At 59.3% G+C, this 54,585-nt stretch carries 57 protein-coding genes, 1 other RNA gene and 1 riboswitch (1 of these 59 only partly in view); of the genes, 27 read left to right on the top strand and 31 right to left on the bottom strand.

Annotated features, from left to right (window positions below; translation table 11 throughout):
- Nucleotides 1-512 carry the 5' end (the start) of a 4-hydroxybenzoate 3-monooxygenase gene (gene pobA / locus AN476_RS04485; RefSeq protein ID WP_054459788.1) on the bottom strand. It extends 670 nt beyond the left edge of the window, so the window shows 512 of its 1,182 coding nt (coding positions 1-512); it begins with the start codon at nt 510-512; its stop codon lies off the left edge, out of view.
- Between the two features lie 117 nt (nt 513-629).
- Between pobA and AN476_RS04480 the strand changes: the two genes are divergently transcribed.
- Nucleotides 630-1,490, top strand: a complete 861-nt coding sequence (locus AN476_RS04480; RefSeq protein ID WP_054459787.1) for a helix-turn-helix domain-containing protein — start codon at nt 630-632, stop codon at nt 1,488-1,490.
- A 144-nt stretch (nt 1,491-1,634) separates the two neighbouring features.
- Here the strand turns inward: AN476_RS04480 and AN476_RS04475 are convergent, their stop codons facing one another.
- Nucleotides 1,635-2,255 carry a TetR/AcrR family transcriptional regulator gene (locus AN476_RS04475; RefSeq protein ID WP_054459786.1) on the bottom strand — a complete coding sequence of 207 codons (621 nt, stop codon included), beginning with the start codon at nt 2,253-2,255 and terminating at the stop codon, nt 1,635-1,637.
- Between the two features lie 196 nt (nt 2,256-2,451).
- Between AN476_RS04475 and AN476_RS04470 the strand changes: the two genes are divergently transcribed.
- The 6 genes from AN476_RS04470 (at nt 2,452) to AN476_RS04445 (ending at nt 7,811) form a co-directional block, all read left to right on the top strand.
- Entirely contained in the window at nt 2,452-3,636 is a 1,185-nt protein-coding gene (locus tag AN476_RS04470; RefSeq protein ID WP_054459785.1) for a lipid-transfer protein, read from the top strand.
- A gap of 11 nt (nt 3,637-3,647) precedes the next feature.
- A complete protein-coding gene (locus tag AN476_RS04465) occupies nt 3,648-4,094 on the top strand; it encodes a MaoC family dehydratase N-terminal domain-containing protein (protein ID WP_054459784.1) in 447 nt (148 codons plus the stop codon).
- Complete coding sequence (locus tag AN476_RS04460) at nt 4,091-4,513, top strand: MaoC family dehydratase (RefSeq protein WP_054459783.1); 423 nt, start codon at nt 4,091-4,093, stop codon at nt 4,511-4,513. The genes AN476_RS04465 and AN476_RS04460 overlap by 4 nt, the downstream gene beginning before the upstream one ends.
- A 90-nt stretch (nt 4,514-4,603) precedes the next feature.
- Complete coding sequence (locus AN476_RS04455; protein WP_054459971.1) at nt 4,604-5,428, top strand: SDR family NAD(P)-dependent oxidoreductase; 825 nt, start codon at nt 4,604-4,606, stop codon at nt 5,426-5,428.
- 128 nt (nt 5,429-5,556) lie between these two features.
- On the top strand, nt 5,557-6,648 hold the full coding sequence (locus tag AN476_RS04450; protein ID WP_054459782.1) for a CaiB/BaiF CoA-transferase family protein: 1,092 nt from the start codon (nt 5,557-5,559) through the stop codon (nt 6,646-6,648).
- Nucleotides 6,649-6,653: 5 nt separating this feature from the next.
- The gene (locus tag AN476_RS04445; protein ID WP_054459781.1) at nt 6,654-7,811 is read left to right on the top strand and encodes an acyl-CoA dehydrogenase family protein; all 1,158 of its coding nucleotides are present in this window, start codon (nt 6,654-6,656) and stop codon (nt 7,809-7,811) included.
- 34 nt (nt 7,812-7,845) lie between these two features.
- On the opposite strand, the gene AN476_RS23040 is transcribed toward AN476_RS04445, so the two are convergent.
- The 3 genes from AN476_RS23040 to hemE all read right to left on the bottom strand — a co-directional run bounded on the left by AN476_RS23040 (nt 7,846) and on the right by hemE (nt 9,708).
- Nucleotides 7,846-8,007, bottom strand: coding sequence for a hypothetical protein (locus AN476_RS23040; RefSeq protein ID WP_054459780.1), 162 nt, complete (start codon nt 8,005-8,007; stop codon nt 7,846-7,848).
- Nucleotides 8,008-8,150: 143 nt separating this feature from the next.
- The gene (locus tag AN476_RS04435; RefSeq protein WP_054459779.1) at nt 8,151-8,681 is read right to left on the bottom strand and encodes a GNAT family N-acetyltransferase; all 531 of its coding nucleotides are present in this window, start codon (nt 8,679-8,681) and stop codon (nt 8,151-8,153) included.
- Entirely contained in the window at nt 8,674-9,708 is a 1,035-nt protein-coding gene (hemE, locus tag AN476_RS04430; RefSeq protein ID WP_054459778.1) for a uroporphyrinogen decarboxylase, read from the bottom strand. The genes AN476_RS04435 and hemE overlap by 8 nt, the downstream gene beginning before the upstream one ends.
- 121 nt (nt 9,709-9,829) lie before the next feature.
- Here hemE and hemC point away from each other — a divergent pair, with 121 nt between their 5' ends.
- Nucleotides 9,830-10,789 carry a hydroxymethylbilane synthase gene (gene hemC, locus AN476_RS04425; protein ID WP_054459777.1) on the top strand — a complete coding sequence of 320 codons (960 nt, stop codon included), beginning with the start codon at nt 9,830-9,832 and terminating at the stop codon, nt 10,787-10,789.
- Nucleotides 10,790-10,891: 102 nt separating this feature from the next.
- On the opposite strand, the gene AN476_RS04420 is transcribed toward hemC, so the two are convergent.
- The gene (locus AN476_RS04420; protein ID WP_054459776.1) at nt 10,892-11,704 is read right to left on the bottom strand and encodes a GH25 family lysozyme; all 813 of its coding nucleotides are present in this window, start codon (nt 11,702-11,704) and stop codon (nt 10,892-10,894) included.
- A gap of 152 nt (nt 11,705-11,856) precedes the next feature.
- Here AN476_RS04420 and AN476_RS04415 point away from each other — a divergent pair, with 152 nt between their 5' ends.
- From AN476_RS04415 to AN476_RS22800, 4 genes are read left to right on the top strand one after another with little or no spacing between them, the layout of a single operon-like run.
- Nucleotides 11,857-12,327 carry a hypothetical protein gene (locus AN476_RS04415; RefSeq protein WP_054459775.1) on the top strand — a complete coding sequence of 157 codons (471 nt, stop codon included), beginning with the start codon at nt 11,857-11,859 and terminating at the stop codon, nt 12,325-12,327.
- Between the two features lie 45 nt (nt 12,328-12,372).
- A complete protein-coding gene (locus AN476_RS04410; protein ID WP_054459774.1) occupies nt 12,373-12,789 on the top strand; it encodes a hypothetical protein in 417 nt (138 codons plus the stop codon).
- Entirely contained in the window at nt 12,786-13,445 is a 660-nt protein-coding gene (locus AN476_RS04405; protein ID WP_054459773.1) for a hypothetical protein, read from the top strand. Before AN476_RS04410 ends, AN476_RS04405 begins: the two co-directional genes overlap by 4 nt.
- Before the next feature lie 13 nt (nt 13,446-13,458).
- Nucleotides 13,459-13,623: a hypothetical protein gene (locus tag AN476_RS22800; protein ID WP_157063677.1), complete on the top strand. Its 165-nt coding sequence runs from the start codon at nt 13,459-13,461 to the stop codon at nt 13,621-13,623.
- A gap of 80 nt (nt 13,624-13,703) precedes the next feature.
- Here AN476_RS22800 and hemF read toward each other — a convergent pair whose 3' ends face one another.
- From hemF to clpS, 4 genes are all read right to left on the bottom strand, one after another.
- Complete coding sequence (hemF, locus tag AN476_RS04400; RefSeq protein WP_054459772.1) at nt 13,704-14,597, bottom strand: oxygen-dependent coproporphyrinogen oxidase; 894 nt, start codon at nt 14,595-14,597, stop codon at nt 13,704-13,706.
- A 37-nt stretch (nt 14,598-14,634) separates the two neighbouring features.
- The gene (locus tag AN476_RS04395) at nt 14,635-15,438 is read right to left on the bottom strand and encodes an SDR family NAD(P)-dependent oxidoreductase (protein ID WP_054459771.1); all 804 of its coding nucleotides are present in this window, start codon (nt 15,436-15,438) and stop codon (nt 14,635-14,637) included.
- Between the two features lie 95 nt (nt 15,439-15,533).
- Nucleotides 15,534-16,535: a class I SAM-dependent methyltransferase gene (locus tag AN476_RS04390; protein WP_054459770.1), complete on the bottom strand. Its 1,002-nt coding sequence runs from the start codon at nt 16,533-16,535 to the stop codon at nt 15,534-15,536.
- 24 nt (nt 16,536-16,559) lie between these two features.
- Nucleotides 16,560-16,904, bottom strand: coding sequence for an ATP-dependent Clp protease adapter ClpS (clpS, locus tag AN476_RS04385; RefSeq protein ID WP_054459769.1), 345 nt, complete (start codon nt 16,902-16,904; stop codon nt 16,560-16,562).
- An 87-nt stretch (nt 16,905-16,991) separates the two neighbouring features.
- On the opposite strand from clpS, the gene AN476_RS04380 reads away from it, so the two are divergent.
- The 3 genes from AN476_RS04380 (at nt 16,992) to AN476_RS04370 (ending at nt 20,115) form a co-directional block, all read left to right on the top strand.
- The gene (locus AN476_RS04380) at nt 16,992-17,735 is read left to right on the top strand and encodes an HAD family hydrolase (RefSeq protein ID WP_054459768.1); all 744 of its coding nucleotides are present in this window, start codon (nt 16,992-16,994) and stop codon (nt 17,733-17,735) included.
- Nucleotides 17,736-17,768: 33 nt separating this feature from the next.
- Nucleotides 17,769-18,095 carry a hypothetical protein gene (locus AN476_RS04375; RefSeq protein WP_054459767.1) on the top strand — a complete coding sequence of 109 codons (327 nt, stop codon included), beginning with the start codon at nt 17,769-17,771 and terminating at the stop codon, nt 18,093-18,095.
- A 355-nt stretch (nt 18,096-18,450) separates the two neighbouring features.
- The gene (locus AN476_RS04370; protein WP_054459970.1) at nt 18,451-20,115 is read left to right on the top strand and encodes a D-alanyl-D-alanine carboxypeptidase family protein; all 1,665 of its coding nucleotides are present in this window, start codon (nt 18,451-18,453) and stop codon (nt 20,113-20,115) included.
- Between the two features lie 119 nt (nt 20,116-20,234).
- On the opposite strand, the gene AN476_RS04365 is transcribed toward AN476_RS04370, so the two are convergent.
- From AN476_RS04365 to AN476_RS04340, 6 genes are all read right to left on the bottom strand, one after another.
- Nucleotides 20,235-20,666 carry a VOC family protein gene (locus AN476_RS04365; RefSeq protein WP_054459766.1) on the bottom strand — a complete coding sequence of 144 codons (432 nt, stop codon included), beginning with the start codon at nt 20,664-20,666 and terminating at the stop codon, nt 20,235-20,237.
- Between the two features lie 156 nt (nt 20,667-20,822).
- Nucleotides 20,823-20,981 (bottom strand): cbb3-type cytochrome oxidase assembly protein CcoS, encoded by a 159-nt coding sequence (gene ccoS / locus AN476_RS04360; RefSeq protein WP_054459765.1) that lies wholly within the window; start codon nt 20,979-20,981, stop codon nt 20,823-20,825.
- A 33-nt stretch (nt 20,982-21,014) separates the two neighbouring features.
- Nucleotides 21,015-23,195, bottom strand: coding sequence for a heavy metal translocating P-type ATPase (locus AN476_RS04355; protein ID WP_054459764.1), 2,181 nt, complete (start codon nt 23,193-23,195; stop codon nt 21,015-21,017).
- A 6-nt stretch (nt 23,196-23,201) separates the two neighbouring features.
- Nucleotides 23,202-23,666: a FixH family protein gene (locus AN476_RS04350; protein ID WP_009809752.1), complete on the bottom strand. Its 465-nt coding sequence runs from the start codon at nt 23,664-23,666 to the stop codon at nt 23,202-23,204.
- Between the two features lie 2 nt (nt 23,667-23,668).
- On the bottom strand, nt 23,669-25,114 hold the full coding sequence (gene ccoG / locus AN476_RS04345; RefSeq protein WP_054459763.1) for a cytochrome c oxidase accessory protein CcoG: 1,446 nt from the start codon (nt 25,112-25,114) through the stop codon (nt 23,669-23,671).
- 100 nt (nt 25,115-25,214) lie between these two features.
- Nucleotides 25,215-26,108: a LysR family transcriptional regulator gene (locus tag AN476_RS04340; RefSeq protein ID WP_054459762.1), complete on the bottom strand. Its 894-nt coding sequence runs from the start codon at nt 26,106-26,108 to the stop codon at nt 25,215-25,217.
- A 100-nt stretch (nt 26,109-26,208) separates the two neighbouring features.
- On the opposite strand from AN476_RS04340, the gene AN476_RS04335 reads away from it, so the two are divergent.
- On the top strand, nt 26,209-26,454 hold the full coding sequence (locus AN476_RS04335) for a hypothetical protein (RefSeq protein WP_054459761.1): 246 nt from the start codon (nt 26,209-26,211) through the stop codon (nt 26,452-26,454).
- A 377-nt stretch (nt 26,455-26,831) separates the two neighbouring features.
- Here AN476_RS04335 and ccoP read toward each other — a convergent pair whose 3' ends face one another.
- Genes ccoP through ccoN form a run of 4 tightly spaced genes read right to left on the bottom strand, consistent with a single transcriptional unit; the run spans nt 26,832 to nt 30,276 of the window.
- Nucleotides 26,832-27,701 (bottom strand): cytochrome-c oxidase, cbb3-type subunit III, encoded by an 870-nt coding sequence (gene ccoP, locus AN476_RS04330; RefSeq protein ID WP_054459760.1) that lies wholly within the window; start codon nt 27,699-27,701, stop codon nt 26,832-26,834.
- Nucleotides 27,698-27,910, bottom strand: a complete 213-nt coding sequence (locus tag AN476_RS04325; protein ID WP_054459759.1) for a CcoQ/FixQ family Cbb3-type cytochrome c oxidase assembly chaperone — start codon at nt 27,908-27,910, stop codon at nt 27,698-27,700. The genes ccoP and AN476_RS04325 overlap by 4 nt, the downstream gene beginning before the upstream one ends.
- A gap of 12 nt (nt 27,911-27,922) precedes the next feature.
- Nucleotides 27,923-28,651: a cytochrome-c oxidase, cbb3-type subunit II gene (gene ccoO / locus AN476_RS04320; protein WP_054459758.1), complete on the bottom strand. Its 729-nt coding sequence runs from the start codon at nt 28,649-28,651 to the stop codon at nt 27,923-27,925.
- Between the two features lie 14 nt (nt 28,652-28,665).
- Nucleotides 28,666-30,276, bottom strand: coding sequence for a cytochrome-c oxidase, cbb3-type subunit I (gene ccoN, locus AN476_RS04315; RefSeq protein ID WP_054459757.1), 1,611 nt, complete (start codon nt 30,274-30,276; stop codon nt 28,666-28,668).
- A gap of 205 nt (nt 30,277-30,481) precedes the next feature.
- On the opposite strand from ccoN, the gene AN476_RS04310 reads away from it, so the two are divergent.
- The gene (locus AN476_RS04310) at nt 30,482-31,321 is read left to right on the top strand and encodes a universal stress protein (RefSeq protein WP_054459756.1); all 840 of its coding nucleotides are present in this window, start codon (nt 30,482-30,484) and stop codon (nt 31,319-31,321) included.
- Nucleotides 31,322-31,350: 29 nt separating this feature from the next.
- On the opposite strand, the gene AN476_RS04305 is transcribed toward AN476_RS04310, so the two are convergent.
- Complete coding sequence (locus AN476_RS04305) at nt 31,351-32,235, bottom strand: LysR family transcriptional regulator (RefSeq protein ID WP_054459755.1); 885 nt, start codon at nt 32,233-32,235, stop codon at nt 31,351-31,353.
- 121 nt (nt 32,236-32,356) lie between these two features.
- Between AN476_RS04305 and AN476_RS04300 the strand changes: the two genes are divergently transcribed.
- The gene (locus AN476_RS04300; protein ID WP_054459754.1) at nt 32,357-32,974 is read left to right on the top strand and encodes a cytochrome P460 family protein; all 618 of its coding nucleotides are present in this window, start codon (nt 32,357-32,359) and stop codon (nt 32,972-32,974) included.
- Between the two features lie 233 nt (nt 32,975-33,207).
- Here the strand turns inward: AN476_RS04300 and glyA are convergent, their stop codons facing one another.
- Nucleotides 33,208-34,542 (bottom strand): serine hydroxymethyltransferase, encoded by a 1,335-nt coding sequence (glyA, locus tag AN476_RS04295; RefSeq protein WP_054459753.1) that lies wholly within the window; start codon nt 34,540-34,542, stop codon nt 33,208-33,210.
- Between the two features lie 120 nt (nt 34,543-34,662).
- On the opposite strand from glyA, the gene AN476_RS04290 reads away from it, so the two are divergent.
- Nucleotides 34,663-35,556 carry a LysR family transcriptional regulator gene (locus AN476_RS04290; RefSeq protein ID WP_054459752.1) on the top strand — a complete coding sequence of 298 codons (894 nt, stop codon included), beginning with the start codon at nt 34,663-34,665 and terminating at the stop codon, nt 35,554-35,556.
- A gap of 26 nt (nt 35,557-35,582) precedes the next feature.
- Here AN476_RS04290 and fnrL read toward each other — a convergent pair whose 3' ends face one another.
- Entirely contained in the window at nt 35,583-36,323 is a 741-nt protein-coding gene (gene fnrL / locus AN476_RS04285; RefSeq protein WP_054459751.1) for a transcriptional regulator FnrL, read from the bottom strand.
- A gap of 61 nt (nt 36,324-36,384) precedes the next feature.
- On the opposite strand from fnrL, the gene AN476_RS04280 reads away from it, so the two are divergent.
- Nucleotides 36,385-37,755, top strand: coding sequence for a radical SAM protein (locus AN476_RS04280; RefSeq protein ID WP_054459750.1), 1,371 nt, complete (start codon nt 36,385-36,387; stop codon nt 37,753-37,755).
- A gap of 115 nt (nt 37,756-37,870) precedes the next feature.
- Here the strand turns inward: AN476_RS04280 and AN476_RS04275 are convergent, their stop codons facing one another.
- The 5 genes from AN476_RS04275 to AN476_RS04255 form a co-directional block, all read right to left on the bottom strand.
- Complete coding sequence (locus AN476_RS04275) at nt 37,871-39,457, bottom strand: ABC transporter ATP-binding protein (protein ID WP_054459749.1); 1,587 nt, start codon at nt 39,455-39,457, stop codon at nt 37,871-37,873.
- Between the two features lie 129 nt (nt 39,458-39,586).
- Nucleotides 39,587-40,693, bottom strand: a complete 1,107-nt coding sequence (locus AN476_RS04270) for an ABC transporter permease (protein WP_054459748.1) — start codon at nt 40,691-40,693, stop codon at nt 39,587-39,589.
- A gap of 4 nt (nt 40,694-40,697) precedes the next feature.
- Entirely contained in the window at nt 40,698-41,786 is a 1,089-nt protein-coding gene (locus tag AN476_RS04265) for a microcin C ABC transporter permease YejB (protein WP_054459747.1), read from the bottom strand.
- A 9-nt stretch (nt 41,787-41,795) separates the two neighbouring features.
- The gene (locus AN476_RS04260) at nt 41,796-43,775 is read right to left on the bottom strand and encodes an extracellular solute-binding protein (RefSeq protein WP_083464235.1); all 1,980 of its coding nucleotides are present in this window, start codon (nt 43,773-43,775) and stop codon (nt 41,796-41,798) included.
- A 245-nt stretch (nt 43,776-44,020) separates the two neighbouring features.
- Nucleotides 44,021-44,527 (bottom strand): cytochrome c family protein, encoded by a 507-nt coding sequence (locus AN476_RS04255; protein ID WP_054459746.1) that lies wholly within the window; start codon nt 44,525-44,527, stop codon nt 44,021-44,023.
- A 120-nt stretch (nt 44,528-44,647) separates the two neighbouring features.
- On the opposite strand from AN476_RS04255, the gene AN476_RS04250 reads away from it, so the two are divergent.
- Nucleotides 44,648-45,481, top strand: a complete 834-nt coding sequence (locus tag AN476_RS04250) for a prephenate dehydratase (protein WP_054459745.1) — start codon at nt 44,648-44,650, stop codon at nt 45,479-45,481.
- A gap of 99 nt (nt 45,482-45,580) precedes the next feature.
- Nucleotides 45,581-46,231 (top strand): hemolysin III family protein, encoded by a 651-nt coding sequence (locus tag AN476_RS04245; RefSeq protein WP_054459744.1) that lies wholly within the window; start codon nt 45,581-45,583, stop codon nt 46,229-46,231.
- 118 nt (nt 46,232-46,349) lie between these two features.
- Here the strand turns inward: AN476_RS04245 and ffs are convergent.
- An RNA gene (gene ffs, locus AN476_RS22340) (signal recognition particle sRNA small type) lies at nt 46,350-46,448 on the bottom strand.
- Nucleotides 46,449-46,560: 112 nt separating this feature from the next.
- Nucleotides 46,561-48,402 carry a 5'-nucleotidase C-terminal domain-containing protein gene (locus tag AN476_RS04240; protein ID WP_253279830.1) on the bottom strand — a complete coding sequence of 614 codons (1,842 nt, stop codon included), beginning with the start codon at nt 48,400-48,402 and terminating at the stop codon, nt 46,561-46,563.
- A gap of 364 nt (nt 48,403-48,766) precedes the next feature.
- Here AN476_RS04240 and nudC point away from each other — a divergent pair, with 364 nt between their 5' ends.
- The 3 genes from nudC (at nt 48,767) to AN476_RS04225 (ending at nt 51,214) form a co-directional block, all read left to right on the top strand.
- Complete coding sequence (nudC, locus tag AN476_RS04235; protein WP_054459742.1) at nt 48,767-49,753, top strand: NAD(+) diphosphatase; 987 nt, start codon at nt 48,767-48,769, stop codon at nt 49,751-49,753.
- A 68-nt stretch (nt 49,754-49,821) separates the two neighbouring features.
- Complete coding sequence (locus AN476_RS04230; RefSeq protein WP_054459741.1) at nt 49,822-50,289, top strand: DNA polymerase III subunit gamma/tau; 468 nt, start codon at nt 49,822-49,824, stop codon at nt 50,287-50,289.
- Nucleotides 50,290-50,436: 147 nt separating this feature from the next.
- Nucleotides 50,437-50,668: riboswitch (cobalamin riboswitch) on the top strand.
- A 114-nt stretch (nt 50,669-50,782) separates the two neighbouring features.
- Nucleotides 50,783-51,214, top strand: coding sequence for a hypothetical protein (locus tag AN476_RS04225; RefSeq protein ID WP_157063676.1), 432 nt, complete (start codon nt 50,783-50,785; stop codon nt 51,212-51,214).
- A gap of 82 nt (nt 51,215-51,296) precedes the next feature.
- Here AN476_RS04225 and AN476_RS04220 read toward each other — a convergent pair whose 3' ends face one another.
- Complete coding sequence (locus AN476_RS04220; protein ID WP_054459967.1) at nt 51,297-51,812, bottom strand: protein-tyrosine phosphatase family protein; 516 nt, start codon at nt 51,810-51,812, stop codon at nt 51,297-51,299.
- Nucleotides 51,813-52,103: 291 nt separating this feature from the next.
- On the opposite strand from AN476_RS04220, the gene AN476_RS04215 reads away from it, so the two are divergent.
- Together AN476_RS04215 and AN476_RS04210 are read left to right on the top strand one after the other, a co-directional pair.
- Nucleotides 52,104-53,930: a DNA polymerase III subunit gamma/tau gene (locus AN476_RS04215; protein ID WP_054459740.1), complete on the top strand. Its 1,827-nt coding sequence runs from the start codon at nt 52,104-52,106 to the stop codon at nt 53,928-53,930.
- 158 nt (nt 53,931-54,088) lie between these two features.
- A complete protein-coding gene (locus AN476_RS04210) occupies nt 54,089-54,433 on the top strand; it encodes a YbaB/EbfC family nucleoid-associated protein (protein ID WP_009809886.1) in 345 nt (114 codons plus the stop codon).
- Nucleotides 54,434-54,585: the final 152 nt, after the last annotated feature.

The following is a 54,585-nucleotide window of genomic DNA, read 5'->3' as shown; positions in this document are numbered from 1 at the left end:
GACTTGCGGCTGACGCCGTGAAAACCATCGGCGCCGATGATGAAATCACAGTCAATGCGGTGCTCATGCCCATCTTTTTCATAAGTAACAAAGGGGGTTTGCGATGTCAGGTCATGCGGCTGCACATTGTCGGCCTGATGGATGACGATACCGCCCATCGCCGCACGCGCCGCATATAGATCCCGCGTCACCTCGGTCTGACCGTAGACCATCACCGTGGCCCCATCGGCGGATTTTGCCAGATCAATCCGATCCATCCGCCCCTGATGCGCCAGATAGACCCCATGATGCTCCTCGCCCTCGGCCTCCATACGTTCTGCACAGCCCGCCTCGCGCATCAGCTCCACAAAGCCCCGTTCCAGCACCCCAGCCCGAATGCGCCCCAGAACATAGTCCCGCGTCTGGCGCTCCAACACCACGGTATCGATGCCCTGACGGTGCAAGAGCTGCGACAGCAAAAGCCCCGAAGGGCCACCGCCAATGATGGCAACTTGAGTGGTTGTTTGCGTCATCTGCGCCTCTCCCAAAAACTCACGGGGCTGCTGCAGCCCTGGATCTGACAGCTAATATGCAGTGCAAAGACCGCTTTGCGAATGGACTGACTGCGCAAGTTCTTGTACATATCACACATGTCTCAGGCCTCTCAAATCAGCAGCTACAACCTGTTTGGCGAAACCGCTGAGCTGGCGGATGTGCTGCATGTGGAAACCATCCGCTCGCGCTCAGCCCTGCATGACTGGCAGCTCAAGGCGCATCGTCACGCAAGACTGCACCAGCTATTGTTCCTGACCAAGGGCAAGGGAACGGCAGATATCGACGGCAAAACCCAGCCCGTTCCCACCGGTAGTTTTGTGAACATTCCCCGCGGCGTGGTGCATGGGTATGATTTTGCGCCGGACACCCATGGCTGGGTGGTGACGCTGACCTCGGATCTTCTGGATCACTGCATTCAGGCCAGTGAAGGCGTGCGGGCACCACTGGAACAGCCCGCAGTGCTGCCGCTGCCCGCCGCACTCAGAGCACTGGCGGAACATCTGTTTGATGAATACCACCGGCAGGATTTTGCCCGCGCCCAGGTGCTGCGATCCTTGGCAGGGGCGCTGATCGGCCTGGCGTCCCGCGCCATTTTTGATGCGGACAGCGCCAATCAGCATCGCACCGGAAACCCGTTGTTTACCCGCTTTGAGGCGCTGATCGAGCGGGATTTTCGCAAACGCCGCCCATTGGCAGACTATGCCCGTGATCTGGCGATCTCGCCGACCCATCTCAACCGAATTGCCCATAAATCCGCCGGGCAATCCGCATCTCAGCTGATCAATGAACGCATGCTGCGCGAGGCGCGTCGGATGCTGATCTATACCGATTTGAGTGCCGCCCAGATTGCCTATGATCTGGGGTTTTCCGACCCCGCCCATTTCAGCCGAGTCTTTGCCAAGGGAACCGGCACCCCGCCCAGACTGTTTCGTCAGCAGGTGGGCGGGGAGAGATAGTGTGTCGCAAGGACTGCCCTCCCCTGATGCAGAACCAGACTGAGGGAGGCGCCTGACCTTGGGTAGGTGCAAAGCGCCTTCCCAGGGGGAAGGTCAGGCGCGGCCCGGCCTGACAGCCGGGCCAGTTAGATAAGTACTCGTCCCTCAATCCCTGGCGGGCACCATGCCCTGCATCACCAAGTGCAGATATTGCTCGGCGATCTGTTCCTGCGGCACCGGATCTGCCACCCGGTTCCAATGGGGGATCCAGTTCAAGGCCCCAAAGACCGCAGCTGCCACCAGTTTGGGATCACAGGGCCGCAGGCGGCCCTCGGCCACGCCCTGTTTGATCAGGCTGCGCAGTTGAAAATCAACCTCTGCCTTGCTGGCGCGCAGGGCCTGGCGACGCTCAGGCGAGAGGCTGTGTTCGCGCACCATGGCGATGGTTGCCCCTAGATCCGACGAGACCCAAGCACAATAGCCCCGGATCAGCAGCGCAATCCGCTCGAGAACCGGCAGGTCGGGGTTCTGGCTTTGCGCCATGGTTTCACCCAGGACCCCCAGCCCTTGCTGATGGCAGCCAAAGAGAATGTCCTCTTTGCTCTGCACATAGTAATAAATGGTGCGCTTGGTGATCTTGAGCGCCGCCGCGATGTCTTCCAGCGAGGTCTGCTCGTACCCGTGGTCATTGAACAGCCTCGCCCCAGCCTGCAAAACCGCCTGCCGCTTGGCTTCGCGCCGACCCTCGCGACACACCCCGGATGTGGTCCAGCTCCTGTTGCTCATACTGCCGCTCCACGCTTCACAAACTCTCCGACACCGATCCACCTTCCCGCTTGAGGACCATATGACGCCCGGTAATTACACCCATCAGTTACATCAAACTTGACCTCTTGCCCAGCCCCGGCAAACAGTAACCCAGAAGTGTAAATTCGCCAAAGCGCAGCATCTGCGTCGCAAACTGCAGCAAGGAGAGAGACCAATGTCATCAGAGGTACTGGTTGCCGGAGTGGGCATGACCAAATTTGCCAAGCCGGGTCAAAACGCCCCCTATACCGAAATGGGAGCCGCCGCGCTGCGCGATGCGCTTGCCGATGCGGGCCTGCCCTATGATGCGGTTCAGCAGGCCTATGCAGGCTATGTCTATGGTGACAGCACCTGCGGGCAAGCGGTGCTCTACAAGGTTGGCATGACCGGCATTCCAGTGATGAATGTGAACAACAACTGCTCGACCGGCTCAACCGCGCTGTTCATGGCGCGCCAGGCGGTGCAGTCCGGTGCCGTGGACGTGGCGCTGGCCCTGGGGTTCGAACATATGCAGCCCGGTGCGCTGACGTCGCATTGGACCGACCGCCCCAGTCCCTTTGATGCCTTTGACGCGGAAACCGACGATCTGGTCGGCCATCCTGAAATCCCACTGGCGCTGCGCTATTTTGGCGGGGCAGGCAAATCTCACATGGAGAAACACGGCTCCTCGCTCACCGACCTGGCCCGCATCCGGGCCAAGGCCAGCCGTCATGCGGTGAACAACCCACTGGCCCTGTTCCGCCAGGAGCTCACGCCCGAGGACGTATTGCAAAGCCCGACGATCTGGGAGGGCGTCATGACCCGGCTAATGGCCTGTCCGCCCACCTGTGGTGCCGCAGCAGCCATTATCGTCAGCGAAGATTACGCCAAGAAACACGGGCTCAATCAGGCGGTACGTATCAAAGGTCAGTCAATGACCACCGATTACGCCTCGACGTTTGAGGCCCACGACATGATGCAGCTGGTTGGCTATGACATGACGGCTGCCGCTGCCAAACAGGTGCAGGAACAGACCGGCATTGCGATTGATGATGTTGATGTGGTCGAGCTGCACGACTGTTTTGCCCATAATGAGATGATCACTTATGAGGGTCTGGGGCTTTGCCCCGAGGGAGGTGCCAGCAAGTTTATCGCGGATGGCAACAATACCTATGGCGGCAAATATGTGACCAACCCCTCGGGCGGCCTCTTGTCCAAAGGCCACCCGCTGGGGGCCACCGGACTGGCCCAGTGCTACGAGCTGACACGGCAATTGCGCGGCACCGCAGGCGCTACGCAGGTTGAGGGCGCTCGCACCGCTCTGCAGCACAACCTCGGGCTCGGCGGCGCCTGCGTTGTTACGCTGTACCAAGCCGCCTGAGGGGACAGCGCATGATTGACAGATCCTTCATTGGCCGCAGTTTTCCACCGCTGATAACAGGGGTGGAGGCCGGCCGCCTGCGGGCCTTTGCCCGTGCCACCGGACAGCGCGACCCGATCTATTGGGACAGCGCCGCAGCACAGGCGGCGGGCTATCGCGACATTCCCGCGCCGTTGACCTTTGTCTTCACACTGGATCTGGAGCGGGACGACCCGTTCTATTTCATCAATGAGATGAAGATCGAACTGGCCCATGTCTTGCACGGCGAGCAGGCCTTTACCTATGGGGTTCCAATCTGCGCCGGGGATGAGGTCACCCTGATCAGCAAGGTCGTGGATATCTACGACAAGAAGGGCGGCGCGATGGAGTTTGTCATCCTGGAAACCAACGCGCAGAACCAGTTGGGCGAAGACCTGGGCTCCATGACCCGCACCATTGTTGTGAGGAACCCAAAATGAGCAGCGTTGAAAACACAGTGACCTTTGCCTCGGTTCAGGTTGGGGATGAGCTGCCTGCTGTCAGCCAGCGCGCCATCAGCCGCACCACCCTGGCGCTCTTTGCCGGGGCCTCGGGCGATCACAACCCGATCCATATCGACATTGATTTTTCCAAGGCGGCCGGCATGCCGGATGTTTTTGCCCATGGCATGTTGAACATGGCCTATCTGGGTCACCTGCTGACCGCCTGGGTGCCGCAGACCGCTGTGCGGGAATTCTCGACCCGTTTTGTGGCCATCACCCAGATCCATGCGGTGGTAACCTGCACCGGCCGTGTGGTGGAGAAACGCCATGGCAATCTGGTGGCTCTGGAGGTTGAGGCCACCGATCAGAACGGCGAGGTAAAGCTGGCAGGCAAGGCGCTGGTCGAGCTGCCCTAGCGACATCAAAAGCCCCTCTGCGGGCGTACGGGCGCTACCCGGCCATAGGCCGGGTGGACCCTCAACTGAGAACAAACTGGGATGCAAACCATGACAAAACTCGCAGGCAAGACAGCCTATATCACCGGCGCCGGACGTGGCATTGGCCGCTCCATCGCGCTGAAACTGGCAGGCGACGGCGCCAATGTGGTGCTCAATGATCTTGATGTGGAACCCGCGCAGGCGGTTGTGAGTGAAATCGAAGCCATGGGCGGCAAGGCCCTGGCCATTCCCGGCTCGGTTACTGCGCCCGGCTTTGCCAATGATTTCATCCAGGCAGGGATCGACAGATTTGGCGGCGTGGACATCATCGTCAACAATGCCGGCTACACCTGGGACAGCTTTATCGGCAAAATGACCGACCAGCAGTTCGACGCGATGATCGACGTGCACCTGAAAGCCCCCTTCCAAATCCTGCGCGCTGCAGCCCCCTTTATTGCAGAACAGGCCGCTATTGAAGCCTCCGAGGGGCGCGAGGTCTTTCGCAAGGTGGTGAATATTTCGTCGATTGCCGGCACCGGCGGCAATGCGGGACAGGCCAATTACTCTTCGGCCAAGGCGGGGATTGTTGGCATGACCAAAACCATGGCCAAGGAATGGGGCCGCTACAAGGTCAACGTCAATGCCGTCGCCTTTGGCATGATCTCCACCCGCCTGACCGAGGCCACGGATGAGAAAAAATCCATCGAGGTCGAGGGCAACACCGTGGGTATCGGTATTCCCAAGAAAGTGGTCAAAGGCTTTGAGATGATGATCCCGATTGGCCGCGCGGGCACCCCCGAGGAAGCCGCAGGCGGCGTCTATCTGTTCTGCATCCCAGAAAGCAATTACGTTTCCGGCCAGACCCTCATCGTTGGCGGTGGGCTTACGGCGTAAACCCCAAGGACAGTGCCTGACCGCGGGTGGGGGTGAAGCCCCCGCCCCTTTGCCGGAGGCAAACCTCCGGTTTGACGGGGGCGGTCGGGGGCTGCCCGGCACTCCGCCAGGCCAGACAGGAGAATACTATGCTCAAAGGCATCCGCATTATCGAAGTAGAGGGCCTTGGCCCCGGCCCTTTTGCCGCCATGTGGCTGGCCGACATGGGTGCCGATGTGATCTGCGTCCACCGCAAGGGCGGCGGCGTCACACCGGGCATGCCAGAACGCTCAGTGCTGGATCGCGGCAAGCGCTCGATCGAGCTGGACCTGAAAGATCCCGAAGACATCAAGGTGTTCCTCGCCCTGGTCGCCACCGCCGATGGGCTGATCGAAGGATTTCGCCCCGGGGTGATGGAACGCCTCGGCATCGGTCCCGACGCGTGCCATGCGGTTAACCCGGATCTGGTCTTTGGCCGCATGACCGGCTGGGGTCAGGACAGCGCCCTGTCGGAAACCGCCGGGCATGATCTGAACTATATCTCGCTTTCCGGCGCGCTCTGGTATGCCTCCACCCCCGGCGATACACCACTGACCCCCGCCACGCTGGTCGGCGATATCGGCGGCGGCGCAATGTATCTGGTCGCTGGCATGCTGGCGGGATTGCTGCGCGCCAAAACCAGCGGGATCGGCACAGTGGTGGATGCCGCTATCTATGATGGCTCCGCCCATATGATGAACCTCTTGATGAGCATCCGTCAGGCCGGCGGCTTTGGCGAGACACGCGGTCAGAACTTGCTGGATGGCCCGCACTGGAGCCGCTCCTATGCCTGCGCCGATGGCGGCTATATGACCGTGCAATGCCTGGAGCCGAAGTTCTATGCTCAGTTCCTGCAATTCATCGGGCTGAGCGAGGATGCAGATTTCAAACGCCAGTTCGACAAGAGCCTCTGGCCCACGCTGACCGGGCGTCTGGCCGGGATCTTTGCCAGTGAACCCCGCGCCCATTGGGCGGCGCTGTTTGATGGATCGGACGCCTGCGTTGCCCCAGTGCTGAGCCCGGATGAAGCCCTGACCCATCCGATGAATGCGCGCGGCACCTGGGTTGAGCAGGAGGGTGTGTTGCAGGCCAGCCCTGCCCCCCGCTTTGATCACGCCCCAGCCTGGCACCCCCAGGCCAGCCCGGAACGTGGCCAGCACAGCCGTGAAATTCTGGCCGAACTTGGTCTTTACAAGGAATAACCCCGATGACTTCCCATATCTCCCCCTGGATGGATGACGAGCTGACCATGCTGCAGGACTCCCTGCGCGACTTCTTTGCCAAGGAAATGGTCCCGCATGAGGAACGCTGGCAGAAACAGGGCCATATCGACCGCGACTTCTGGAACCGGGCCGGTGAAATGGGCATTCTCTGCGCCAGCGTTCCGGAAGAATACGGCGGCATGGGTGGGGATTTTCGCCATGAGGCGGTGATTGCCACCGAACAATTCCGCGCCGCCGGGTTCTCCGGTTTTGGCAATTCGGTGCATAGCCAGATCTGTGCCGGATATATCCTTGACTACGGCACCGAGGACCAGAAACAGCGTTGGCTGCCCAAGATGGCCAGCGGAGAGATGGTCTGCGCCATTGCCATGACCGAACCAGGCACCGGATCTGATCTGCAAAACATCAAGACCACGGCGCGGCCAGAGGGCAATGACTATGTGCTGAGTGGCTCCAAGACCTTTATCACCAATGGGCAGCAGGCCGATCTGATCATTGTGGTGGCCAAGACCGACTCCAGCCTGGGCGCCAAGGGCATATCGCTGATGATGGTGGAGACCGCCGAGGCAGAGGGCTTTGCCCGGGGCCGCAATCTGGAGAAACTGGGGCTGAAAAGCCAGGACACCTCCGAGCTGTTTTTTGACAATGTGCGCCTGCCGCCGGAAAACCTGCTGGGCGGGACTGAGGGCCAAGGGTTTTATCAGCTGATGAAATCCCTGCCGCAGGAACGGCTGGTGGTGGCCCTGGGCGGGGCTGCCGCCATGGAAAAGGCGCTGGAGGAAACCGTCGCCTATACCTCCGAGCGCCGCGCCTTTGGCAAGCCGCTTTTGGAGATGCAGAACACCCGGTTCAAACTGGCTGAGGTGAAAACCGTGGCCCATATTGCACGGGTGTTTCTGGATGACTGTGTGGCCAAACATCTGCGCGGTGAGCTGGATGCCACCACGGCTTCAATGGCGAAATGGTGGGTGACGCAGATGCAATGCGACTGCATCGATGAATGCCTGCAGCTTTTTGGTGGCTACGGCTATATGTCGGAATACCCGATCTCGACCATGTATGCTGATGCCCGCGTGCAAAAAATCTACGGTGGCTCTAACGAGATCATGAAAGAACTGATTGCCCGCAGCCTGACGGTGTGAACCGCCCATTGCGCGCGCCGGAAAAGAGGGCTGATCAGCCCTCTTTTTTCTTGGCCGCCGCCTTCATGCGCTCCAAAAGAGCCGCCTTGTCGGCCTTGCGGTCATAGGGGTTCTTGGCGGTTCCCTTGGCGTTGTGCTCGGCGTGGCGAGGGGTGTTGCTGCCCATGCGCGTGCCGCCCATTCTGCTGTAATCCATCTGTCGACCTTTGCTACCGTTTGGCGTAGCGGCGGTGATGCCGCAAATCGTCGGCCACTTCAAGGAAAACAAAAGGGGCGCTGCCCCCGCAGCCCTCCGGGGGCTGCTCCCCCGGGATATTTTTGGCCAAATGAAATGAGGAGTCAGTAGCCCTGAAAGGTGAGAACCTCATTAGGGTAGGCCTGATCGCCAATCTGGAAATGGGTGCGCCCGGTGATGGCAAAGCCCTGGCGCTGATAGAAGGCGATGGCCGGGGTGTTTTCAATATTGGTGGTGAGCCAGGGGTGGCGCGCGCCCAAGGCATTGGCATGGGCGAGTCCTGCCTGCAGCAGCGCCCGGCCCAGGCCGCGCCCGTGGTGACGGGGCTGGACATAGAGCGTGGAGATCTCGAGCGCCGAACCCTTGCCTTTTGGCGGCTTCGGACCCTGGGTCAGACGAATGAAACCATCAATACCCTCGGCATTTTGCGAGACAATGAAACGTTCCGTATCGCGATCCAGTTGTTCTGCCATGCGCTGGGGCGTCAGCTCGGCAAAGACGTAATCGGCAAAAAAGCCATTGATGCCGCGGCGCAGATAGGTGCCCAGCCAGACCTCAATCGACAGGGCCGCCAGGCTCGACGCGTCCTCGGGACGCGCCGGGCGCAGAGTGATTTCAGCGGCCTGTTCAACCACCGCGCACAGTGTCGATCATCAGCTGGACATTGTCGGGGTCGGCGTCGGGCGTGATGCCATGGCCCAGGTTGAAGATATGAGGGCCGTTTTTGAAGGCCTGCACGATGGCCCGGGTTTCCTCCACCAGATCCTGACCACCGGTCACCATGTGGCGCGAGGCCAAATTGCCCTGCACGCAGCCATCTACCTGCAGGTTCTGTGCGGCCCAAAGGGGGTCAACCGAATTGTCCAGCGCCAGGCAGTCAATGCCCGTTTCCTTGGCAAAGCCCAGATATTTTTCGCCCGCTTCCCGCGGGAAGCCGATGACAGGAATGCCGGGGTGGCGCTGTTTCAGCGCTGCGGTGATCTCGCGGCAGGGTTCCAGCGCATATTTGCGGAAATCTTCGCCTTTGAGCGAGCCTGCCCAGCTGTCAAAGATCTTGACCACTTCGGCGCCAGCCTCGATTTGTTTGGACAGGTAGTCGATGGTGGCTTCGGTGATACGGGCCAACAGGGCCTCAAACAGGGCACGGTTTTCGTGTTTCAGCGCATGGGCCGGGCCCTGATCCGGGGTGCCGCGACCTGCAATCATATAGGTTGCGACGGTCCAGGGGGCGCCTGCAAAACCAATCAGCGTGGTCTCGGCAGGCAATTCCCGGGACAGGATTTTGACGGTCTCGTAGATCGGGTTCAGGGTCTCGTGGATGTCAGACACTGGGCCGAGTTTGGCAAAATCAGCTTCGGTGGTGATGGTCGAAAGACGTGGGCCTTCGCCGGTGACAAACCACAGATCCGCGCCCAACGCCTGGGGGATCAACAGAATGTCGGCAAAGAGGATCGCCGCATCAAACCCATAGCGGCGAATGGGCTGGAGCGTGACCTCGGCAGCGAGTTCAGGGTTGTAGCAGAGTTTGAGAAAATCCCCGGCCTGAGCCCGGGTGGCGCGATACTCGGGCAGGTAACGGCCCGCCTGGCGCATCATCCAGATTGGCGGCACATCCTGTGTTTCCCCTGCCAATGCGCGCAGAATTTTCTTTTGTTCAGCCATGTCACCCTCGATTTCGCCTGCTCGTTTATACCGCACATGAGGTCGGCCCAAAGCGGCAAATTGTCAAGGGCAGCCTGAGCAATGCTTGCAACGGCAAATCGCCGCTACTAAAGGTCATACCATGACACAGAACCTGCCCTCCCCCGCTTCTCCGCTGAAAATCGGCACCCGTGGTTCCCCCTTGGCGCTGGCCCAGGCCTATGAGACCCGTCGCCGCCTGGCAGAGGCCTTTGATCTGCCGCATGAGGCCTTTGAGATCGTGGTGATTAAAACAAGTGGCGACAATCAGGCGCTGATTGCGGCGGACAAGCCGCTGAAGGAGCTGGGCGGCAAGGGGCTGTTCACCAAGGAGATCGAAGAGGATCTGCTGTCCGGCGCGATCGACATCGCGGTGCACTCGATGAAGGACATGCCCGTGGCCCAACCCGCAGGGCTGCTACTGGACTGCTATCTGCCGCGCGAAGACGTGCGGGACGCTTTTGTCTCACCAAAATTTTCGCGGCTACAGGATCTGGAGCCCGGCGCCGTGGTCGGCACCTCATCGCTGCGCCGCCGGGCGCAATTGATGAACCGCCGCCCAGATCTGAAGGTGGTGGAGTTCCGTGGCAATGTGCAGACGCGTTTGAAAAAACTGAATGAAGGTGTGGCGGAATGCACCTTCCTGGCCATGGCCGGCCTAAACCGCCTGGCAATGGCAGATGTGCCCGCCACCGCGATTGAGACCACCGATATGCTACCCGCTGTGGCGCAGGGGGCCATTGGGATTGAGCGGCGCGGCAATGACAGTCGTACCGCCGCGATGCTTGAAGCGATCCACGACGTAACCACCGGCAAGCGCTTGGCGGCAGAACGGGCCTTTTTGGCTGCGTTGGATGGCTCTTGTGAGACGCCTATCGCAGGACTGGCCGAACTGGATGGCGGCACACTCCGGCTGCGCGGTGAAGTGCTGCGCCCGGATGGGTCAGAGGCTATTGCAGAGGATCAGAGCTGCGCCATTGAAGACGGGGGCGAGCTGGGCCGCGAGATGGCGACAAAGCTTCTACAGCAAGCGGGCGAAGGTTTTTTTGACTGGCGAAACTGAAGCAAGCTTTGGTCTGCAACGCACCGCTCACCACGCTGTGCTTGGGTCAGAGCCGCTGCTCGGTTTTCGCGGGGCTGAGCGCATACCTATCCAAAACTATTCCTAAAGCTGCCCGGACCAACGCAGCCAGGTTTCAGGGCTGTCGTGGAACACATTCAGATCCACGTTGCCTGCGATCCCCGGCACCACCCCGGTGCCAGTATATTGCCAAAGCCGCCAAAAGGCGCCGGGGTAGACCTGACGGGGATGTCCCGCGACCGAGCGCAGCCAGAACTCAGTCCCGCGCAACCGCCCAATGCCGGTCTCGCGATAAAAATCAACCGTTGTATAAACCACTGGGCGCTGTCCATAGTGAGCCTCTAACAGCGCCAGGAACTTGCGCGCCTCGGCCCGCACCACCCGGCCATCAGGGCGTTTAGTGCAGGTGCGCGAGCGCGGGTTCCATTCCATATCCAGAACTGGCGGCAGCGCGTTTGGATCGCGTGGCACATGTTTGATGAACCAGCGTGCTTGCTCTGCTGCCGGGCGACAGAAATAGAAATAGTGATAGGCGCCCTGCTGTATCTCAGCGCGCTGCGCCCCGCGCCAGTTTGCGGCAAACCGGGGATCCGCCACATCGCCACCCTCGGTCGCCTTGATATAGGCAAAGGACACGCCCGATGCTTTGACCTGTGGCCAGTCAATCTCCCCCTGATAGCGGGAAACATCAATGCCGTGGATCGCATAGCTGTTGGGACCACGACCGCGCCATTCATGCGGGTCACTATCGCCAAAACGCGGATAGGTGGTGAGTGTCGACAGCTCGGCCAATGTCGGCCGTTGGCTCGGAGATTCGGATTGTTGAACATCAGGCACGCGCCGTGCACAGCCCATTGCCGTGACAAGCAGCAGGGGTATCAAAAACAACAGACGCATGATCACCTTTATCTCACTCCCTGATTGCCCCAGCAGTAGCAGCTGACCTCCACGGCCGCCAATAGGGCAACCCCTCAATAGGGTGGTTTGGCGAAATTCGGCTTCCCTTAAACCAACAATGGCCGGATAGTTGGATTCTGGGAGGAAAAGAAATGCCTGCAATCAAAACTTGTAGGATTCTGGGGGAATCTTGCTGCCGTTTACTACTGCTAATTTTATCTTTAGCGCTAGTAGTCGGCTGTTCCGTCAATGGCTTTGGCCTGGTATCCGATCAGTTGATCCCCGGAGAGGGGGCCATCGTGCGGCAACGCAAGGCGCCTGGCCTACATCTGGAGGTCAGTCGTGACACCACCGCTCTCAGTTTCGGTTACTGGCATGATATTTCTGTTTTTTCTACCGATTGCCCGGAACAATCTTTTAGCCATTTTTCGCTGACAGACAGTTACGGGCTACTGTTCTCGAGCTTCGGGCGAGAGGTGGATTTCACCCTAGGGTTTAGGCAGCGCGCCAAAATTCTTTCAATTCCAGAAGGTGAGGTCTACAGTCGTACAATAGCTTTCCAAGCGTCAGATCTACCTTTGACCCAATTACAACTCGGCTCTGCCGAGGATTGCAGGTCTTGATGCTTGGCAGATGTTTTGTAGGAAATAGCTTTTGGTGGTAGTATAATGACACGACTGCTTATTCCCTTGGCCCTTGGTTTGCTCGCTCTTTCTGGATGCGAAGCCAAAAACCTATATGTTGCACACGATACAACGGTGGGGCTGAACGGGCGATTTAGCCAGAACCGTCAATCCGGCAAGCTCGTGCTAGGCTATGACCGTGAGTTTGTAACTCTTGTCCCAAAGGGAACTGATCCAACACCGGACGACGGTGTGGATGACCGCGATGTCATGGCCTCCCTCGGCTGTAGCTATCTGCAGACCAATGGCGTGGCTCTGACGCGGTATTCCGACTTGGTCATCACTGGCAAGGCTGCAACCGATCTCGCCGCAAAAATCAAAGACGGAAACGAGAATTTGCTGGATTGCAATCAGTTTGCAGGCCAACCCTCAAATGGTACCTCCGGAGGGAATGGCGAATGAGACACCTTCAGCTAAACAGCCATCTCCGTTCAATCCTCCTAGTCGGTGCCTGCCTTACCGTACTGGCTGGTTGCGAAAATACTCTGGTCTTTGGAGAATCCACCGGCTTCAATCTCGGCATAGAAGCCGATGCCGCCAAAGCGGTGCCATTTGAAGCAAATGCAGGGCTGCGCCGTCAGGTTGTCGGGTTGGTGCCTCCGATGGGGCGCGACGAGAACGGCCGCCCCAATACCGAGGCAACAAACCTGGTAGGCACCATCAGAATTGCGCAGACAACAGGCAGTACCGGCCCCTTCGACACCCAGGTGACCGTGGCTTCAGGCTATGCCACAGGCCCCGCTGCGGTTGCCCTGGTCAATGGCACAACAGAAAACCCCAAAAACGCCAACCAGGCTGAGGCGGCCGTGAAGGCCGTGGTCAATGCAACCAATACCGTTCGTGTTAGTGATGACCCGGCCGCACGTACTGCCACAGTCAAGCTCCTGTCATTCGTAAATGGCTCGGATGCCAATCTGACCACCTATTTGGCCTTGGCCAAGGCACAAGGCATTTCACTGTCCGGGGTTGATGCACCCAGCCAGGCTGCCATTGCCATAGGCGATGGAAGCAATGCGACAAAGAACATTGCCATTGCCAAGGCCCTCAAGCTGATTTGAAAGGAATGAAACCATGGCGAAAAAGAAGACCCTTTGGACCATAAAAAACCTCGACCGTGACATGGTCGAGGGCTTTATCAAGCTATGCGGGAAAAGCGGTGGGACTATGGATCTAGAGAAAATGCCCGACGGCAGTTTTACCGCCGTCTGCAGTATCGACAAAAAGAAAGACAGCTGAATTCAGCGGGTCTCAATCACCTGCTTAGCCAAGAGGCGAAAGCCTAAACGCATCCTTTCGTGCCTTTGGCTCTGACTAGCTCAGACCCACTTGGCTAGGGGTGGCAGGCTCATCAGCACTGCATTAGCGTCATGGCCGGTCTCAAGGCCAAATTTGGTACCGCGATCATAGACCAGATTGTATTCAGCATAGAGCCCGCGATGCACCAGCTGTGCCTCTTTGTCGGCCTCCGAGAAATCCTGTGCCCGGCGCTTGTCCACCAGCGGCAGATAGGCCGGTAGAAAGGCACGGCCGATATCCTGTGTCAGGGCAAAATCCGCCGCCCAGTCGCCACTGTTGTGGTCATCCATAAAGATACCGCCAACGCCGCGCGCCCGGTTGCGGTGAGGGATATAAAAATACTCATCCGCCCAGTCTTTGAGCCGAGGGTAGAGATCGGCGCCATGCGGGTCGAGATGGGCCTTTTGGGTGGCGTGAAAATGCGCGGTATCTTCATCATACTCAAGGCAGGGATTGAGGTCCGAGCCGCCGCCAAACCACCAGGCATGCGGGGTCCAGAACATTCGGGTGTTCATATGCACCGCAGGCGCGTGGGGGTTGCGCATATGTGCGACCAGGGAAATCCCCGAGGCCCAGAACCGTGGGTCTTCCTTCATCCCCGGCAGGCCCTTGCGGGCCGCCATGGCGTTTTGCGCCCGCTCTCCTAGGGTGCCGTAGACCTCGGAGATATTGACGCCGACCTTTTCAAACACCCGACCGCCGCGCATCACGCTCATCAACCCGCCCCCCGCATCTGATCCATCCTCCGCCGACCGCTTGGTCTGGGTGACCTCAAACCGACCTGGCTCCATATCCGCAAAGGGACCGCTGTCATGGCGGTCTTCCAGCGCTTCAAAGGCGGCGACGATTTCGTCGCGCAGGCTGCGGAACCAGGCAGCGGCCTGGGCTTTTTCGGTGCTCATATCGGCGGTCATCAAGGAGGCTTTCTGCTGTGTTCTATCGGGGAGCGTGCTAGTGAACCGGTGCGGCGACAGGATCGAGCAGGGTGCGCCCGCCATCCAGGGTCATGATCTGCCCGGTCATAAAACCCGAGGCATCCGAGGCCAGATACTGCGCGGCTTCGGTCAGTTCTGTCGGCGAGGCAATGCGCCCCAGGGGGGTATGTTCTTCGATATCCTGGCGGTAGCTGCGGTTGTCCTTCAGTGTCGACTGCATCGAGGCGCTCATGACTGAGCCAAAGGCGATGGAATTCACCCGGATGCGATGTGGCGACAGCGAGACGGACAGCGAGCGTGTCAGCTGGTCCAGTGCCGCCGACGCAACCGAATAGGCCATCAATTCGGGGTGGGTGCGCCGGGCCGCAATCGAAGACAGATTGACGATGGCACCCAGAGGCGCGTCTTCATCACGGCCCTCGCCCTGCTTGATCATCCGGCGCGCCACCTGCTGCGACAGCCGCAGCGTGGGCAGCAGGTTTTCCATCAACAACAGTTCCAGCGAGTCATCATTGGTGTCCAGCGGATCGCTCTGCACCACCTGACGCGCCCCATTGACCAGGATGTCGATATCGTCAAAGGCATCAATGGTCGCCGACAACAGATTGGCGATGGTCAGACGTTCCCGCAGGTCTCCGGCAAAATAGCGAATATTGCTCTCTTCCGGCTGCTCGCCCAGTTCGCGCACCAAGGCGGCCTCATTGGTATCAGCAAACATCACCTTGGCTCCAGCAGCCACAAATTGACGCCCGATGGCCAAGCCAATACCCGAAGAGGCACCGGTGACGATGGCAGTCTTGCCAGAGATGGAAAAGGACATGCGAGGCATACTCCTGAGGTTTGAATTCGACTGCGAGCCTACCCCCCGGATCTGCATTTGGGAACGCAGAATTTCGGGGCAAGATAGGGGAAAAATCAGCGTTTGGGGCGCCGGGGCCGCTGGGCATGCAAGACCTTGAACCGATTGTCGCCAGCGATTTCTTCGGCCGCGACAAAGCGTTCTGCAAGCAGAGTCTCATAGGGCAGATGCCGGTTGGCCACCAGCCACAGATGCCCCGAGGCGACCAGCATATTGGCCGCCGCTGCAATGAAAGCCTGCCCCAGCTCGGGCTCGGATTTGCGCCCGCTGTGGAATGGGGGATTCATCACCACGGTATCGATCTGATCCGGAGCCCGCCAAGTGCGGGCATCCGCCCAGTAAAAATGCGCGCGCGCATCCCTGACATTCTGCCGGGCACAGCCCAGAGCAACATGGTCAGCCTCGACCAGATGCAGCTGTTTCACCGCAGCCCGGGTCAAGATCTGCGTCGACAAATAGCCCCAACCGCCCCCCAGATCCGCAACACGCGCGCCCAGTTTTTCGGGCAGGCTGCGCACCAAAAGCGCCGAGGCCGGGTCAATACCATCGGCTGAAAACACCCCTGGCGCGGTGACAAACCCATCCACACGGTTCTCTTGCGCAGGGATCCACTCTGTGAGCCTATTGTTGCCCCCCTGGAACCAGAAGATCTTGCCATGGGCCTTTGACACCGGGGCCGAGGTTTCGGTCAGTTTGCGCAGCGCCTTGAGGATCGAATCGACACCATCGGTCTTGGCCCCGTCGACCAACACCGGGCCAGAGGTCACCGCCTCGGCCTGGGCCACCAGCAAGCGGGCTTCGGCCTTGGCACGGGGCAGGAAAACCACTGCGGCGGCAAAGCGCTCGCCCTCGGGCAGATCCGCCAATCCTGGCAGACTGGCAAAACCCGCCGCCTCGAAGGCTTCAAAATCCGGACGCAGCGGTTGCAGGATCACCACCCGCTCTTTTGGCAGGGCTGACAGATCCAAACCAGCACGCGGCGCAAAGACGGCAATGCGCCCCTCAGCGGGCACAACGCAGCCTCCCGCATCAAGGGCCAGGGACAGGCGCAGGGACATAGCACATCCTTTTAGATGTTGATATTATTCTTCTTTTTCCATCGTGCATTGCAGCGGATGCTGATGCCGATTGGCAAAATCCATCACCTGAGCAACCTTTGTCTCGGCGACTTCATGGGTAAAGACTCCCACCACCGCGACACCTTTTTTGTGCACGGTCAGCATGATCTCAAAGGACTGCGCATGGGTCATGCCAAAGAACCGCTCCAGAACCATCACGACAAATTCCATTGGCGTGTAATCATCATTGAGCAACAGCACCTTGTAACGCGGCGGACGCTGCGTCTTTGGGCGCGTCTTTGTCAGAAGACCCAGATCGGTATCATCATCGTCCGAGAATTCGGACATCATCACAGGCAGCAGCGGCATCGGTTCAGTGTTCCAGTCATGCATGGAAATCTATATCCCGCTTATATAGCGTAATGGCGGCGCAGGAAAAGAGATTGAAACAGCACGGTGACAGGCATTTTAACAACCATTGGCTTTGATGCCGACGACACGCTCTGGCACAACGAGCGATTTTTCCGGGTAACGCAGGATCGTTTTGCCGAGCTATTGCAGGATCACACGCCGGTGGATCTGGATCGTGCGGCGCTGGACCGTCGCCTGCTGGCGGCGGAAAAGCGCAATCTTGGGCGCTATGGCTACGGGGTCAAAGGCTTTACCCTGTCGATGATCGAAACCGCGATCGAGGTGACCGACCAGCAGGTGCCGGCCTCGGTCATTCACGAGCTGATCGTGGCGGGGCAGATGATGTTGTCTTATCCGATTGAGCTGCTCCCCCATGCGCGTGACGCGGTGCAACAGCTGGCGGCGAGCCACCGCGTCATCCTGATTACCAAGGGCGATTTGTTGGATCAGGAACGCAAACTGGCGCAGTCTGGCCTGGGCGAGATGTTTGACGCGGTTGAGATCGTGTCCGAAAAAACGCCTGAGACCTATTGCGAGATTTTTGGCCGCCACGGCGAAGGGGTGGAGCGCGCCATGATGGTCGGCAATTCCATGCGTTCCGATGTCGTTGCTCCGATCACCGCCGGCGGTTGGGGAACCTATGTGCCCCATGGCGAGATCTGGGAGCTGGAACAGGCCGATCCCCCGAGCCAAAGCCCCCGCTATCACGCCATCCCCGATCTGAGCGCCCTACCAGACTTGGTGTCACGGATTGAGCAAGATCCCGCGGAATCGTCCCCCCAACCCTAACCCAAAGCCCAATACCAACAGGAGCAGCCTCCAATGCCACATGCAGAGATCAAATACTCAGACGATCTGCAAATCGACAGCCGCGCAATACTCGCCGAAATCGAGACCATTATCCTGCGGCATGATGCAGGCGCCGGCGCCTGCAAGGGGCGCGCCTACCCCACCAGCGAATTCCACCACAGCCATGTTACCGTCAGTGTCTCTTTGTTGGTGAAATCCCACCGAGACGAGGCATTTTCGGCGGCGCTGCTGGCCGATCTGGAACAGACTGTTAGCGCCAGGCTGCCGCGCCCTTGCGAGTTTTCATTCGGGCTGCACTATGCCACGCCCCATTATGTGACCCGCAGGCTCACCGCCTAACCCCTGAGCGGCGGGGCCCAAAACCTCGCCGGTCTTGCCCACCTTGTCTTTACAAAACCCACCGGCCTGCCAGCACAGAATATTTCCAGATGTTGCCAAGAGGTCGCACCCCCCGCCATTTGCAGCCCAGGCCGCGATTGTTCTGGCACGACTGCACCGCCCTTTTTGTTTACCCTTCTTTAAGACAACCCCGATCTAGGCGGGACTCACAAAGCTGCCACTAGATCTTGGGGAAGTCCTTTCTTACCAGCCACAAACCACAGATCGCCAAGGTTTCTTCCAAACCATCTCTATGCTAGGCTTTCTTCAAAGCAGGCAAAAACGTCAGCCGGAAAACCGGCGGCAAGAGGCAAAAATGGCAGATATCGTGCAGATCAGGTCTAGGCACCTGATCCGCGGACAGCGGGCATTCGCCCGGTCTGTGCTGTGGATCATGGGTGCTCTTCTTTCCCTGGGAATGACGCTGGTTCCCCCGAGCCAGGCCCATGCTGCGGCCTATGCGGCTGTGGTCATTGACGCGCGCACCGGTGAAGTGCTGCATTCGCGCAATGCCGATGCCCGGCTGCATCCGGCCTCTTTGACCAAAATGATGACGCTCTATATTGCCTTTGAGGCCGTGCGCAACGGCGAGATCTCCCTCGACCAGAAGGTGCGCATCAGCAAAAATGCCGCCTCCGAGCCTCCGTCAAAACTGGGGCTGAAATCTGGTCAGCGCATCGCCTTTCGCTATCTGATTCGGGCCGCGGCGGTGAAATCCGCCAATGATGCCGCCACCGCCATCGGTGAGGCCATTTCCGGCTCCGAGGCCGCCTTTGCCCGACGTATGACCCGCACCGCCAAGGCGCTTGGCATGTCGCGTACCACCTTCAAGAATGCCCATGGGTTGACCGAATCCGGGCATCTGTCGACCGCCCGCGACATGACCACCATGGGGCGGCATATCCTGTATGATTACCCGGAATACTATCACCTGTTCTCGCGCACCTCGATTGATGCGGGTGTCAAAACTGTTCCCAATACAAACCGCCGCCTGTTGGCCGCCTACAAAGGCGCCGATGGCATCAAGACCGGCTATACCCGCGCCGCTGGCTCCAATCTTGTCGCCTCGGCCAAACGTGGCAACGAACGCATTATCGCAACCGTTTTTGGCGGCAAATCCTCGACCTCGCGCAATGCCCGAATCGTCGAGCTTCTGGATCTCGGCTTCCGCCGGGCCCCGTCGCGGGCCAGGGTTCAGGCCCCCAGACGTCCGGCCTATGTCGGCAATAGCGGATCGGGCGGATCTAACCTGGTGGCCGGGGCCACCAGCGGCGGATCGGGCAAAACAGTGCGCGTCAACGGGTTGGTAAAAGTCAGCCTGCGCCCCCTGCCGCGCCCCACCCCGATTGTAGATCCCGCAGTGGTAGCCGAAGCCGTGCAGATCGCCACCGCGACCCAGACCGACCCAGCGCAGCCGGGCACCAGCGAAACACCGGCTAAAGCCCCCCAAACCGAAACACTGGCTGCAGCGACGCCGGTGGACAGCGTAATAGACCCTGACGCTTTGCAGGCCAGCATCACCGCAGCCATTGCAGAGGCCGAGGTGCTGCCAGCCTCCACCGGACCGGTTCCCACGACCACGCAGACCGCTGAGCCAGGAACGGTAACTCAGGCCATCGCGCGCGTCGCTGTGCAGCCCGTGCCCTTTACCGGTTTGCGCCCCATGGCCCGCCCCGTCAGGCTTGCCAATGCCGAAGCCGCTACCGAGCAACCCCCGGTGGTGGTGACCCGGCTTTCGACCTCAGGTGGGCGCTATTGGGGGATCAATGTCGGGCGCTATACCAATGCCTATCAGGCCGAAAAGGTCCTGCTGCGCACCGCGCTATCCGAGATGGAGACCCTTAACGGCACCCTGCGCAAGGTCGCCAAATCCCGGCTTGGTTATGATGCCAATTTCCTTGGCATGACCAAGGAGCAGGCAGAGCTCGCCTGCCGCCGGTTGAGCGCCCGCAACATCGCCTGCGATACGCTGGGGCCCTGACCCAGCAGCACCAATAAATCCCTGCGGCCACGGGCTTACCTCTCGTGACTGGCCGCACTCAAAGGCCCCTCTGCGGAGGGGCCTTTTCCATTTGGACAAGCACCAAAGTTTACGCAGGTTCAGAGGCTTTGGGCGTGGTCGTCGCGGCCCGGTTCATTGGGGTTGCTTGAAAACAGGGCGATCTTGTTGCCCTGCGGATCGCGCAGGTAGCTCACATAGAAACGAGCGCCATAGGCTGGCCGAAACCCCGGCTGCCCCTCATCAAAACCGCCTGCGGCAAGCGCCGAGGCATGCAGGTCGCGGACCTGCTGCTGACAGCCAGCCTCAAAAGCGATCATGACCCCATTGCCCGTCGTGGCGTGCTGCCCGTCAAACGGGGGTTTAACGTAGAAATCCGGCAAGACCGGAGACTGCCCGGACGCAACCGGCAGGGCGTAGCTCAGCCCCTCCGGACCCTCGGTCAATTCATACCCAAGGGCGGGCAGAAACGCGCAGTAGAACCTTTTGGCCAGAGCAATATCGTCGGCCCCCACTGTGACATAGGCAATCATTCCGACGGTCCTCTCCAACACTTCCACCCCACGTGAGCGCAACTACAGTAGGGCAGACATTGGCATTGCTTCAACACAAGTGACCATAGCACTTCCCCGGTGCGTGACCCAGGATCACATTTCCCAAGGGCAAAAGAAGAGCCCCGGGGAACCTCATCACGGTTTGGGTTGGTCGTCCCACTCGTCGCTCAGGATGCGGCGCGAATCCCCTTCGGGATCGTCATATTGGTTTGAGCGCACCGTATAGACAAAGGCCGCCAGAGCACCGCCGCCCAAGAGCAGCGAAATCGGGATGAGATAGGCGAGAACGCTCATGGGTTTTGGCACTTTTGTCGGGCGCGGCGCGGATTACTTCAGACGCAGCGCATTAAGAGATACGGTAATCGAAGAGCTAGACATTGCCAGCGCCGCAATCAAGGGGGTTGCAAAGCCTGCAATGGCCAGCGGCACCGCGATCACGTTGTAGAGCGTGGCAATGCGGAAATTCTCGCGGATGCGTTTGGTGGCCTTGTTGGCGACTATACAGGCCTCGGCGATGGGCTCCAGATCCTGTCCCAGCAACACAATATCCGAGGCCACCCGCGCCGCATCCAAGGCAGAGGCCGGCGAGATCGAGACATGCGCCGCCGTCAGGGCAGCGGTGTCGTTCAACCCGTCGCCCACCATCAGAACCTTGTGGCCCCGGTCAGACAGGGATTGAATGCGCTCGGCCTTGTCCTCCGGCAGCGCCTCGGCCAGCCATTTCTGGATGCCCAGACGCTGCGCCAGATCCTCGACAGCGGCGGTGGTATCGCCGGAGATCAACAGAACCTCTTTGCCAGCCGCATGCAGTTGCGCCACCGCCTCGGCTGCACCGGGGCGCAGCGCATCGTGGAACAGGAAACCACGTGGCGCAGCCCCTTCACCGGTGTCCAGCCAGGCTGCCGTTTGACTGCCCTGGTCAGCCCCCAACCAAGCGGCACGGCCCAAGCGTACGGTGCGACCCATATACTGGCCTTGGGTACCAAAGCCTGGGCGTTCCTGCAGGTCGGTAACGTCGGTCGGCGCAATTCCCGCCGTACGTGCCGCAGCGGTGAGAGCCCGCGACAGGGGGTGCGAAGAGCCTTCCGCCAGCGCCAGGGCGATCTCCAGCTCGGCGCGGGTGAAGACTTCGAGGTTTTCCAACTGAGGGGTCCCCGTCGTCAAGGTGCCGGTTTTGTCAAAAACCACGGTATCCACTCCGGCCAGACGCTCCAGCGCGGTGGAATGTTTGATCAACATGCCCTTTTTGAACAACCGCCCCGAGGCCGCCGTGGTCACCGCAGGCACCGCAAGACCCAGTGCACAGGGGCAGGTGATGATCAAAACAGCCGCCGCAATGTTCAGCGCCATCCGCAGATCAAAGGTGTAGAGATACCAGCCGACAAAGGCCAAAGCCGACAGGATATGAACACCCGGGGCATAAAGCTTGGCGGCGCTATCGGCCAACGAGGTGTAGCGCGAGCGGCCAGATTCGGCGATCGCGACCAGATCCGCCATGCGGTGCAACGAGGTGTCCTCGCCCACGGCCTCAGCACGGACCACCAGCGGGCCGGTCAGATTGACCTCTCCGGCCGAGACCTGCGTGCCCGGCGCGGCAAAGACCGGCAGCGTCTCGCCAGTGAGCAAGGAGCGGTCCAGCTCGGATTCGCCGGTGGCAATGACGCCATCCACCGGCATCCGACCACCTGGGCGCACCAGGATAAGATCGCCATAGGCCAGATCAGCCACCGGCACCTCGACCTCCGTATCGTCTTCCATACGGATGGCGCGGGGCACTTCGAGTGCGGCAAGTTCCTCGGCCGCGGAGCGCGCCACGGCGCGGGTGCGATAATCCAGATAGCGCCCAGCCAGCAAAAAGAAGGTCAGCGTCAGGGCCGCATCAAAATAAGCGTGATCCCCCGACAGGCTGGTCTCCCAAAGAGAGGTGACAAGCGCCAGCACCAGGGCCAGAACAATTGGCACATCCATATTGAGCCGCCCAACCCGTAGGGCGCTCCAGGCATTGGTAAAGAAGGGCTTACCGGCAAAGATCACCGCCGGAAAAGCGATGGCGGCCGAAATCCAGTGGAACATGTCACGGGTGGCGTCTGAGGCCCCGGACCAGACCGAGACCGACAAGAGCATCACATTCATCGAGGCAAAGCCGGCAACCGCCAGCCGCATCAACAGATCGCGCCCGGCACGGTCGCTTTGGGTTGCGGCCAGTGTGGCCAGATCCAGTTCATGGGCCTCAAACCCCAGATCCGCGAGCACCGGGATCAGATCATCGGCGCGCACCTCTGGATCGGCCTCAATCAGGGCGCGCTTCAGGGTAAGGTTGACCCGCGCTGAATGAATGCCGGGGTGGGCATTGAGCCCCCGCTCCACCTTAGAAATACAGGCCTGGCAGTGGATTGTCGGCAAGGAGAGCGCCAGACGCGCCTCGGTTGGGGCGGTTTCGACCGCCTCGGTAGAGGCCGCAACGCAGCCTGGGCATACAGCCATTGCGGGGCGCATCTGGGCCGTCATCTTGATCTACCCTCTTACGTGCAGGATCACCCGTTGGGTGAACTCAGTGCCATTTTTGGCCCGTGCCACCATGCGGATATTCCAGTTGCCCGGCCCAAGATTCGCAGGGGCTACATAGGCGGTTCCGTTAAAGGTGAACTCCGGGATCTGGTCGTCCTGTACATGGGTCGCCCGCCCTAAAGTCGCTGTCAGCTTGGCCACTTCAACAGGCTTGCCTTCGGCATCAGAGATCTCCAGGGTAACCTGGTCTTCTTGCGCCGAGGCATAGACCGACCAGCCAAGCGATTGCTGCGCATCGCGCCGCGTATCGAATTCCTGGCTGGCCACATAGGAGTTTTTCACCTCGAGACCCGGAAAGGTTTTGACCGCATTATAGGCCAGCGCCAGATTGACGCTGATAATCACCCCAAATGCACCGCAAAAGATCATCAATACGTGACGACCTGTCAGTTCACGCGTCCCCTTAGCCATGATCAGTTCCCTTTTCCGTTAAAGGTGGTGTCTTTATAGGCGCGTTCGCCATTGGTGAGATCTTCTACCCAGATTCTGACCGGAGTGGATTCCGCGTCAGAAGCCGCGGCCCCCTTGGGCGTCACGATATAGACCCGCTGAAGATAGGCGGTATCCGCTGGAACCTCAACTGAGGCATAGGGCGTGCCTTCGAGCTGCACCCGCATCGCCGGATCGCCTTTGAGCGACAGTTTGAAGGGGCGGGCCTCACCATGCTTGTTGCGCAGACGCACATCATAGGTGTTGCGCACCGACCCATCAGACAGGGTGACATAGGTCGGGTTGCGCACGGGCGCCACGGTCAGGTCAATATCCGAGCGGATGAACAGGGCAAAGACCAGCGCCAGACCGACAAAGCTCCACATCGACGTATACATAATCGTGCGCGGTCGCAGAATGTGTTTCCAGATGTTTTTCGGCGGTTGACCCGCACGCTCATGAGCCTCGTCCGACAGTGCCATATAGTCGATGAGACCACGCGGCTTGCCGATCTTGTCCATCACATCATCGCAGGCATCAATACACAGCGCGCAGGTGATACATTCCAGCTGCTGGCCGTCGCGAATATCAATCCCAACGGGGCAGACGTTGACGCAGGCCATGCAGTCAATGCAGTCCCCCTTTGGCGGATCGGCGATCTCTGCCTGGCCCTTTTTCTTGCTGGCCTTGCCGCGCGGCTCACCGCGCCAGTCACGATAGCCGACCACCAGAGTGTCTTCGTCCATCATCGCCGCCTGGATACGCGGCCAGGGGCAGGCGTAGATACAGATCTGTTCGCGGGCGATCCCACCAAAGAAGAAGGTCGTCGCTGTCAGAACCAGCATGGTGGTATAGGCAATGGGATGCGCCTGACCGGTGACCAGATCCACCATCAAGGTGGGGGCATCGGCAAAATAGAACACCCAGGCGCCGCCAGTCGCCAAACCAATCAGCATCCAGGCCGTCCATTTGGTCAGCCGCAGGCGGGCCTTGCGAAAATCCATTTTCTTTTGCCGATGTAGCCGCAGGCGGGCGTTTCGATCGCCCTCGATCCATCGCTCGACCAATATGAACAGATCGGTCCAAACCGTCTGCGGGCAGGCATAGCCACACCAGACCCGCCCCAGGGCCGAAGTAAAGAGGAACAATCCCAGGCCCGCCATGATCAAGAGCCCCGCCACGAAGTAGAATTCATGCGGCCAGATTTCGATCCAGAAGAAGTAAAAACGACGGTTTGCCAGATCCAGCAGAACCGCCTGATCCGGCAGCGATGGACCGCGGTCCCAGCGGATCCAAGGGGTGATATAGTAAATCCCCAAAGTGATCGCCAAGATGTACCATTTCAGGTTGCGAAAAACGCCCGATACGCGCCGTGGAAATACGGGTTCCCTGGCGGCGTATAGGCTGGGGGCGGGATCGGAATCACTCACGGACTCACTCCACTGAATATGTGTCTCTCTAGCCTGTTTCTTTCAAATGTTTAGGTCACGCTCTTTGACGTGGATCAAAAAGCGCATCGGACAAGCATCTTTATCTACCACTCTCAGGTTCATTGGTTTTTCTGTTTCGGCGCAGCCAGGCGATAAACTGCCGCGCTTGCAGGCGCTGCACTCCGGGGCGGGTGACGATGTGATAGCCCCGCCCTTCATTTCCGGTAAACAGTTCCACCAGACGCCCGGCCTTCAGATCCTCCTCAACAAAGTCCCGCACGCTCACCGCGACGCCCTGCCCTTCGCGCACCGCCTGCATCAACAAATTGCCCGGCAATTTGATACTGGCGCCGCGAATGACCTCGGCCACCCCGCGCGAGCGCAGCCAATGAGCCGCCTCGGTGGTGCCCAGCTCTTCGAGCCAGGGCAGGTCCAACAGATCCTCTGGCGCCTGAACGACCCGATCCTGCAGCAGGCTGGGCTTGGCCACCACCACCATGGGGGAGCACAACAGTATTTCGGCGTCGAGCCCCGCCCAGGCCCCGTCGCCATAGCGCAGCGCAATATCGACCCCGCCGGGCTGGAGCGAGACAATTTCACCGCGCGGGTCGATCACCAGATCAATATCCGGATGCTTCATGCGAAACTCGGCCAGGCGCGGCATCAGCCAGTTGGCGGCAAACATCGGCGTGCAGCTGATATGCAGCGGCCGCGCCGCGCCCAGGGTGCTGAGATCCTGAACCGCCGATTGAATCGCCCCAAACCCCAGCAACAGGGCCTGGGCCAGATGCTTGCCCTCCTCGGTCAGGGCCAAAGCCCGGCCACTGCGATCCAGCAAAGGTGTGCCAAGATAATCCTCCAGGCTGCGCAGTTGCTGACTGATGGCAGCATGGCTGACATTTAGCGCCGCGCCTGCTTTGGTCAGATTTCCATGCTCCGCATAGGCACAAAAGGCCCGTAAGGCGGCAAGAGGCGGCAGGGAAGGCCAGTCCATATGTAATCCAGACTTACATAAGTGAATTTTTCCTGAGTCGCATCTTGCGCGGTTTGCGGTGACAGTCAAAGGCAGAAACACCAGCACAGGAGATTACAAGATGCTGATTAATATCTATGCCCGCTCCATGATGACCGCGACGCGTCACCCCTGTGTGATGGTCCGCGACATCCCCGCAGCGCCTCAACAGCCACCGGCTTTGACGCCTGCCGATTCTCTCTCACACAAAAGTTCAGGTGGTCTTGCCGCTCTGGGGCAGCAGATCAAACGGCTTGTGACAGGGCTGCGACCTACAGCACGACGGCTCAACCAGCCCATACGCTGCATTGATCTGCAAAATCTGTAGAGAGCTGCACGCAACCCTCAGGAAAGTCGGGGGTAGGTGAAGCAGAAAGTTATGGGCGTCGGTTTTCCAGGAAACGCGCGAACAGATCGAAAACCCGACGCCCAATTCCCACCACCTAGCACGTCAGGTTTCGGGAATTCTGTGCTGCCCTGGTCACTGCCTATTCACAAGCAGATGACCGACCAGCCTATCTCTGTCTTGAGCTGATTTAAGCCGCCTTTGGCGCGGCCTTCTTTGACTCTAATCAAATTGGCAGAGAAAATTCCGGCCAGAGCCAAAAAGTGCAGGCTGTTTCCAAACCTGTCTCAACGCCACAGAAAAAGGGCCGCCCGCGCGGGCAGCCCTTTGGTTTTAAGCGTTCACAGAACGTGGCGAGATTATTCGCCGCCACCCAGCTGGTGAACATAGGAGGAAACCGCGCGGATCTGCGCCTCGGTGAGGCGGGTGTTCCAGGCAGGCATCACGCCGTAGCGCGCATTGTTGACGGTCTCGCTCAAGGCAGCATAGTCGCCGCCATAGAGCCAGATCGCATCTGCGAGGTTTGGCGCACCCTGGCTGCGATCGCCGGTGCCGTCTTCCATGTGGCAGGAGGCACAGTTGTCTTCAAAGACCACGGCACCCGCTTCCACTTTGGAGGCATCCTGTGCCTCGCCGGACAGAGACATGACAAAATTCACAACCTGGTCGATCTCTTCTTTTTCCAACAGCTCATCACGACCAAAGGCAGGCATCTCGGAGTAGCGCGCATCGTCGCTGTCCTCGTTGCGGATACCATGGGTAACGGTTTCGTGGATTTCCTCGACGGAACCGCCCCAGAGCCAGTCATCATCCAGCAGGTTGGGATAGCCCTTGGCACCGGCAGCACCGGAACCGTGGCACTGCGCACACCAGGTCTTAAAGACCGCCGAACCCGAAGACACAGCGTAAGACCCAAGATCCGCATCGCCAGCGATGGCTGTCAGCTCGGCGGCTTCCAGCTTGGCATTCATCGGCGCGTTGGCTTCATTCACCGCCTGGATCTCAGCCGCGACATCGCCGCGTGTCGACCAGCCCAGAACCCCGGCAGTTGCCGAATTCAACATTGGCCAAGCAGGATAAGCGATGGTGTAGCCGATCCCCCAGATGATGGTGGCATAAAGAGTCCAGAGCCACCAACGTGGCATCGGGTTGTCGAATTCTTCGATCCCATCCCAAGTGTGGCCGGTGGTGTTTGGATCGTCATCGTACTTTTTGACGGGTTTGCTCATGTCCTCGCCTCCTTGTCTGCGGCGGGTGTCGCCTCGCCCTCAACCGGGGCAGGGGCGTCTACGTGGCGAAAGGGAATGCTGGCCGTGTCCTCATAGACCTTGGTGCTGCCGGGCCGGAAGGCCCAGGCAACGATGCCCATGAAGAAGACAAACAGGAACAACAACATCCAGCTGTCTGCAAATTCGCGCAGGAGTGTATAGATTTCCATCTGTTCCTCTCCTTAGCGGTTTGCGTCAGGGGTAAAGGTCGAGAAATCAACCAATGTCCCCAGCATTTGCAGATAGGCGATCAGCGCATCAGCTTCGGACACACCGGGCTGACCATCAAAGTTGCGCACGCTGACCTTGTCGCCATAGCGTTCCAGCAGGCCATCATAGTCGCTGTCAGGATCCGCCTGGGCCTTAAAGTCAGCCTGGGCGCTTGCCAGCATCTCTTCGGTGTAAGGCGTGCCAAGCATCGCATTTGCCGCCAACAGATCGCCGATATACTTGCCGTCGATCATCTTGCGCTCAAGGAAGCTGTACTTGGGCATCACCGATTCCGGCACCACCGACTGCGGGTCACGCAGGTGATCCACGTGCCATTCGTCCGAATAGCGACCACCCACACGGGCCAGATCTGGGCCGGTCCGCTTGGAGCCCCACTGGAAGGGGTGGTCGTACATCGACTCCGCCGCCAGCGAGTAGTGACCATAGCGTTCGACCTCGTCCCGCATGGGACGGATCATCTGGCTGTGGCAGGTGTAGCAGCCTTCACGGATGTAGACCTCACGGCCCGTCATTTCGAGAGGAGTGTAAGGGCGCATGCCCTCCACCTTCTCGATGGTGTTTTCCAGCCAGAACAGCGGCGCGATCTGCACCAGGCCCCCGATGGTCACGACCAGGAAGCTGCAGATCAGCAGCAGGGTCGCGTTGGTCTCGAGGATTTTATGTTTGTCGAGAATTGCCATTTGCCCTTCCCTCCTTATTCAGCCGGAACCGCGACAGTAAGGCTGGCTTCTTTGGCCGGAGCTTTACGGACGGTCATCCACAGGTTGTAGCACATGATGAGAGCGCCAGAGAGGAACATAACCCCACCCAGACCACGCACCACATACATCGGGAACTTCGCTGCCACGGTGTCGGCAAAGGAGTTTACCAGGAAGCCATTGGCATCAACTTCACGCCACATCAGGCCTTCCATGATCCCGGTCACCCACATTGACGCGGCATAGAGAATGATGCCGATGGTGGCGAGCCAGAAGTGCCAGGACACCAGGCTGAGGCTATAGAGACGCTCACGTTTCCACAGAACAGGAACCAGGAAGTACAGAGCACCAAAGGTGATCATGCCATTCCAGCCCAGCGCACCAGAGTGCACGTGACCAATGGTCCAGTCAGTGTAGTGGCTCAGCGAGTTCACCGCGCGGATCGACATCATCGGACCTTCAAAGGTCGACATGCCGTAGAAACCGATCGAGATCACCATCATCCGGATAACCGGGTCGGTGCGCAGCTTGTCCCAGGCGCCAGAGAGCGTCATCAGACCGTTGATCATGCCACCCCAGCTGGGCATCCACAGCACGATGGAGAACACCATGCCCAGGGTCGAGGCCCAATCCGGCAGAGCGGTGTAATGCAGGTGGTGAGGACCAGCCCAGATATACAGGAAGATCAGCGCCCAGAAGTGGATGATCGACAGTTTGTACGAGAAGACAGGGCGTTCAGCCTGCTTTGGCACAAAGTAGTACATCATGCCCAGGAAACCCGCGGTCAGGAAGAAGCCCACAGCATTGTGGCCATACCACCACTGCACCATGGCATCCTGCACACCGGACCAGACGATGACCGATTTGGAACCCCAGATGGAGACGGGGATGGTCATGTTGTTGACCAGGTGAAGCATCGCAACCGTGACGATAAAGGCCAGGTAGAACCAGTTGGCCACGTAGATATGTGGCTCTTTGCGTTTGATCACGGTGCCGAGGAAGACCGCCAGATAGGCCACCCAGACAATGGTCAACCACAGGTCAACATGCCATTCGGGCTCTGCGTATTCTTTCGACTGGGTGCCGCCAAACAGGTAACCGGTTGCTGCCAGAACGATAAAGAGCTGGTAGCCCCAGAAGACGAACCAGGCCAGGTTGCCGCCCCAAAGACGGGCCGCGCTGGTGCGCTGAACCACGTAGAAGGAGGTGGCAATCAATGCGTTGCCACCAAAGGCAAAAATCACTGCCGAGGTATGCAGGGGACGCAGGCGGCCAAAGTTGGCAAAGCCCTGTGCCCATTCAAAGTTCAGCACTGGAAAAGCCAGCTGGAAAGCAATGAACGTGCCTACGAGAAAGCCCACAACTCCCCAGAAGGCAGTGGCAATCACCCCGGCCCGCACAACGCTGTCAAAGTACTCATTTTGCTGGCTGCCAGCAGCCTGCTTTGCTCCGCCAGTATGGCGCAGCGTGTATAGAAACAGGCCACCAGCTACGAGCATGACGATTATCGCATGCACCTGGTAAGCCAGATCTCGCGCATAATTGGTGCCGATCATCGCAAAAAGCGTGACCAGACCAAGCGCTATCAGCTTGATATAATTAGACATATTACGTCCCTTCACCATGTTTCCCGCGATTCTTCGTGCCGCGTGAAACCCATATATTCCTTGCTCTAGATGCAAAACATGAGGCGCGGGCGCATTGATCTGTATCAAGACAAATACCAATCAACTGTGACAGACCACAGGAGGTACGGCTACACTAACAGCCCTTCTTGTTAGAGCTCTGAATTTTTACCAACTGAGGTGAAACATGACTTACAAAACCATTCTCACGGTTCTGACCTCAAAGGACACAGCCGACACTCCCCTGTCACAGGCCGCGTCAATGGCAGAGGCATTTGATGGTCATACTGATGTGCTGTGCCTTGGCGTTGATCGCACCCAGACCGGATACTACTATGCCGGTGCCAATGCCATGGTTTTGCAGGAAACTATGAGCCGCGCCAAAGAGGACGCCAGCGCTCTGCAGTCCTATGCCGAAGACTATCTGAAAAAGGCCGGCGTTCAATTTTCCACCGATGCGGGTATCGCTCAGGTTGCCGATATGGGGCGCCACGTGGCACGGCTGGCACGGTTTTCCGATCTGGTGGTTCTGGGGCAGCCCTATGGCAAGGGCAAGGGTGTCGAGGCTGAACCGGTTGTCGAATCAGCCCTGTTTGAGGGCCGCACACCAGTTCTGGTTGTTCCCGATGACGCCAAGCCCGTTGGTCAGCCAAAAACCGTGCTGATCGCCTGGAACGAAAGCATTGAGGCGATGACCTCCATCCGCAAAGCCATGCCCTTCCTCGCGGCTGCAGATCTGGTGCGCATCGTGGTGATTGATCCGCCCCAGCACGGCCCCGAGCGGTCGGACCCCGGCGGCATGCTGGCGCAGATGCTGGCCCGCCACGGCATTAAATGCGAAATTGATGTGCTCAGCAAAACCATGCCGCGGGTCTCTGATATTCTGATCCGTCACGCCACCGATACCGATGCAGGCATGATCGTCATGGGGGCCTATGGTCACTCCCGCTTCCGCGAAGCAATCCTGGGCGGCGCCACACGCAACATGCTGGAAAAGGCCACGGTTCCCGTCTTTATGGCCCATTAAGCTGACGGGTTCCCCCTCGTCTTAGGGTGTCAGCTCGTTCCAAGCCAATTGTGACTGCGCGCCTCCGCGAGGATGGCGCGCACCGTCTCATTGTCCTCACGCCCTGTTGCCACCGCCAGCGAGACACTGCGCCACAGCGGCACCGGCGTGATACGGCAACTCGTCAAATCCGCGGCGCGGACAGAATCCGCTGGCATCACCGTGACTCCATGACCATTGGCAACCAAACCGATCACCCAGTCTTCGCGGTTGCTGCGAATGGCGGGCATGATCTCGACCCCAGCCGCTTCGCATTGATCATAAAACAAATCGCCAAACTCGCAGTGGGTGCGTTCGATGTAGGGCTGCGTCGCCAGGGTGGCGAGTGTTACCTCCTGAAGACTGGCGAAGCGATGATCTCGCGCCGCTGCCGCCACCATGTCTTCACGGTAAAGCTCGGTATGACGCAGCCGCTCATGCGCCCCAAAGGGGGCCGCCAGCACGGCCAGGTCACAATGTCCTGACAACAGCGCAGTCTCGATCTCACCCACCGGAGTGTCGCTCAGGACGAGCTCTGCCTCGGGCATTTTGCGTTGCACCCTGGCCAAAAACGGCAGGAAGCGACTGACGCCGATGGTGCACATGAGGGCAATGTGAATGCGTGCGCGCCCTGGTGCCACCAGCCGCTTGGCGGTTGCCTCGGCCCGGCGTCGAGCTTGCTCCACCTCCCCCAGACGGTCCGCCATGGCCCGCCCCAAAGGCGTCAGATGGGTTAACCGCCCCTCGCGACGCAACAAGGCCCCACCCAGCTCCTCTTCCAGCTTTCGGATCGCTTTGCTGAGAGCCGGCTGAGACAGACCGCACAGGCGCGCCGTTTCGGAAAAGTTCAACGTTTCGGCAAGACTGAGAAAATACTGGATTCGGGTGAGGTTCATTTCTGCAGCCTAGCCTCCCTTAGACGTTCCATCAGTTATGGAACCGATAACCCACACTACTCTTCTATAGCCCTATCCTCACAGCACAGTTTTCCACAGCCCAATCGCCACTGGAGGTTTTATGTCACTACGGTTCTCAACTACAGGTGCCTCAGCGCTCGCCCTGGCTGCCACTTTCAGCCTTGCAGCCGGGTGGAGCCTGGCACAGGATGACACAATCATCAGCGCCCAGTTCAACGACGCCGGCGAAGTCTTGCAACCTACAGACTACCGCCGGTGGGTCTTTGTTGGTGCCCCATTGACACCCAACGCCTTAAACGGTGGTGAAGCCCCCTTCCCCGAGTTTCACAATGTCTATGTCGAACCCTCCGCCTTTGATCACTTCGAAGCAACCGGCACCTGGCCCGAAGGCACCCAGATCGCCAAAGAGCTGACCATGGTTCAAACTGATGACAGCACCAATCCAGACACTGGCGCCAATGCGCAGGTCTCAGGCTTCGGCTACTTTCAGGGAGACTTTGTGGGACTGGAACTTTTGATCAAGGACAACGCCCGTTACCCGGATGAGCCCGGCGGTTGGGCCTTCTTTTCCTTTGGCCACGGCGGTGAGCCCTATGCGGAGACGGCCACAGCCTTTCCAACGGACAGCTGCAATGCCTGCCATGCGGACAACGCCGAAACCGATTTTGTTTTTACTCAGTTCTATCCCGTCTTGCGTGCGGCAATGAAAAACCACTGACAGCAACCAAATGGTAGCTGTTTCGTTCTACTTTTGCGTGTGGATTTGACAATCTCTGATCACAGCCTCAACCTCTGGTGCCGGGCGGGCCGCGCTTGTCTGGCATGGATGAGAGACTACCCAAAACCACTCTCGGTTCTGCGCACATCGCGCGCGCAGAACCACTATTTCCGTCCGACAGGCCACAAGACGGGTCAGACGGGCGCCGCCCCTCTGAAAACAGACCTGACTGATTAGCTGCGCATGTAGCAATAGCCCTGAAAGCCGGCACGCATCTCACGGGTTCGCTTTGCCACGCCAGCGGGATTATTGCTGGTCAGGCCTTCGGCAATCAACGCAGCCAAGGCTGGAGCATCGGCCGGGGTAACACCCCGGCGTACCAACTCAGGCGTGCCAATGCGCAGCCCGTTCATATCCCCAGACACAGGATCAATCGGCAGGCCGATACCACAGGCCAGGAACCCGGCGCGGCGCAGCGTCTTGGACGCGGTCTGTCCGCCGCCAAAACGTGCCGCCTCAAGAGCAAACTGGTGCGAGGTTGTGGCCAGCCCCGCTGCTGCGCCACCTGGCTTGAACACCGGCAGACCCAGCGCCTCCAGCTCCCCTGCCAGCGCCTGCGCCAGGGTGATCATCGCCTCGGCATAGCCTGCGCCGTGATCCACCCAATCCAATAGGCTCAACGCCAATGAGGCAGATTTTGCCGCATCAAAATTGGCTGTCATGCCGGGAAAAGCAATGGCATCCAGGCGTTCAGCGATCTCGGCCTCGTTGGTGACAATCAAGCCCCCTGCCGGGCCGCCCAGGCTTTTGTAAGTGCTCATGGTCATCAAATGCGCGCCTTCTTCCAAGGGGTTGGCCCAGGCCCGCCCCGCAATGATGCCGCATTGATGCGCGGCATCAAACAGCACCTTGGCGCCGACTTCATCGGCAATGGCACGGATCTCGCGCACCGGATGGGCCAGGAGATTGAGACTGCCACCAATGGTGATCAGCTTTGGGCGCTCGCGCAGCGCCAAGTCCCGCAGCGCCTCAAGATCGACGGTATAGCCATCGGCATTGACCGGTGCCGGATGGGACACCAGCCCGTACAGCCCGGCACATCCCTCAGCATGGTGGGTCACATGACCACCAATGGCAGCCGGTGGCGCAATGATGCAATCCCCCGGCTGGGTCAGCGCCATAAAGCCATACAGATTGGCCAGCGCACCAGAGGCAACCCGGATCTCGGCGTATTTGGCGCCAAAGACCTCAGCCGCCAGCTCAGCGGCCATGACTTCGATCTCCTCAATGGCCTCCAACCCCATTTCGTATTTATTGCCAGGATACCCCAGCGAGGGGCGACTGCCCAAACCACGCGCCAGCACCGCCTCAGCCGCCGGGTTCATCACATTGGTCGCCGGGTTGAGGTTAAAACACTCCTGGTCATGGATTTCGGTGTTTTGCTGAATCAGCGCTTCAATCCGATTGGCCGCAGCCTGAGAATCCAGCTGTGCAGTCGCGGCGGCAACAGCCTGCACCCGCGCTTCACAAAGAGCGGAAACCCAGGGTCGGTTGGCAAGATTGGTCATGAGGGAACTCCTATGGGACAGGGTCTCGGGGGGTGGACTTGGCCCAGTTGAGCCGCAAGCCGGGCTTGCGCGCAAATCAGTTTTCTGAAAATCTAAGGTCAGAAAAAGTGAGTCTAAATCATGGCTATTTCTCCCCCTCGCCCCAAATCCTTTGCGCTGACAGCCCTGCGAGCGTTTGAAGCCTCGGCCCGGCTGGGTGGGTTTTCGGCCGCAGCCCAAGAGCTAGGCGTCACACCGGGCGCGATCTCTGCCCAGATCAAATCGCTGGAGGCCGAGCTGGGCGCGCCGCTGTTCCAACGCAGCGCCAAGGGCGTGGTGCTGACCCCGTTGGGGGCGCAATCGCTGCCCGGTTTTGGCCAGGCCTTTGATCAGCTGGGACTGGCCGTACAGCAGATGCGCGATGCCGCCGCTCCGCGTGTGGTGCATATCGCCACCCTGCCGGCAATCGCCCAGTTCTGGCTCTCGCCCCGCCTGCCCCAACTGCGCGCCGAGATGCCAGGCACCGAGATCTCCATCACGGCCCTAGAGCAGCCACCAAACCTCAAACGGACCTCTTATGACCTGTGCCTGTTCTTTGCCGAGACAGAGGGAACCATCCTGGCCGAAGATGTCATCTTTCCCGTCTGCAGCCCTGCCTTGGCAGAACAGCTAACAACACCTATGGATCTGCTGAACCTGCCCTGCCTCTATGACACCAGTTGGGAAGAAGACTGGGAGCACTGGCTGACGCAGGCCGCGCTGCCGCATCACATCGCCCCGCGCGGCCCAGTCTATTCGCTCTATGCCCTCGCAGTGGAAGAGGCCCTGAACGGCGCGGGGGTATTGATCGGCCATGAGGCCCTGTTGACCCCCTATCTGGCGGGCGGTCAATTGGTAGCACCCTTTGGGCAAAAGGCCATATTGCCCAAAGCCTTGCGCCTTTGGAGCATGGCGGGGCGGCATGCGGATTCAGCCAGTCAGGAGGTTGCACGATGGTTGAAGACGAAGCGACAAACCCCACCACGTCAGGGCTAGGCTCAGCACCAAACCCTGGCAGAGCTTTAGCTCATATAGCCGCCGTCGCTGTCGTCACCCGCTTCTTCAAAGAGCCGGCCCATATCTGGCACCGAAACCCGGCGCTTGCCCTCCAGGGCAATCACCCCGTCTTTTTTCAGGGCTGACATCTGGCGACTGACGGTTTCAAGCGTGAGGCCTAGATAGTCTGCCATGGCTTCGCGGGTGAGCGGCAGATCAAAGGTCATTTCATTCACCGCACCGCGCGGCGTCAGCGAGGCATCGCGACGAGCAATGATGGTCAACAGACTGGCAATTTTTTCCCGCGCCGTTTTGCGCCCCAGAACCAGCATCCACTCGCGCGCGGCATCCAGTTCGTCCAGGGTCATCTCGAGCAGGCGATGAGCAATATGCGGGGTGCTGGCCATCAAATCTTCAAAAGGTTTCTTGCGGAAACAGCACATCACAACATCGGTGGTCGCAACAACATTATAGGCCGCGCCATCCCGGCCGGGGCGACCAACAAAATCACTCGGTAACAACAGGCCAACCATCTGGGTGCGGCCGTCCTCCATCGTCTGGGTCAAGGTAGCAATACCGGACACCACGGAGCCGACAAAATTCATCACATCACCGGACCAAATGATCGGCTGCCCAGCCTCGTAGCTGCGGTAATATTTGATAGCGTCAAGCGCCTCCAACTCATCACTCTCACAGCGGGCACAAACGGCCCGGTGGCGAATTGGACAATCAGCACAGCTGATATGGGAAATTGTTGGGGCGTTCATGGGCAGTCCCGTTTGATCCACGTCAAAGTTCGTTCGTGCGATTGGTGACTATGATAGTGATATGTGTCAGAAATCACAATTGGCGAAGCTCGGTTTATTCGATGCCAAAGTGCCGCGCTATACCAGTTATCCGACTGTGCCACATTTTGGCCCGCTGGTTCATGCCGCGCATTTTCAATCCTGGATCGGCCAAATCCCCAAGGGAAGTCGCATTTCCCTCTACCTGCATGTGCCCTTTTGCAGAAACCTCTGTTGGTTTTGCATGTGCCGCACCCAAGGGGCTCGATCTGACGCACCGATTTCGGCCTATGTAGAGACACTGAAACAGGAGATCTCGCTTCTTCAGCGCCATTTGCCGGTAGACGTCACGCTCTCCCGGATCCATTGGGGCGGTGGCACGCCAACCATTTTGGCTCCCGAGATGGTTCGAGATCTTGCAGAGGCCTTGGCGGGGCTTGCCCCCCTGGCGTCAGGAGCTGAATTCTCGGTTGAGATCGACCCGAATGAGTTCGATTCTCCCCGTTGTGATGCCCTGATGGCGGCCGGGCTCACCCGTGCCTCTATTGGTGTGCAGGGGTTTGACGCGACCACACAACAGGAAATCGGCCGCCAACTTAGCTACGATCGTGTGGTGCAGGTGGTGGACATGCTGCGGCAGGGCGGCGTTCGGGATCTCAGCACCGATCTGCTGTTTGGCCTGCCTCATCAAAGCCTTGAGCAGATCCGCCAAAGCACCCGGCAATTGCTGACGCTCTCGCCCGACCGGATTGCCCTCTATGGCTACAAACATCTGCCTGCGATGATCCGACGGCAAACCATGATCCGATCTGAAAGCCTACCCAAGCCCGAGGACCGGATCGAGCTGTTCAACGCGGCGCGCATGCTCTGTCTCGAGGCGGGGTATCAGCAAATTGGTCTCGACAGTTTTGCACGTCCCGGTGATGGCCTTATCCAAGCGCGTGATCAGCATCACCTCAAACGGGGGTTCCAGTGGTATAGCGATGATCCGGCGGAGGTTCTGATTGGCCTCGGCGCCTCCGCCATCTCACGGTTCCCCCAGGGGTTTGTGCAAAACGCGCCCAGCACTGCGCGCTATATGGCGGCAATTGCTGCGGGCGGGTTTGCCGCTGCGCGCGGGCATGATCTTACAGATGACGACAGGCTGCGGGGGGAAATCATCAAGGCCCTGTTCTGTGCCTTCGCAATTCCAAAAGATCGGGTTCTCGCCCAGTGTCCGGGGCAGGAAACACGCTTTGATGCGCTGGTTAGCCAAGCCTGCGCGGCCTTCCCCGGCCTTCTGGTAAAAACCAAGAATGGTGCCTTGGTCACAGAGGAAGCTCGGGCCATAACCCGGGTCATCGCGCGCCACTTTGATGCCTATGAAGCCGCAGGTGGTGCGGCTCTGTCGGCGCCAGCCTCCCCAGCCGCCTGAACGCTCCCCGCCCCGAGCGGCGCAAAGCTGCCGCGCCGCGCAAGCGGCGCCACCCCCAAGGGTGTGTCTTTGCCTTTGGCAAGGGCTAAGCGCGCGGGAGCCCCCCCTTTTCGCTTTACCGCGCTGCGGCCAGAAGCTGGCGCGTATAGTCCACTTGCGGGTTTTCAAACAGCGCTTCAGCCGCTCCCGCCTCGACGATATCGCCCTGCTTCATCACCACCACCTGATGCGACATCGCCCGCACCACGTTGAGATCATGGCTGATGAAGAGATAGGCCAGCCCGTAGCGTCTTTGCAGATCCCGCAGCAGCTCAACGATCTGCACCTGCACCGTCATGTCCAGGGCTGAGGTCGGCTCATCCAGCACCACCAATTTGGGACGCAGCACCATGGCGCGGGCGATGGCGATGCGTTGGCGCTGCCCGCCGGAAAACTCATGCGGGTAGCGGTCCATGGTTGCGGGGTCCAGACCGACCTCCACCATCACTTCCGACACCAGCTCGCGCGGAGGGCGGTGCTGATCAATTTTGTGAATGGCCAGCCCCTCGGCGATGATCTGGGCACAGGTCATCCGCGGGCTCAGCGAGCCAAAGGGATCCTGAAACACGATCTGCATGTCTTTGCGCAGGCTGCGCAGATCCCGCGTCGACCATTGCCGCAGGTCATCGCCGCGAAACCGCACCTCGCCCTCAGAGGCAATCAGCCGCATGATTGCCAGCGCCATTGTTGTCTTGCCCGAGCCGCTTTCGCCAACAATACCCAGCGTCTCCCCTGCCCGCACCCGGATTGAGGTTGGATTGACCGCTTTCACATGACCGACAGTGCGCTTCAAAAGCCCCTTCTGGATCGGGAACCAGACTTTCAGATCCTCTGTGCGGATCATCTCGGCTGCCTCCGGCGCCACCGGCTCGGGAATGCCCGAAGGTTCTGCTGCCAGCAACTTCTGGGTATAGGCATGCTGTGGATTGTCAAAGACCGCGGCTGCCGGGCCTTCCTCGACGATCTCACCGTCTTTCATCACACAGACCCGATCCGCAATACGCCGGACAACATTCAGGTCATGGGTAATAAACAACAGCCCCATGCCTTCGCTGTCCTTCAGCTCAGCCAGCAATTCCAGGATCTGCGCCTGAATGGTCACATCCAGCGCCGTTGTAGGCTCATCCGCGATCAGCACTTCAGGCTTATTGGCCAGGGCCATGGCGATCATCACCCGCTGGCGCTGCCCGCCTGAAAGCTGGTGCGGATAGGCGTTCAGTCGGCTTTCAGCGTCGCGAATACCAACCTTTTGTAGCAGCTCCAGAACCCGGTCCCGCGCCACCTGCCCCTGCAATCCCTGATGCAGCGCCAGGGATTCTGCCAGCTGCTTTTCAATGGTATGGAGCGGGTTGAGCGAGGTCATCGGCTCCTGAAAGATGAAACTAATGTCATTGCCACGCACCTGCATCAGGTGCTTTTCATCCGCGCCCACCATCTCCACCCCGTCATAGGTGACGGACCCCTCGACGATGGCGCTATCGCCCAGGAGCGAGACAGTAGACAGGGCAGAAACGGATTTCCCCGATCCGGATTCGCCGACCAAGGCCACAGTTTCCCCCCGCCCAACCGAGAAGGACACACCTTTGACGGCCTGGTTGACCTCGCCGTCTTGTCGGAAGGAGACGCACAGGTTCTTGACCTGAAGGATTGGGGATTCTGTCATGTCAGCTCTTGCCTGCAGCAATCGATAGGGCGGTGCTCGACCGCGGACGGAAACGAAGTGCCCGCCCCTGGGGGCGGTCTGGCACTGCCCGGCTTCCAGCCGGGTGAGTCGGTGGTTTGAGAAGCCACCTCATGAAAAGGTCTTTCTTGGGTCAAAGGCGTCGCGGATGCCTTCAAAGATGAAAATCAGCAGCGACAACATCAGGGCAAAGGTGAAAAATGCGGTGAAGGCAAGCCAGGGGGCTTCGAGGTTCTGTTTCGCCTGCAGGGTCAGCTCCCCCAGCGAGGGTGCCGAGGACGGCAGGCCAAAGCCTAGGAAATCCAGCCCCGCCAGCGCGCTGATGGTGCCCGTGATGATAAAGGGCAGCATGGTCAGCGTCGCCACCATGGCATTGGGCAGCATATGGCGCAGCATGATGGTCATATTGCCCACACCCAGGGCCTTGGCCGCGCGGACATATTCCAGATTGCGTGCTCGCAGGAACTCGGCGCGCACCACCGGAACCAAGGAGGTCCAGCCAAACAGGATCATCAACCCAACCAAAAGCCAGAAACTACGACCCAGAATGGCAAACATGATGATGATCACGTAGAGCGAATTCACCGAGCTCCAGACCTCAATCACCCGCTGGAACACCAGATCTGTCCAGCCGCCAAAATAGCCCTGAATTGCCCCGGCCAGAATTCCAATCAGCGTGGCCGCGCCCGTCACCATCAGGGTGAACAGGATCGACAAACGGAAGCCATGAATGACCCGCGCCAGCACATCGCGCTTGGTGTCATCTGTGCCCAGAAGGTTCTGCCAATTCGGCGCCAGCGGCGCGGCGCCCGGACGATCCACAGAAGTGTTGTAGGAATATGGGATGAGCGGCCAGATCGACCACCCCTTATGAAACCCTTCTGCCGAATAGTCGCCCAATCCGATTTGCGCGATGATATCTTCAGGCGCATCAAAGCAGTCTTCCATTCCGCCAGATCGAATAAGGCACTCCACCTCTGGATCACGGTAGGTCGCTTCGGTCTTAAAATCGCCGCCAAAGGTGGTCTCGGGATAGAAATTGAAAATGGGCGCATAGAGCTCGCCGCGATAGCTCACCAGGATGGGTTTGTCATTGGCCAGGAACTCAGCAAAGAGCGACAGGCCAAAGAGCACCGCAAAGATCCACAGGGACCAATAGGCGCGTTTGTTGCGGCGGAAGGTATTCCAACGACGTTGGTTAAGCGGGGACAATGCCATGCCTTCAGCCCTCCCGCTTTTCAAAGTCGATGCGGGGATCAACCAGCACATACATCAGATCGGAGATGATCCCGACCACCAGTGACATCAGACCAAAGATATACATGGTGCCAAACATCACCGGATAATCCCGCGCCACGGCGGCCTCGAACCCCAGTCGGCCCAGCCCATCCAGCGAGAAAATCGTCTCGATGATCAGGCTACCTGCAAAGAATATGCTGATGAACACTGCAGGAAAGCCGGAAATCACGATCAGCATGGCATTGCGGAACACATGACCATAAAGCACCCGGTGTTCGCTCAGCCCCTTGGCCCGCGCGGTGATGACATATTGCTTTTTGATCTCGTCCAGGAACGAGTTCTTGGTCAGCAAGGTCAGCGTGGCAAAGGCGCCAATGGTTGATGCAATCACCGGCAGGGCAATGTGCCAGGCGTAATCCGCGATCTTGCCAAAGAGGCTGAGGTCTTCGAAATTGTCCGAGGTCAGCCCCCGCAAAGGGAAGATCTGCCAGTAAGACCCACCTGCAAAAAGCACCAAGAGCATGATGGCAAACAGGAAAGAGGGAATGGCATAGGCCGCAATGATCACACCGCTGGTCCAAGTGTCAAAGCGCGAACCATCGCGCAGAGCCTTGCGAATACCCACCGGGATCGAGATCAAATAGGCGATCAGGGTCGACCAAAGCCCCAGAGAGATCGACACTGGCATTTTCTCCAGCACCAAATCGGTCACATCAATCTTGCGAAAATAGCTCTCGCCAAAGTCAAACTGCAGGTAGTTGAGCAGCATCACGCCAAAACGTTCCAGCGGAGGTTTATCCAGGCCAAACTGCTGTTGCAGCTCTTCGATCAGTTCCGGCGGTAAGCCCTGTCGGCCCGCATAGCTGTCATTGGCTTCGATCACGGCAGACCCGCCGGCATCTCCCCCACCACCGGCAAAGCCCTCAAAGACATCTCCACCGCCCTGAAGCTGGGCGATGATTTGCTCTACCGGGCCGCCGGGAACAAACTGCACCAGGGTAAAATTCACCACCATGATGCCAAACAGGGTCGGGATCACCAAAAGCAGGCGTCTGAGGATATAGGCTGCCATACCGCGCCCTTACCGCAAGGCGCCAGAGGCTTTCAGCGTAGCCTCGCGCTCCGCATCCACCCACCAAAGGTCCAGCAAACCGGTGGAATAGGGCGGCAGGTTTTCCGGATAGGCATATTGCTTCCAATAGGCGATCCAGCTAACGTCCAGATACCAGGCCGGCACCATAAACCGTTTGGCCCGGAGCACCCGATCCAGCGCCCGGGCATTGGATTGCAGGTCTTCCTGTGTCTTGGCTTCGACCACATTTCCGATCAGCGCATCAACCGCCGGATCTGCCAGGCCAGCTGGGTTAAAGACTGAGAACTGATGCGCCTCGGCCCCAAACTGCTGATACAGCCCTGTCGAAGGCTCCAGAGACTTTGGATAGGCAAAGTAAACCATGTCAAAGTCCTTTTCCCGGCGGCGACTGGTGTATTGCGCATAGTCAACCCGGTTCAGCCGGGCATCCACACCCATGGCCCGCAGGTTGGACACATAGGGGGCAGCGATACGTTCCAGCGAAGGACTGTCGAGCAAGAGCTCGATCTCCAGCAATTCGCCAGCCGCATTTTGGCGCATCCCATCGCTGTTCACTTCCCAGCCTGCTTCATCCAGCAACTTCATGGCGCGACGCAGATTGCGGCGGTCGTTGGGGCGTTTAGGTTTTGAGGCATGGGCCATAACAGGCTCCGAGGTCAGAAGCCCGGACTCAATCTGATCGCCCAGCGCGGTCAGCACCTCCAGCTCACGCCCTTCCGGCAGGCCCTTGGCCTCCAGCGCGCTGTCCTGCCAAAAAGAACTGCGCTGCCGAAACAGCCCATATTGCAGGCTCTCATTGGTCCATTCAAAATTATAGGCAAGCTGTACCGCTTCGCGCACACGGATATCCTGAAATTGTGGCCGCAGCAGGTTCATCACAAATCCACTGGCCGCAGGCACATTGCCATTGGGGATTTCATCCTTGATCACATCACCATTTGCGATGGCATCAAATTCATAGGCCGTGGCCCAGCTCTTGGAGTTGTTTTCGGGCCGCACAGTATAGACACCGGCCTTGAAGCCCTCCATCGCAGCGATGGTATCGCCAAAGTACTCCACCCGGATGCTGTCATAGTTGTGGCGACCGATATTCACATTCAAACCCTCGCCCCAATAGTCCGGGTTGCGACGATAGATGATGCGCTGGTTGATATCAGCCTTTTCCAGAATATAGGGCCCCGATCCGATGCCCGGATCCAGACGCGGCTCATCAAGACGGCGATTTTCTGGGTCGGCCTCGAACCAGGCTTTGGAAAACACCGGAGTGCCTGCTACCTGACTGATCATCGCGCGGCGCGGGAAATCCGGCGAGAAATGGAACTTCACCTGCTGCGGGCCTAGGGCTTCGGCCTTGGGGATGCGTTTGCGTACCGCTTCGGCATAGGATTGTAAGCCCTGATCCAGCAGGATGTTATGGGAAAACACCACGTCCTCTGCGGTAACGGGGCTGCCATCGGAAAACCGCGCCTCGGGGCGCAGATTAAAGATCACCCAATCCTGGCTTTCCGGATATTCTAGACTTTCGGCAACCAACCCGTAATAGGATCCCGGCTCGTCATAGGATTCGATCATCAAGCTTTCAAAATGCTCCGACGCCAGCGCTCCAGCCCGTCCCTTGCGGGTAAAGGGGTTCATACTGTCAAACGTACCCACCGCCGAAATCGCCAGCTCACCGCCCTTGGGGGCCTGCGGGTTCACATAGTCAAAATGGGCAAATCCAGCCGGGTATTTCAGCTCACCAAACTCTGCAAAGCCGTGACTTTTGACAATTGCCCCCTCCTCTGCCCGCAGCGGCAAGGTCAGAAGCAGAAAGAGCATGAGACCGAACACAAAGGCTGCGTGCAAGACACCTCCAGTCGCAGGCGCGATAGCCCGAACCTGGGCCTGAACCCCGGCCCGTCGCCGTCTCTGTTCTGCCAAACGATCTGTCTGAATGTCCGCCCGATTGCCTGCCATATGGGATGTCATCTGTCACAACCTCCTTTGCCCGGCCTTCGACTGGTCCGGTTTTCCTGTCTCTCAAGCTAAGGCCCGCAGGCAGTAACATTCAAGTTGAGATTGCGCGATCCAGGGCTCCACCGGATCGAAAGAGCGTGATCAAGCCGAAAACCTCAGCGACAAATCCAGACATGCCGTCAAAACACCAAAAAGGTCGCGACATCTGCCGCGACCTTTTTGTCGTGTTTCAATCCAACCCTTAGGTCAGGTCAGGATCAGTCGTCGAGACTGTCCAGATAGGCGATGAGGTTCACCCGGTCTTTTTGCTTGCGCAGACCGGCAAAGGACATCGAGGTGCCCGAAGCATAGGCCGAAGGCTTGGTCAGGAAGGCATCCAGCTCTTCTGCGGACCAGGTCGTCCCCAGAGCTGTCAGCGCACCGGAATAGCCAAAGCCCGCCTCGGCGGCTGTGGCACGTCCTACAACACCGTAAAGCGAAGGACCGGTGGAGTTCACACCCGCCTCCAGCTTGTGGCAGGCGGCACATTTCTTGAAGACCTTGGCGCCTTTACCGGCGTCAGCCGAGGCCATCAGCTCTTCAAAGCTGACCTCAACCACATCTTCAGAAGCGGCGCTCGCATCTGCTACTTCAATTACATAAGATTGCTCACCGTGCGCATCTGACGAATAGAGCACATCCGCGGCCCAGTGGCCCAGAAGAAGCACCAGGAACGATCCGCAAACGCCTGCGGTCGCTTTGGTTAGGGTCATCGTGTCAAACATGAATCGCGTGTCCGTTTTAGCTGTCTGGGTCGTTGTCTAAGGCTTCCACTCGTCAGTGGCAAGGTATAGACAACGCGACGAAATGCCCGTTTGCTGAAGTTTTGCAGGAAAGTCGCACTGATGACCGGAAAAATCGCCATTCAGGGGGAGCTGGGCTCCTATAGCCATGAGGCTTGCCGCAATGCGCGTCACAATATGGAGGTGCTGCCCTGCAGCACCTTTGAAGATGTGATCGAGGCGGTGCGCTCAGGCGCTGCCGACCAGGCGATGTTGCCAGTTGAGAACTCGACCTATGGGCGGGTGGCCGATAGCCACCGGCTGCTGCCCCACAGTGGGCTGCATATCATAGACGAGGCTTTTGTGCGGGTGCATATCAACCTGCTGGCCGTCCCCGGCGCCAAGCTGGAAGACATCCGCGAGGCCAAATCGCATCTGGTTCTACTGCCACAGTGCGGTGAATTTTTACGTAAAAACAACATCATGGGCCGCGTCAGCCCCGACAATGCGCGGGCCGCGCGCGATGTGGCCGCTGCCGGTGACATCCACACAGCAGCCCTGGCCAGCGAATTGGCAGGCGAGATCTACGGGCTGGATGTGCTGGAGAAAAAGATCGAGGATCGGGGCGACAATACCACCCGTTTCCTGATCATGTCGCGCGAGCCGGACATCACCCGGCGTGGAGCCCATGGCATGATCACCAGCTTTGTTTTTCAGGTCCGCAACATTCCCGCGGCGCTCTACAAGGGCATGGGTGGTTTTGCCACCAATGGTATCAACATGACCAAACTGGAAAGCTACATGGTCGACGGATCCTTCACCGCCACGCAGTTTTATGCGGATATCGAAGGTCACCCGGATGATGCAAACGTGCAACTGGCGATGGATGAACTGGCCTATTTCACCACCAATGTGGAGATTCTCGGCGTCTACCCCGCCGACAACGGGCGCTACTAACCACCCTCCGATCTGTTGGGCCTGGCTGACGCTCCGGAAATCTAGACTCTCAGATGCATCCTTCTTATCGCTGGGGGGCATCCTCACCCAGAGTCCGTCATGACCGCCACACCGCCTGTCACAACCTACCCCAGTGCCGATCCGGCGCATCGCCGTGCCGATATGAGGGTTCATGCCGTGGGGCTGGGGCTGATCCTAGTGGCCGGAGCAGCTCTATCCTACAAGGCAAGCACTGGACTCAACATCGGACTGGTCGCCGCATTGGGCCTCTACGTCCTCTCAGTGCTGGCCTCCAATATTGCCTCCTGCCTTTACCACTTTGCCCCCTGGCATGACCGCCGCCTGTTGCTGCGCCGCATCGACCATGCTGCGATCTATCCCAGCATCACTGGCACCTTCACCCCCTTCTTTGTCCAAGCAGGCACCACCTGGACCTGGACACTTCTGTTCCTGTGTTGGGGGCTGACCGCCCTGGCCATCTGGAACAAAATCACCAATGAAAACGTGAAATCCCGCTGGTCGACGGCGTCTTACCTAGGGTTGGGCGCCATTGGGCTCGGGGCACTGCCAGATCTGACCATGATCCCCACCGCCAGCCTCTATTGCATCCTCTTGGGGGTCACCAGCTTTGTGATCGGCACAGGATTCTACGCCCGCAAGACCCTGCCCTATCGCTATGCCATCTGGCACATATGGGTGAATATCGGAGGCATCTTTATGTTTACAGGTATTTGGATGTCGCTGTTCTAACCTAGAGCGCGCCTCCCCAAGGAAAACGTCTATAGCTACGGCTGCCCTTGCTCCACCGCCGGGCCGAATGAGCAAGCCTGCAAAACCATCAAATATTCTACGCAATTGAGGGGGAATAAGGTGAGAGGCTGGACATCGACCCAAGCGGGGCTCGTTGTGGCTGCTTCCTTCCGGATCTGACCAGGTTGGCGAGGCGCCTGCCCGCGCCAACCTCTCGAATCCCGATATAGGCAGAGTTTGCCACAAAGACAAGAGCCCTAACCTACACCATTGTGTGGAAAAGCTGAGCCGAGAGACCCACCTGGCACGGCTCCCAGGGTCAACTGAGATCACAGAGTAAGGCGCAGCTTCAGGAAACCATTGGGAGTCACGCCCTGATCTTCAACCCGGCCCTCTGGCAGCTCATCCAGGTAATTACGTGCAACCGGTCCGGTATAGACCGCCACCCGGGTGCTCGGTATCCGCTTCAATTGCCAGGGATAACCGGCCGTGGCCAGCGGATCCTCGGGCAGCTGCCCCGAGACATAGTCACAGATCGCATCTCGGACCTTGAGACGAGGCAGGCGCAGCCTATCCGCCTCCTGCACCATTTTGAAATTTCCGCCGCCGCTGACCCGATAGCTGTTTGTCACAACTGTAAACTGCTGAGTGCCAGACACAGGCGCCCCATTCCAGCACAGGTTTTCTATTCGATGGGCTTCTTGGTTGATCAACAGACCGGAGGAGGAAAACCGAGGCGGTTGCGTGACATCAATCTCGTAGCTCAAGCCAAAGATCACATCAAAATTATGCCCGGCGCGCTCCAAATTCACCAATTCGGTGTTGCGGCTTTCCGGGGTGATTTGATTGAACATGCCAGCCGACATTTCCAGCCAATCCCGCAGCTGATCACCGTTGACCTGGACGGCCCAGACCGCGTTGGGAAATACCTGCAGATCCGCAACATTGCGCATGCAGAGCTCCCCCGCCGCAATATCCGTGTAGTTTTCGGGCCCGGAGCGCCCGCCAAATTTCCCCGGCGAGACCGCCGAGAGCAGGGGCAAATCGCCAGCCGGGGTCCCTGCCAACATGGGCCGCACCGCGGCAATTTGTGCACAGGCCGCTAGAGCCAGCCCCTGGTCCTGCCCAAACAGAGTGAAATAGGAATGCAGAGCCCCGCAACTATGCCCAACGGCTTCTTTCATCCGCGCCTGGGTCTGCGCATCGGCCTCCGCCAAGATCGCCACCAGATCTGGATCCTCTGCCACCAGTGGCGTCAGCTTACCCCAGGCATCGCGGCGCGAAATCGGAACGGCGCTGGCCTGCCAAGTGGCAACCGCCCAGCCCCCCTCTCCGTAGCGCAGCTGCAAATCAATCTGCCCCAGATGCGAACCATGGGCACCTGGCATGACCACGGGTTTGGCAAAGGCATGTGCGGGATCGGGCAAGACCAGATGAGTGTGGCCGCCAATCACCGCATCAATGCCAGCGGTCGCCACTATGGGGCGTAGGGCGTTTTCCATGTTTGGAACCGGGAATTCGCCGTCCACTCCGGTATGAGCCAGGGCAATGACCAAATCACATCCCGCCGCCCGCAAATCCGCAGCACTGGCCGTGGCGGCCTGGACCATGTCCTGGACCTGCACTTCGCCCTCCAGCAAATGTGCATCCCAAATCATCGTCTGTGGCGGCAGCACAGAGAGGATCCCGATCTTTAAATCGGGGGCATCCGGCAGGGCCGCGATCCGCCGCTCCAAAATGACCGTCTTGACAAAGGGCAACTGGCGGTCGGGGGCAACAGCCTCCATGTTCGAGCAGACAACCGCGCAGGGCGCGTCTTGTAGCACTGCATCCAGCACCGGCAGACCAAAGTTGAAATCGTGATTTCCCAAGCCCAAAGCATCATATTTCAAGGCCGAGAAGGCTGACATCAACGGATGCTCCCCTGTAACACCAACAGAGAAATCTTCCCGATCGATCCGCAGCGCTGTCTCCCCAATCGGAGAGCCCTGAAGCGCATCACCATTGTCCAGTAGCAGGGCGACCCCGCCCTGATCCGTGACTTCTCTGCGTGCCAGAGAAATAAGGCTGGCCAATCGCGACAATCCAACCCCCGGATCTTCCCGATCCGCATAGTAATCCCGACTGAGAAGGTTGCAGTGCAGATCAGTTGTCGCAAGGATGCGCAACATGCCGGTAGCCCCTGACTTGGAAGCCGTCATCTCTGTCATCGCGCTGAAGTCACAGCTGTCACTACCTGGTCCAATCTCTTGCTTCACGAGCTCCCTTTCTGAGAACCGCCCTTTCTATGAAACAGCGTTTCACGAATTTGCAAAGCCTTCAAATACATCATCTTTAAGAAAAATTAACCAAGTTGCTCTGGAGCTAGCCCGGCAAGAAGCAAAGTCAAGCCGGGCCAGGCAGCCCCTTTGACGACCAATTTAGCAGAGATTGACTGGTATTTTCTGCGACAAGAGGTCATCACTTTGCTCAAATGCGCCAAAAAGCGGGAAACGCCGCAGTTCTGGCGGCACACAAGCCTGCAGGGAGTGACAGATGAGACGAGCAGAACAGGTGACCTTTGGTGGCGGCGGTGGTCTGGATCGCAAGGCTCAGCTGCGCGATGATCCCGCGGCTCTGGACAGGGCCTGGGAAGCTCCCGAGACACAGGTTCTGATGACCTGGCGGGGCAAGGTGCTCAGCCAACGTTCAGACCCGGATCGCGGGCCAGACGGTCTGGCCTGGGTCGGAGCGGACCACCCGTTGGCAATGGAACATCGCAGCTCGGCACTGTATCTTGGGGCAACGGCTGACGGGGCTGAGCATTTTGCCTGCGACCTCGGGGCCTGGAAGCCGGATGCACTGGACGAGATGGCCCTGGCCAGCTTTGCTGATCTCAGCGAACAACAGCATCCCGCGTTACCCGCAGGCTATGTCTTTGCTGAGCTGCGGCGCATCATGGCGCGTCTTACGCCGCTGGAGGCCGAGCTGGCGGCATCCGCCAAGGCCCTGCTGTCCTGGCATCAGTCGCATCAATTCTGTGCCCGTTGCGGTGAAAAAAGCGCAGTCAGTCAGGCCGGCTGGCAGCGCAAGTGCCCCAGCTGCAAAGCGCTGCACTTCCCCCGTACCGATCCGGTTGTCATCATGTTGATCACCCATGGCGACGACGTGTTGATGGGCCGCTCCCCCGGTTGGCCCGAAGGCATGTATTCGCTGCTGGCCGGATTTGTTGAGCCTGGAGAAACTCTGGAAGCCGCCGTGCGGCGGGAGGTTTTTGAAGAAACCGGCGTCGCGGTCGCCGAAGTTGGCTATCTGTCCAGTCAGCCCTGGCCCTTTCCTATGTCTTTGATGTTTGGCTGCAGTGGTCGCGCCACCAGCCGTGACATCACCATCGACCCGCATGAAATCGAAGATGCAATCTGGGTAAGCCGTCAGGATATGATGACTGTCTTTGCAGGAGAGCACCCCGTGATCAAACCAGCAAGAAAGGGCGCAATCGCACATTTTCTTTTGGAAAACTGGCTTGCGGACACCTTGGATTAAGAAGATTATTCTACCAACACACACGAATACAAACTCTGAGGGCTGACCCAGGGGTCAGGCGGCATATTATGGAATTATCGAGCAATGAAGACGTCGAGGCACCTCTCGCCGAAGTCTTTCAAGCGATCTCAGATTTTGGCAGTTTTGAACGCTCGGCGATCCGGCGCGGCATCGAAGTCCAGCGCCTGAGCAACGAAGCCAACCCGCAGGTGGGCATGGCCTGGGACGTGCGGGCTGACTTTCGCGGTAAGCCGCGTGATTTGCAGCTGAAGCTGTCCGCCTATGAGCCTTCCACCCTGATCGCGCTGGACGGGGAAAGTAACAGCCTCAGCGGCACAAGCCAGATTGAGCTTCTGGCCCTGTCTCCACGGCGCACCCGGCTTTCGGTAAAGGTAAAGATCAAGGCCAAGACCCTGTCCGGGCGGCTATTGTTGCAATCGCTGAAACTGGCACGTTCCAAAGTCAATAAGCGATTCAAACATCGCGTGGCGGAATTTGCCAGCCTGACAGAAGACCGCGTCAGCCACAGCGCCTGACCTTTTTCTGGCTGGACGCTTGTTTCTGGGGGCAGTCTCGCTGCCGCCGCCCCTTGGCACCTGCCGCCCCTGGGTGCCCAATGTTCGTTGTGGCACCAATTGCCCAGGCTTCCAGCAGTTCTTGATTGACGACTCATCCCAGTCGACGATAGCCCTAGTGTCGATGGTTCTTGCGGCACATAAATCTTGTGCCCGGGATGAAAAGGGAACGTGGTGCGGCCAGGCTTTGCAGCCCAGCCAAGTCCACGACTGCCCCCGCAACTGTAAGCGGCGAGCGCTTCGGGTGAACCACTGGCACAGGCATCAACGCCCTGCCGGGAAGGACCGAAACCGCATCGACCCGCAAGTCAGGAGACCTGCCATCACGAATGAAACTCGAAACTGGGCGGGGAGTCCGGGCGGGTGCATGAGATGATGGTCGGCACCCCTATCTGCCAGTCGCGCTCGTTCTCATGCCATCGCCTGTCATCCCCGGCCGCCGCGCGGAGGGCGCATGATGACACCGATGGACCTGAAAAAACCCACCAAGGAAACACATCACTTTTCTCAAAGTATCTGTATGCACCTCGGCGCGCCCTGCCCGGCCCTGTCCCGGATGCTCGCAGCGCTGGCGGGGGCGGTGGACAAGGCGCGGCCAGTGACTACCCCAGACTTTGAACTCTGCGGTGAAAGCCTGCTGGATGGCTGCGCCCGCCATTGCCCTGCCCGCTTCATCGCCACCCATGACCGCATTCGGGTGTATTGCGACGTCGAGGCAGCCACCGATAGCAAGGCTCTAGAGCTTTTTGCTGACAGCCTGTTCCAGCCAGATGCGCAGGGCTTTTCCGGCACCCAACTGGATCACCGCCCCTGTGCAATGGGCCAAGCCATCCCAAGGCTGCCGCATCACCTGCCTGATGTGCCAGTTTCCCATCCAGCGCTTTAGTCTTGTTTGGGGCAGCGCAGTTATTTGTGGTTCCACTCCAAGTCTGCGCGCCCATGCCCCGCTCACCTCAAAATAGAGTGGATCAACTGGCCGCTGCCAGGGCCCAGGCCATCTGGTCTTCGGTTTCCACAGCGCAGGCACGCACGGCGCGCAGGCGTCTCAGGGCTTTGGTGGGATTTTCTCCGGCCTCAATCATCAGGCGCAGAACCACCATGCCCGAGCGCCCGCAGCCGCCTTTGCAATGCACCAGCACCCGCCCACCGCCACGCAAGGCCTGGAGCGCCAGCGCGCTGGCCTCGGGCCACTGCACCAACATCTCTTTGGTTGGGGCGGAAAAATCCGGCAGGGGCAAATGGATCCAACGGCATCCCATGGCCTGAATATCCTGCCCCAGGGGAGCAGCTCCGGCGCCAACATGTTCGACTTCGGTGGTCATCGAAATCACCAGCCCCGGCTGCCAATCATGCAGATGATCCATATCACCCGCATAGTCACCGCCTCCCCCTGGCAAGGGGCAAAGCGCCAGAATACCGTCTTCAACGCTCAGCGCATGCAGGGTAAGCGAGCTTGCGGCAGGCTCATTGAGGTGATCATCCATGTCGCCTACCCGCTGAAGCGTGCGCAGAGCCTGCACAGGCTCTGCCAAAAGGGGCGGTATTTGCCACAGACTTTTTCATGTCACACACTCCGGCATCACAGACCCGAGGTCCGCACCAATAAAACGGGCCCAACAGGCCCGGCCAACACGCCTCAAACCCGCCCCCAAGCCAGGGCCGACATCAAAGTCTGACCCGCTGCCCCCCGGTTGGTCAACAGCGGTGGACGAAGCCCGCCCACCCGCGTACCTTGCGCAGAGGCGATCCCGCCTTCCGAATCCGGCAAGAGACCTATGAACGACAGCACAAGCGACAGCAGCCAGCCTCAGTATCAAGTCCTGGCGCGGAAATACCGTCCCGAGACATTTGCCGATCTGATAGGCCAGGACGCCATGGTCAGAACGCTGAAAAATGCGTTTGAAACCAACCGCATCGCCCAGGCCTTTATTATGACAGGTATTCGCGGAACCGGTAAAACCACCACCGCGCGGATCATCGCCAAGGGGATGAACTGCATTGGTCCAGATGGCACCGGCCAGCCCACCACCGAGCCCTGCGGCGTCTGCGAGCATTGCACCGCCATCATGGAAGGCCGCCACGTTGATGTGATGGAAATGGATGCTGCCAGCCGCACCGGTGTGGGCGACATTCGCGAAATCATCGATTCGGTGCAGTACCGCGCCGCCTCGGCCCGCTATAAGATCTACATCATCGATGAGGTGCATATGCTCTCCACCAGCGCCTTTAACGCGCTGCTGAAAACGCTGGAAGAGCCGCCCGCCCACGTCAAATTCATCTTTGCCACCACCGAAATCCGCAAGGTGCCGGTGACGGTGCTGTCGCGCTGCCAGCGTTATGATCTGCGTCGGATCGAACCTGAAGTGATGATCGCCCAGATGCGCAAAATCGCCAGCTCCGAGGGCGCCGAGATCACAGAGGATGCCCTCGCCCTGATCACCCGTGCTGCCGAAGGCTCGGTACGTGATGCCACGTCGCTGCTGGATCAGGCGATTTCCCATGGCGCCGGCGAAACCACTGCCGATCAGGTGCGCGCCATGCTCGGCCTCGCCGATCGCGGGCGGGTGCTGGATCTGATGGATATGGTGCTGCGCGGCGATGCCGCCGGGGCGCTGACCGAACTGGGGGCCCAATATGCCGAAGGGGCCGATCCTCTGGCGGTGCTGCGCGATCTGGCGGAGATCACCCATTGGGTTTCAGTGGTGAAAATCACCCCGGATGCGGCCGAGGATCCCACCGTCAGCCCGGATGAGCGTGCGCGTGGCCAGCAGATGGCCGAAGCCCTGCCCATGCGGGTGATGACTCGAATGTGGCAAATGCTGCTCAAGGCGCTGGAAGAGGTCGCGGCGGCGCCCAATGCCATGATGGCCGCCGAGATGGCGGTGATCCGCCTGACCCATGTGGCCGATCTGCCCAGCCCCGAAGAGCTGATCCGAAAGCTACAGGACACGCCACCGCCGCCCCAGGGTGGTCCAGGCGGCGGCATGAATTCAGGCGGCTATGGCCCTGCTACCTCTCCCATGCAGAGCCTGGGAGCACCTGCGGCGGGCGGAGGCGCTCCTGACGGAGCGCCCATGGCATCCGGTGGCGCGCCTCACGGCGCGCCGGTTGCACAGGGCGGCAATGGCACCGCAACAGCGCTGGCCCCGGAAACACTGCAGGCCCTGGCCCGCTACCCCAGCTTTGAACATGTGGTTGAACTGATCCGCCAGCGCCGCGACGGGCTGCTGCTGGAATATGTAAAGACCTACCTGCGCCTGGTCTCCTATCAGCCGGGCCGCATCACCATCCAGCCAACCGATGATGCGCCCCGGGATCTGGCCGCCCGTCTTGGGCAACAGCTGCAGAACTGGACCCATGCCCGTTGGATCATCTCGCTGGAGAACGAGGGCGGCGGGGATACCATCACCGAGCTGGAAAACGCCGCTGAAAACGCTCTGCGTGCCAAGGCCAGCGAACACCCGCTGGTGCAAGCGGTGATGGAGAACTTCCCCAAGGCCAAGATCACCCGCATCCGCACAGCACAGGAACTGGCCGCAGAAGTGGAAGCTGAAGCCCTACCTGAGGTCGAAGACGAATGGGACCCCTTTGAGGAGGACTAGTCCGTTGTCCGCCAGGAACTCCTATCCCGACAGGCAGGTGGGGCCAGGATCACCCCTGGCACTTTGCCACCCTGTATACCGCTAGAGAGCACAGCCTCTTGTGTACAAAGCCCTGGCTCCGTATTTAGATCCCAACAAAGCACTTTAGGAGAAAACAGATGCTCAAAGGCCTCGGCGGTCTTGGCGATATGGCCAAGATGATGAAATCGGCACAAGAACTGCAGACCAAAATGGCGGAGATGCAGGAAGAGCTGCACAATGTCATGGTGGTTGGCGAAGCAGGGGCTGGCCTGGTGAAGGCCACGGCTTCAGCCAAGGGTGAACTGAAAGAGCTCGACATCGATCCCTCGATCTTTTCTGGGGATGACAAAGAAGTTGTAGAAGATCTGATCCTCGCCGCGATCAAGGATGCCCAGTCCAAGGCTGCCGTGAAAGCTCAGGAAGAAATGGCCAATCTCACCGAGAGCATGGGGCTGCCCAAGGATATAAAGCTGCCCTTTTAACAGACAGGCAGCGATGATCTCATCGGCAAAGGCGGTCTTGATAAGGCCGCCTTTTGTTTTGCCCCGCGACAGGCAGGCCACCGGTGGTATCCGAAAACAAAAAACGCGGACTCCCAACGGGAGACCGCGTTTTCAGAATTCAAACTCGAAAG

The sequence above is a fragment of the Phaeobacter sp. 11ANDIMAR09 genome, from assembly GCF_001294455.1.
Classification (GTDB): Bacteria; Pseudomonadota; Alphaproteobacteria; order Rhodobacterales; family Rhodobacteraceae; genus Pseudophaeobacter.
The sequence above is the reverse complement of the archived record's forward strand: the minus strand, read 5'-3'. Positions and strand labels throughout refer to the sequence as shown.

What these genes read in the sequence shown, in the direction of transcription:
- ccoN (WP_054459757.1), bottom strand. Translation starts at nt 30,276, where the DNA reads ATGTCTAATTATATCAAGCTGATAGCGCTTGGTCTGGTCACGCTTTTT.
- AN476_RS04355 (WP_054459764.1), bottom strand. Translation starts at nt 23,195, where the DNA reads ATGACGGCCCAGATGCGCCCCGCAATGGCTGTATGCCCAGGCTGCGTT.
- glyA (WP_054459753.1), bottom strand. Translation starts at nt 34,542, where the DNA reads ATGACCAATCTTGCCAACCGACCCTGGGTTTCCGCTCTTTGTGAAGCG.
- AN476_RS04215 (WP_054459740.1), top strand. Translation starts at nt 52,104, where the DNA reads ATGAACGACAGCACAAGCGACAGCAGCCAGCCTCAGTATCAAGTCCTG.
- AN476_RS04415 (WP_054459775.1), top strand. Translation starts at nt 11,857, where the DNA reads ATGCCTGCAATCAAAACTTGTAGGATTCTGGGGGAATCTTGCTGCCGT.
- AN476_RS04350 (WP_009809752.1), bottom strand. Translation starts at nt 23,666, where the DNA reads ATGGCTAAGGGGACGCGTGAACTGACAGGTCGTCACGTATTGATGATC.
- AN476_RS04255 (WP_054459746.1), bottom strand. Translation starts at nt 44,527, where the DNA reads ATGTTTGACACGATGACCCTAACCAAAGCGACCGCAGGCGTTTGCGGA.
- AN476_RS04465 (WP_054459784.1), top strand. Translation starts at nt 3,648, where the DNA reads ATGATTGACAGATCCTTCATTGGCCGCAGTTTTCCACCGCTGATAACA.
- AN476_RS04410 (WP_054459774.1), top strand. Translation starts at nt 12,373, where the DNA reads ATGACACGACTGCTTATTCCCTTGGCCCTTGGTTTGCTCGCTCTTTCT.
- AN476_RS23040 (WP_054459780.1), bottom strand. Translation starts at nt 8,007, where the DNA reads ATGGATTACAGCAGAATGGGCGGCACGCGCATGGGCAGCAACACCCCT.
- ccoS (WP_054459765.1), bottom strand. Translation starts at nt 20,981, where the DNA reads ATGAGCGTTCTCGCCTATCTCATCCCGATTTCGCTGCTCTTGGGCGGC.
- AN476_RS04325 (WP_054459759.1), bottom strand. Translation starts at nt 27,910, where the DNA reads ATGGAAATCTATACACTCCTGCGCGAATTTGCAGACAGCTGGATGTTG.
- AN476_RS04230 (WP_054459741.1), top strand. Translation starts at nt 49,822, where the DNA reads ATGGAATTATCGAGCAATGAAGACGTCGAGGCACCTCTCGCCGAAGTC.
- hemE (WP_054459778.1), bottom strand. Translation starts at nt 9,708, where the DNA reads ATGGCTGAACAAAAGAAAATTCTGCGCGCATTGGCAGGGGAAACACAG.
- AN476_RS04210 (WP_009809886.1), top strand. Translation starts at nt 54,089, where the DNA reads ATGCTCAAAGGCCTCGGCGGTCTTGGCGATATGGCCAAGATGATGAAA.
- AN476_RS04395 (WP_054459771.1), bottom strand. Translation starts at nt 15,438, where the DNA reads ATGTCCTTTTCCATCTCTGGCAAGACTGCCATCGTCACCGGTGCCTCT.
- ccoP (WP_054459760.1), bottom strand. Translation starts at nt 27,701, where the DNA reads ATGAGCAAACCCGTCAAAAAGTACGATGACGATCCAAACACCACCGGC.
- AN476_RS04310 (WP_054459756.1), top strand. Translation starts at nt 30,482, where the DNA reads ATGACTTACAAAACCATTCTCACGGTTCTGACCTCAAAGGACACAGCC.
- AN476_RS04480 (WP_054459787.1), top strand. Translation starts at nt 630, where the DNA reads ATGTCTCAGGCCTCTCAAATCAGCAGCTACAACCTGTTTGGCGAAACC.
- AN476_RS04290 (WP_054459752.1), top strand. Translation starts at nt 34,663, where the DNA reads ATGGCTATTTCTCCCCCTCGCCCCAAATCCTTTGCGCTGACAGCCCTG.
- AN476_RS04455 (WP_054459971.1), top strand. Translation starts at nt 4,604, where the DNA reads ATGACAAAACTCGCAGGCAAGACAGCCTATATCACCGGCGCCGGACGT.
- AN476_RS04300 (WP_054459754.1), top strand. Translation starts at nt 32,357, where the DNA reads ATGTCACTACGGTTCTCAACTACAGGTGCCTCAGCGCTCGCCCTGGCT.
- AN476_RS04390 (WP_054459770.1), bottom strand. Translation starts at nt 16,535, where the DNA reads ATGTCCCTGCGCCTGTCCCTGGCCCTTGATGCGGGAGGCTGCGTTGTG.
- AN476_RS04280 (WP_054459750.1), top strand. Translation starts at nt 36,385, where the DNA reads ATGTGTCAGAAATCACAATTGGCGAAGCTCGGTTTATTCGATGCCAAA.
- AN476_RS04270 (WP_054459748.1), bottom strand. Translation starts at nt 40,693, where the DNA reads ATGGCATTGTCCCCGCTTAACCAACGTCGTTGGAATACCTTCCGCCGC.
- AN476_RS04260 (WP_083464235.1), bottom strand. Translation starts at nt 43,775, where the DNA reads ATGACATCCCATATGGCAGGCAATCGGGCGGACATTCAGACAGATCGT.
- AN476_RS04250 (WP_054459745.1), top strand. Translation starts at nt 44,648, where the DNA reads ATGACCGGAAAAATCGCCATTCAGGGGGAGCTGGGCTCCTATAGCCAT.
- AN476_RS04365 (WP_054459766.1), bottom strand. Translation starts at nt 20,666, where the DNA reads ATGATTGCCTATGTCACAGTGGGGGCCGACGATATTGCTCTGGCCAAA.
- hemC (WP_054459777.1), top strand. Translation starts at nt 9,830, where the DNA reads ATGACACAGAACCTGCCCTCCCCCGCTTCTCCGCTGAAAATCGGCACC.
- AN476_RS04335 (WP_054459761.1), top strand. Translation starts at nt 26,209, where the DNA reads ATGCTGATTAATATCTATGCCCGCTCCATGATGACCGCGACGCGTCAC.
- AN476_RS04460 (WP_054459783.1), top strand. Translation starts at nt 4,091, where the DNA reads ATGAGCAGCGTTGAAAACACAGTGACCTTTGCCTCGGTTCAGGTTGGG.
- AN476_RS04370 (WP_054459970.1), top strand. Translation starts at nt 18,451, where the DNA reads ATGGCAGATATCGTGCAGATCAGGTCTAGGCACCTGATCCGCGGACAG.
- AN476_RS22800 (WP_157063677.1), top strand. Translation starts at nt 13,459, where the DNA reads ATGGCGAAAAAGAAGACCCTTTGGACCATAAAAAACCTCGACCGTGAC.
- AN476_RS04475 (WP_054459786.1), bottom strand. Translation starts at nt 2,255, where the DNA reads ATGAGCAACAGGAGCTGGACCACATCCGGGGTGTGTCGCGAGGGTCGG.
- AN476_RS04225 (WP_157063676.1), top strand. Translation starts at nt 50,783, where the DNA reads ATGATGACACCGATGGACCTGAAAAAACCCACCAAGGAAACACATCAC.
- AN476_RS04220 (WP_054459967.1), bottom strand. Translation starts at nt 51,812, where the DNA reads ATGGATGATCACCTCAATGAGCCTGCCGCAAGCTCGCTTACCCTGCAT.
- hemF (WP_054459772.1), bottom strand. Translation starts at nt 14,597, where the DNA reads ATGACCGCCGATATGAGCACCGAAAAAGCCCAGGCCGCTGCCTGGTTC.
- ccoO (WP_054459758.1), bottom strand. Translation starts at nt 28,651, where the DNA reads ATGGCAATTCTCGACAAACATAAAATCCTCGAGACCAACGCGACCCTG.
- fnrL (WP_054459751.1), bottom strand. Translation starts at nt 36,323, where the DNA reads ATGAACGCCCCAACAATTTCCCATATCAGCTGTGCTGATTGTCCAATT.
- AN476_RS04405 (WP_054459773.1), top strand. Translation starts at nt 12,786, where the DNA reads ATGAGACACCTTCAGCTAAACAGCCATCTCCGTTCAATCCTCCTAGTC.
- nudC (WP_054459742.1), top strand. Translation starts at nt 48,767, where the DNA reads ATGAGACGAGCAGAACAGGTGACCTTTGGTGGCGGCGGTGGTCTGGAT.
- AN476_RS04275 (WP_054459749.1), bottom strand. Translation starts at nt 39,457, where the DNA reads ATGACAGAATCCCCAATCCTTCAGGTCAAGAACCTGTGCGTCTCCTTC.
- AN476_RS04470 (WP_054459785.1), top strand. Translation starts at nt 2,452, where the DNA reads ATGTCATCAGAGGTACTGGTTGCCGGAGTGGGCATGACCAAATTTGCC.
- AN476_RS04265 (WP_054459747.1), bottom strand. Translation starts at nt 41,786, where the DNA reads ATGGCAGCCTATATCCTCAGACGCCTGCTTTTGGTGATCCCGACCCTG.
- AN476_RS04340 (WP_054459762.1), bottom strand. Translation starts at nt 26,108, where the DNA reads ATGGACTGGCCTTCCCTGCCGCCTCTTGCCGCCTTACGGGCCTTTTGT.
- AN476_RS04445 (WP_054459781.1), top strand. Translation starts at nt 6,654, where the DNA reads ATGACTTCCCATATCTCCCCCTGGATGGATGACGAGCTGACCATGCTG.
- AN476_RS04375 (WP_054459767.1), top strand. Translation starts at nt 17,769, where the DNA reads ATGCCACATGCAGAGATCAAATACTCAGACGATCTGCAAATCGACAGC.
- clpS (WP_054459769.1), bottom strand. Translation starts at nt 16,904, where the DNA reads ATGCCGCTGCTGCCTGTGATGATGTCCGAATTCTCGGACGATGATGAT.
- AN476_RS04450 (WP_054459782.1), top strand. Translation starts at nt 5,557, where the DNA reads ATGCTCAAAGGCATCCGCATTATCGAAGTAGAGGGCCTTGGCCCCGGC.
- AN476_RS04240 (WP_253279830.1), bottom strand. Translation starts at nt 48,402, where the DNA reads ATGTTGCGCATCCTTGCGACAACTGATCTGCACTGCAACCTTCTCAGT.
- AN476_RS04305 (WP_054459755.1), bottom strand. Translation starts at nt 32,235, where the DNA reads ATGAACCTCACCCGAATCCAGTATTTTCTCAGTCTTGCCGAAACGTTG.
- AN476_RS04420 (WP_054459776.1), bottom strand. Translation starts at nt 11,704, where the DNA reads ATGCGTCTGTTGTTTTTGATACCCCTGCTGCTTGTCACGGCAATGGGC.
- AN476_RS04245 (WP_054459744.1), top strand. Translation starts at nt 45,581, where the DNA reads ATGACCGCCACACCGCCTGTCACAACCTACCCCAGTGCCGATCCGGCG.